Origin of the sequence: Arthrobacter sp. MP_M4 (genome assembly GCF_035984855.1) — a bacterium.
GTDB lineage: Bacteria > Actinomycetota > Actinomycetes > Actinomycetales > Micrococcaceae > Arthrobacter.
On record NZ_JAXCHX010000003.1, the window covers coordinates 111667 to 169337 of the forward strand.

The 57671-nt window shown below is 65.6% G+C and carries 49 protein-coding genes (2 of these 49 only partly in view); 14 read left to right on the top strand and 35 right to left on the bottom strand.

Annotated features, from left to right (window positions below; translation table 11 throughout):
- On the top strand, nt 1-1032 hold the 3' end of the coding sequence (locus tag RCH15_RS05115) for a heavy metal translocating P-type ATPase (protein WP_326958728.1). It extends 1389 nt beyond the left edge of the window; 1032 of the gene's 2421 nt are visible here — the last part of the coding sequence; its start codon lies off the left edge, out of view; its stop codon occupies nt 1030-1032.
- Between the two features lie 26 nt (nt 1033-1058).
- Here RCH15_RS05115 and RCH15_RS05120 read toward each other — a convergent pair whose 3' ends face one another.
- On the bottom strand, nt 1059-1331 hold the full coding sequence (locus RCH15_RS05120; RefSeq protein ID WP_326958730.1) for a DUF2277 domain-containing protein: 273 nt from the start codon (nt 1329-1331) through the stop codon (nt 1059-1061).
- Between the two features lie 84 nt (nt 1332-1415).
- Complete coding sequence (locus RCH15_RS05125) at nt 1416-2372, bottom strand: EamA family transporter (RefSeq protein ID WP_326958733.1); 957 nt, start codon at nt 2370-2372, stop codon at nt 1416-1418.
- A 175-nt stretch (nt 2373-2547) separates the two neighbouring features.
- Here RCH15_RS05125 and RCH15_RS05130 point away from each other — a divergent pair, with 175 nt between their 5' ends.
- Complete coding sequence (locus tag RCH15_RS05130) at nt 2548-3090, top strand: CGNR zinc finger domain-containing protein (RefSeq protein WP_326958734.1); 543 nt, start codon at nt 2548-2550, stop codon at nt 3088-3090.
- Nucleotides 3091-3209: 119 nt separating this feature from the next.
- Entirely contained in the window at nt 3210-3974 is a 765-nt protein-coding gene (locus tag RCH15_RS05135) for a hypothetical protein (RefSeq protein ID WP_326958736.1), read from the top strand.
- Between the two features lie 49 nt (nt 3975-4023).
- Here RCH15_RS05135 and RCH15_RS05140 read toward each other — a convergent pair whose 3' ends face one another.
- The 3 genes from RCH15_RS05140 to RCH15_RS05150 form a co-directional block, all read right to left on the bottom strand.
- Complete coding sequence (locus RCH15_RS05140; RefSeq protein ID WP_326958738.1) at nt 4024-4389, bottom strand: hypothetical protein; 366 nt, start codon at nt 4387-4389, stop codon at nt 4024-4026.
- A gap of 83 nt (nt 4390-4472) precedes the next feature.
- A complete protein-coding gene (locus RCH15_RS05145) occupies nt 4473-5066 on the bottom strand; it encodes a hypothetical protein (RefSeq protein WP_326958739.1) in 594 nt (197 codons plus the stop codon).
- Between the two features lie 80 nt (nt 5067-5146).
- Nucleotides 5147-6502 (bottom strand): MATE family efflux transporter, encoded by a 1356-nt coding sequence (locus RCH15_RS05150; RefSeq protein ID WP_326958741.1) that lies wholly within the window; start codon nt 6500-6502, stop codon nt 5147-5149.
- Nucleotides 6503-6652: 150 nt separating this feature from the next.
- On the opposite strand from RCH15_RS05150, the gene RCH15_RS05155 reads away from it, so the two are divergent.
- Complete coding sequence (locus RCH15_RS05155) at nt 6653-7627, top strand: acyl-CoA thioesterase (RefSeq protein ID WP_326958743.1); 975 nt, start codon at nt 6653-6655, stop codon at nt 7625-7627.
- Between the two features lie 3 nt (nt 7628-7630).
- Here the strand turns inward: RCH15_RS05155 and dnaB are convergent, their stop codons facing one another.
- Nucleotides 7631-9013, bottom strand: coding sequence for a replicative DNA helicase (gene dnaB, locus RCH15_RS05160; protein WP_326958745.1), 1383 nt, complete (start codon nt 9011-9013; stop codon nt 7631-7633).
- A 633-nt stretch (nt 9014-9646) separates the two neighbouring features.
- Here dnaB and RCH15_RS05165 point away from each other — a divergent pair.
- Both RCH15_RS05165 and RCH15_RS05170 read left to right on the top strand, forming a co-directional pair.
- Nucleotides 9647-9985 carry a hypothetical protein gene (locus RCH15_RS05165; RefSeq protein WP_326958747.1) on the top strand — a complete coding sequence of 113 codons (339 nt, stop codon included), beginning with the start codon at nt 9647-9649 and terminating at the stop codon, nt 9983-9985.
- A 133-nt stretch (nt 9986-10118) separates the two neighbouring features.
- On the top strand, nt 10119-10688 hold the full coding sequence (locus tag RCH15_RS05170) for a hypothetical protein (RefSeq protein WP_326958749.1): 570 nt from the start codon (nt 10119-10121) through the stop codon (nt 10686-10688).
- Between the two features lie 15 nt (nt 10689-10703).
- On the opposite strand, the gene RCH15_RS05175 is transcribed toward RCH15_RS05170, so the two are convergent.
- Both RCH15_RS05175 and RCH15_RS05180 read right to left on the bottom strand, forming a co-directional pair.
- On the bottom strand, nt 10704-11330 hold the full coding sequence (locus RCH15_RS05175) for an FMN reductase (RefSeq protein WP_326958751.1): 627 nt from the start codon (nt 11328-11330) through the stop codon (nt 10704-10706).
- 104 nt (nt 11331-11434) lie between these two features.
- Nucleotides 11435-12295, bottom strand: a complete 861-nt coding sequence (locus tag RCH15_RS05180) for a PhzF family phenazine biosynthesis protein (protein ID WP_326958753.1) — start codon at nt 12293-12295, stop codon at nt 11435-11437.
- A 65-nt stretch (nt 12296-12360) separates the two neighbouring features.
- Between RCH15_RS05180 and RCH15_RS05185 the strand changes: the two genes are divergently transcribed.
- Nucleotides 12361-12663 carry a DUF1801 domain-containing protein gene (locus RCH15_RS05185; protein WP_326958755.1) on the top strand — a complete coding sequence of 101 codons (303 nt, stop codon included), beginning with the start codon at nt 12361-12363 and terminating at the stop codon, nt 12661-12663.
- Nucleotides 12664-12819: 156 nt separating this feature from the next.
- Here the strand turns inward: RCH15_RS05185 and rplI are convergent, their stop codons facing one another.
- The 4 genes from rplI to rpsF all read right to left on the bottom strand — a co-directional run bounded on the left by rplI (nt 12820) and on the right by rpsF (nt 14612).
- Nucleotides 12820-13272, bottom strand: coding sequence for a 50S ribosomal protein L9 (gene rplI / locus RCH15_RS05190; protein ID WP_326958757.1), 453 nt, complete (start codon nt 13270-13272; stop codon nt 12820-12822).
- Nucleotides 13273-13289: 17 nt separating this feature from the next.
- The gene (rpsR, locus tag RCH15_RS05195; RefSeq protein ID WP_003800144.1) at nt 13290-13529 is read right to left on the bottom strand and encodes a 30S ribosomal protein S18; all 240 of its coding nucleotides are present in this window, start codon (nt 13527-13529) and stop codon (nt 13290-13292) included.
- 125 nt (nt 13530-13654) lie between these two features.
- Complete coding sequence (locus RCH15_RS05200; protein WP_326958759.1) at nt 13655-14251, bottom strand: single-stranded DNA-binding protein; 597 nt, start codon at nt 14249-14251, stop codon at nt 13655-13657.
- Between the two features lie 55 nt (nt 14252-14306).
- Nucleotides 14307-14612, bottom strand: coding sequence for a 30S ribosomal protein S6 (gene rpsF / locus RCH15_RS05205; protein ID WP_024366241.1), 306 nt, complete (start codon nt 14610-14612; stop codon nt 14307-14309).
- A gap of 240 nt (nt 14613-14852) precedes the next feature.
- On the opposite strand from rpsF, the gene RCH15_RS05210 reads away from it, so the two are divergent.
- On the top strand, nt 14853-15533 hold the full coding sequence (locus RCH15_RS05210) for a DUF1345 domain-containing protein (protein ID WP_326958761.1): 681 nt from the start codon (nt 14853-14855) through the stop codon (nt 15531-15533).
- A 31-nt stretch (nt 15534-15564) separates the two neighbouring features.
- Here the strand turns inward: RCH15_RS05210 and RCH15_RS05215 are convergent, their stop codons facing one another.
- From RCH15_RS05215 to RCH15_RS05260, 10 genes are all read right to left on the bottom strand, one after another.
- Entirely contained in the window at nt 15565-16875 is a 1311-nt protein-coding gene (locus RCH15_RS05215; protein ID WP_326958763.1) for a M18 family aminopeptidase, read from the bottom strand.
- A 194-nt stretch (nt 16876-17069) separates the two neighbouring features.
- Nucleotides 17070-18497: an amino acid permease gene (locus RCH15_RS05220; RefSeq protein ID WP_326958765.1), complete on the bottom strand. Its 1428-nt coding sequence runs from the start codon at nt 18495-18497 to the stop codon at nt 17070-17072.
- 291 nt (nt 18498-18788) lie between these two features.
- Nucleotides 18789-19520 (bottom strand): response regulator transcription factor, encoded by a 732-nt coding sequence (locus RCH15_RS05225; RefSeq protein ID WP_326958766.1) that lies wholly within the window; start codon nt 19518-19520, stop codon nt 18789-18791.
- The gene (locus tag RCH15_RS05230; protein ID WP_326958768.1) at nt 19517-20848 is read right to left on the bottom strand and encodes a sensor histidine kinase; all 1332 of its coding nucleotides are present in this window, start codon (nt 20846-20848) and stop codon (nt 19517-19519) included. The genes RCH15_RS05225 and RCH15_RS05230 overlap by 4 nt, the downstream gene beginning before the upstream one ends.
- Nucleotides 20849-20870: 22 nt before the next feature.
- Complete coding sequence (locus RCH15_RS05235; protein ID WP_326958770.1) at nt 20871-21761, bottom strand: ABC transporter permease; 891 nt, start codon at nt 21759-21761, stop codon at nt 20871-20873.
- A 3-nt stretch (nt 21762-21764) separates the two neighbouring features.
- Nucleotides 21765-22709, bottom strand: a complete 945-nt coding sequence (locus tag RCH15_RS05240; protein ID WP_326958771.1) for an ABC transporter ATP-binding protein — start codon at nt 22707-22709, stop codon at nt 21765-21767.
- 130 nt (nt 22710-22839) lie between these two features.
- Nucleotides 22840-24336 carry a bifunctional phosphatase PAP2/diacylglycerol kinase family protein gene (locus tag RCH15_RS05245; RefSeq protein ID WP_326958773.1) on the bottom strand — a complete coding sequence of 499 codons (1497 nt, stop codon included), beginning with the start codon at nt 24334-24336 and terminating at the stop codon, nt 22840-22842.
- Between the two features lie 28 nt (nt 24337-24364).
- Complete coding sequence (locus RCH15_RS05250) at nt 24365-25552, bottom strand: MFS transporter (RefSeq protein ID WP_326958775.1); 1188 nt, start codon at nt 25550-25552, stop codon at nt 24365-24367.
- Nucleotides 25553-25735: 183 nt separating this feature from the next.
- Nucleotides 25736-28561, bottom strand: coding sequence for an FAD-binding and (Fe-S)-binding domain-containing protein (locus RCH15_RS05255; RefSeq protein ID WP_326958777.1), 2826 nt, complete (start codon nt 28559-28561; stop codon nt 25736-25738).
- Nucleotides 28561-30297 (bottom strand): L-lactate permease, encoded by a 1737-nt coding sequence (locus RCH15_RS05260; RefSeq protein ID WP_326958779.1) that lies wholly within the window; start codon nt 30295-30297, stop codon nt 28561-28563. Before RCH15_RS05260 ends, RCH15_RS05255 begins: the two co-directional genes overlap by 1 nt.
- A gap of 144 nt (nt 30298-30441) precedes the next feature.
- On the opposite strand from RCH15_RS05260, the gene RCH15_RS05265 reads away from it, so the two are divergent.
- The gene (locus RCH15_RS05265; protein WP_326958781.1) at nt 30442-31134 is read left to right on the top strand and encodes a GntR family transcriptional regulator; all 693 of its coding nucleotides are present in this window, start codon (nt 30442-30444) and stop codon (nt 31132-31134) included.
- A 36-nt stretch (nt 31135-31170) separates the two neighbouring features.
- On the opposite strand, the gene RCH15_RS05270 is transcribed toward RCH15_RS05265, so the two are convergent.
- The 8 genes from RCH15_RS05270 to RCH15_RS05310 form a co-directional block, all read right to left on the bottom strand.
- A complete protein-coding gene (locus tag RCH15_RS05270) occupies nt 31171-32853 on the bottom strand; it encodes an ABC-F family ATP-binding cassette domain-containing protein (protein ID WP_326958783.1) in 1683 nt (560 codons plus the stop codon).
- Nucleotides 32854-32900: 47 nt separating this feature from the next.
- Complete coding sequence (locus RCH15_RS05275; RefSeq protein ID WP_326958784.1) at nt 32901-34895, bottom strand: penicillin-binding transpeptidase domain-containing protein; 1995 nt, start codon at nt 34893-34895, stop codon at nt 32901-32903.
- An 83-nt stretch (nt 34896-34978) separates the two neighbouring features.
- Nucleotides 34979-35635: a response regulator transcription factor gene (locus tag RCH15_RS05280; protein WP_326958785.1), complete on the bottom strand. Its 657-nt coding sequence runs from the start codon at nt 35633-35635 to the stop codon at nt 34979-34981.
- Nucleotides 35632-36963, bottom strand: a complete 1332-nt coding sequence (locus tag RCH15_RS05285) for a sensor histidine kinase (RefSeq protein WP_326958844.1) — start codon at nt 36961-36963, stop codon at nt 35632-35634. Before RCH15_RS05285 ends, RCH15_RS05280 begins: the two co-directional genes overlap by 4 nt.
- Before the next feature lie 663 nt (nt 36964-37626).
- A complete protein-coding gene (locus RCH15_RS05295) occupies nt 37627-39066 on the bottom strand; it encodes a phytoene desaturase family protein (RefSeq protein WP_326958787.1) in 1440 nt (479 codons plus the stop codon).
- Nucleotides 39059-40528: a glycosyltransferase family 87 protein gene (locus RCH15_RS05300; RefSeq protein ID WP_326958789.1), complete on the bottom strand. Its 1470-nt coding sequence runs from the start codon at nt 40526-40528 to the stop codon at nt 39059-39061. The genes RCH15_RS05295 and RCH15_RS05300 overlap by 8 nt, the downstream gene beginning before the upstream one ends.
- 958 nt (nt 40529-41486) lie before the next feature.
- Entirely contained in the window at nt 41487-42068 is a 582-nt protein-coding gene (locus tag RCH15_RS05305) for a histidine phosphatase family protein (protein WP_326958846.1), read from the bottom strand.
- 3 nt (nt 42069-42071) lie between these two features.
- Nucleotides 42072-43538 carry a CCA tRNA nucleotidyltransferase gene (locus RCH15_RS05310; RefSeq protein ID WP_326958791.1) on the bottom strand — a complete coding sequence of 489 codons (1467 nt, stop codon included), beginning with the start codon at nt 43536-43538 and terminating at the stop codon, nt 42072-42074.
- Between the two features lie 170 nt (nt 43539-43708).
- Here RCH15_RS05310 and RCH15_RS05315 point away from each other — a divergent pair, with 170 nt between their 5' ends.
- The 5 genes from RCH15_RS05315 to trxA all read left to right on the top strand — a co-directional run bounded on the left by RCH15_RS05315 (nt 43709) and on the right by trxA (nt 49564).
- Entirely contained in the window at nt 43709-44257 is a 549-nt protein-coding gene (locus RCH15_RS05315; protein ID WP_442784527.1) for an NUDIX hydrolase, read from the top strand.
- 69 nt (nt 44258-44326) lie between these two features.
- On the top strand, nt 44327-46312 hold the full coding sequence (gene murJ / locus RCH15_RS05320) for a murein biosynthesis integral membrane protein MurJ (RefSeq protein WP_409017221.1): 1986 nt from the start codon (nt 44327-44329) through the stop codon (nt 46310-46312).
- Nucleotides 46313-46484: 172 nt separating this feature from the next.
- The gene (locus RCH15_RS05325) at nt 46485-48053 is read left to right on the top strand and encodes an ABC transporter substrate-binding protein (RefSeq protein ID WP_326958796.1); all 1569 of its coding nucleotides are present in this window, start codon (nt 46485-46487) and stop codon (nt 48051-48053) included.
- Nucleotides 48054-48241: 188 nt separating this feature from the next.
- Nucleotides 48242-49198: a thioredoxin-disulfide reductase gene (gene trxB, locus RCH15_RS05330; protein ID WP_326958797.1), complete on the top strand. Its 957-nt coding sequence runs from the start codon at nt 48242-48244 to the stop codon at nt 49196-49198.
- Nucleotides 49199-49237: 39 nt separating this feature from the next.
- Nucleotides 49238-49564, top strand: coding sequence for a thioredoxin (gene trxA, locus RCH15_RS05335; protein WP_326958799.1), 327 nt, complete (start codon nt 49238-49240; stop codon nt 49562-49564).
- Between the two features lie 4307 nt (nt 49565-53871).
- On the opposite strand, the gene RCH15_RS05340 is transcribed toward trxA, so the two are convergent.
- The 5 genes from RCH15_RS05340 to yidC form a co-directional block, all read right to left on the bottom strand.
- Nucleotides 53872-55095: a ParB/RepB/Spo0J family partition protein gene (locus RCH15_RS05340; protein ID WP_326958801.1), complete on the bottom strand. Its 1224-nt coding sequence runs from the start codon at nt 55093-55095 to the stop codon at nt 53872-53874.
- Between the two features lie 68 nt (nt 55096-55163).
- A complete protein-coding gene (locus tag RCH15_RS05345) occupies nt 55164-56231 on the bottom strand; it encodes a ParA family protein (protein WP_326958803.1) in 1068 nt (355 codons plus the stop codon).
- Nucleotides 56232-56317: 86 nt separating this feature from the next.
- Nucleotides 56318-56968, bottom strand: a complete 651-nt coding sequence (gene rsmG / locus RCH15_RS05350) for a 16S rRNA (guanine(527)-N(7))-methyltransferase RsmG (RefSeq protein WP_326958805.1) — start codon at nt 56966-56968, stop codon at nt 56318-56320.
- Nucleotides 56969-56985: 17 nt separating this feature from the next.
- On the bottom strand, nt 56986-57606 hold the full coding sequence (locus tag RCH15_RS05355; RefSeq protein WP_326958807.1) for a Jag family protein: 621 nt from the start codon (nt 57604-57606) through the stop codon (nt 56986-56988).
- Nucleotides 57606-57671 carry the 3' portion of a membrane protein insertase YidC gene (gene yidC / locus RCH15_RS05360; protein ID WP_326958809.1) on the bottom strand. The gene runs 915 nt beyond the window's last position, so 66 of the gene's 981 nt are visible here — the last part of the coding sequence; its start codon lies beyond the right edge, outside the window; its stop codon occupies nt 57606-57608. The genes RCH15_RS05355 and yidC overlap by 1 nt, the downstream gene beginning before the upstream one ends.

Consider the following 57671-nt stretch of genomic DNA (forward strand, 5'->3'; position numbering starts at 1 on the left):
GGAACCGGCCGGGGAGCCCAGCTGGGGATCCTGATCAAAGGGCCGCAGGTTCTCGAGGACACCCGGACGGTTGACACCATTCTGCTGGACAAGACGGGGACGGTGACCACCGGTCACCTCGCTGTTGACGGCGCCGAGACATTCGGAGCCTTTACCCCGGCCGGGGTCATCCGCCTGGCGGGGGCAGTCGAGGCCGCATCAGAACATCCAATCGCCCGCGCCGTTGCAGCGGCCGCACTCCAGGCGGAGCGCCACGGCAGCGGAGCCCGCGCCCTCCCCGACGTTGCCGGCTTCCGATCCGCACCGGGCGGCGGGGTCCAGGGAACCGTGGAGGGCCAGGCCGTCACGGCCGGACGGACGGGCTGGCTGCAGGAGAACGGCATCCACCCCGCCGCCGCTCAACTGGCGGCGTTCGGTGCAGCAGAGATGTCGGGGGCCACCGCCATCTGGGTCGCCGTAGACGGTGAGCCGGCCGGATTCATCAGCCTCCGGGACACGCTGAAGCCTGGCTCCGCCGCTGCAATTCTGCGGCTCCGGGAACTGGGGCTCCGGCCGATTCTCCTCACCGGAGACAACGCGGCAGTCGCCGCGAAGGTGGCGGCCGACGTCGGCATCGCCGCCGAAGACGTCTTCGCCGGGGTACTGCCGGAAGGAAAAGTCGACGCGGTGCGGAAGCTGCAGGCCGGCGGCGCCACGGTGGCCATGGCCGGCGACGGCGTGAACGACGCCGCGGCACTGGCCCAGGCTGATCTCGGCATCGCCATGGGGTCCGGCACCGACGTCGCCATCGAGGCCGCGGACCTCACGGTGATGGGCAATGACTTGGGGCAGGTGGCCCTCGCCATCGAACTGTCCCGCCGGACCCTGGCGACGATCAAGACAAACCTTTTCTGGGCTTTCTTCTACAACGCCGTCGGGATCCCTGTGGCGGCGCTTGGCCTGCTCAACCCGATGATCGCCGGTGCCGCGATGGCAGCCAGCTCCGTGCTGGTCGTGGGGAATTCCCTGCGGCTCCGCAGCTTCGGCAGGTAACTGCCCGGCGGCCCGGCACCGCTTCTTCAGGCCGCGCCGAAGCGGAGGGCAGACCTCGCCTTCGCCTTTGTAGCCTCCTCCTCACGATCCTTGGCCGGAGCCTGGGTCACCAAGGAGTCAAGCAGGTGGTGGGTGGCGTGGGCGATCTCCTGGACTGCCCGGTTGAAAGCCGCTTCGTTGGCCTTGGAGGGCTTGGTGCTGCCACTGATCTTGCGCACGTACTGCAGCGCGGCGGCCTCGACCTCAGCAGAGGTGGCGTGGGGTTCGAAATTATGGAGGGTCCGGATGTTTCGGCACATACCTCCATGCTAAATGCCATTGCCGCCGGGATCGAGGGCACGGGAAACGGGGCCCAGCGAGATTCGTCCGGCCTTAACATTGCCTTAGGGAACTGGTTCCACGTCGTTTGCGTGGTCGAGTGCTGCGGCATCGGGGCCCACCGGGAATCTCCTGAGCTCATCCAGCCTGACCAGCACGACGCCGCCAACGATTAGCAGCCCGCCCATAAGCTGGATGGGGCCCGGCAGTTCGCCGAGCAGCAACCACGCCCAGATCACGGCGAACAGCACTTCGGTGAGCGAGACGAAGGACGCCACCTTGGAGCCGAGCGCCCGCGCAGCCACTATGCCCGAAACGTAGGCGAGCACGGTGGCCAGCACCACAAGTCCGCCCAGGGCCACCCACCAGGGCGTGACCCAAGGGCCGAGCCGGGTGTCTGCTGCGCTGAAGGTCATGGGCAGCAGGCCGGTCGCCGCAGCAAGCCACATGGTCACGGCCCCGACCAGAAGCCCGCCGGAGGCCAGGACGATCGGTGGCAGGGTGTCATTCTCTTTGGCCGTGATGAAGAAGTAGATTGCGAGGCACACCGCTGCCGCGATTCCCCAGAGGACACCAACGACGTCGACCTTGACCGCACCGGTGAGATCCAGCACCAGCACCAGTCCGCCCAAGGACAGCAGCGTCCCGGCGATGGTCAGTGGCCTCGGGCATCTCCGGCTGGCAGCCCAAAGCCACAACACGATGATGACGGGGGCGAGATACTCCAGCAACAGCGCGACCCCGACCGACAGCCGGGCCACCGCATTGAAGTAAAACAGCTGGCACGCAGCAACCCCGATAAGACCAAAGAGCAGCACCGTGAGCCAGTTGTCTTTCAGCTGGTGCCAGCGGCCACGAAGCGCCGGAACCGCGGGCACCGCCAGGATCACCGCGGCGCCGGTGAGACGTGCGGTAACGGCTGCCCCGGGGCTCCAGCCTGTCTCCAGCAGCGCCTTGGCAAAGGACCCGGAGAGGCCGAACACGGCGGAGGAGAACAAGGCAACGCCGAGGCCGGACGCCATGAACCCCGACGCCGCGCCGAACCTGCCTGCACCGGGCCTAGCAGATGCCGGCGGTCCGGATTGTATCTGTGCCGGTGCTTCGGCGGAGCGGCGTGCGGCAGACAAGACTGCCTCCTGTCAGGAGTAAAAGGGGTTATGCTCATGACAGTACGCGCTGCCCACGTAAGGAGTCAAGATGCTTTTTGCCCCTGACACGGAGGTGGCCCTGCGCTCGGTGGTTAACCTCATCAACTCCGCGGCCAACGGCGAGGAACACCTCAGCACCAGCCGCGACCTCGATCACTTCCTGGCGGCGGAGGGATTCACCGGGTCGCGGACCGGTGACGCGGACGAGCTGGCCAGCGTACACCGGCTCCGCGGGGAACTCGCCTCACTGTGGCTAGCTGACGAGTCTGCCGCCGTGGAGACCGTGAACGCCCTGCTGCGGACGGCGCGGGCACTCCCCCAACTCGTCAAGCACGATCAGTGGGACTGGCATCTGCACGCCACCTCCCCTGACGCGCCGCTGGCGGACCGGATGAGCACAGAGGCCGCGATGGCCCTGGTGGATGTCATCCGCAGCAAGGAGATGGACAGGATGCTGGTCTGCGCTGCCGAGGACTGCAACGCCGTGGTGCTGGACCTCAGCCGAAACCGCTCCAAGCGCTACTGCGATACCGGCAACTGCGCGAACCGTGCCCACGTCGCCGCGTACCGGGCCCGGAAGGCCGCGTCCTGACGGCGTAACAATGCCCGCGCCGGCGGCGGGATGAACAGCCACGCGAGGTTTAGCCATAGACTGGATTAATTCGCTTAGCCAGTAGGCCAGCGATAACCAATTGAGGGACACCACGACATATGGCACACCGCCCGCTTCAGAATATCCCGGCAACACTGGGGATCACCGGAATACTGGCCTTCGCACTGGCCGGCTGCGGCGTCGGTGCCCCGGCACCGGCGGCCAGCAGTTCGCCGGAAGGGTCCGCCCCAGCGGCCAGCAGTCCGCCGGCGGCGCCGGCCTCCGCTTCGAGCAGTGCCGGCGGTTCCACCCCCAGTGCGGCCGTATCCTCGGCACCCGCGGCAGGAACCGCCGGTCCGCTGACAGCACCGGGAACCAAGCTCAAGGCCGGTGAAACCGCGGTTACCCACAGCAACACGGGCAAGGACAAGACGGACCCCAAGTACGTGGAGGCGGTCTTCACCTCAACACTGACCGGCGTGGTGGCAGGAACCCCGGACGACTTCGCCAAGTTCAAGGACGCCGCGAAGTTCGCCGGGCAGACGCCGTACTTTGTCTCCGTCAGCCACCGCATGGATAGTCTGAGCAAGCCGTCGCTGGGCATCAGCGAACCCAAAGTGACGGCCCAACTCAAGGACGGGTCGGAGGCGCAGTCACTGATTGTCTTCGGCGCTTTCGACCAATGCGAGAGCACCCGCTTCGCCACGACGGGCAGCGGGGACGCGCTGGCTCTGGAAGTCGGCAGCACCATGGTGTCCTGCCAGGTGTTCCTGGCGCCGGCCGGCGACGAAGTCAAAACTGTGGAGTACACCGATTCCCGCTACATCTACGCCAACTACAGCGACAACCCCTACTTGAAAAATCCGGTTTCCTGGACCAAGTAGCTCCATCAGCCCGGGCAAACCGGGCGTCGTGGTGACGGCCTTCGCGAACTTAGCGGATGCCGTCACCCGGTGTATGGGGTCCGGCATCCGGTGCGCCGGTTTCAGGCCGGGTCTGCGCCGACTGACCGCCGTGACCGGCTTTCCGGGAACTGAGGTTCACGCCGGATCCTTTGCCCAGGTACTCCGCATTGGGTTTGTGGCCCATCGCCAGCATGGCGAGCACCACCAGGATGACGATGAACGCGATGCCGGCGGCGGTGAACGCCAAATCAAAACGGGGCATTTTCGCGCTGCCGCCGGAGGCAAAAATGAGGGTGGCTACAAAGGCCAGCACAGCCCAGAACGCAGAGAACATGAGCGGTCCCTTGACCGAGGTGCGCAGCTTGCGCGGTTCCCCGGATTTCTGCTGTGCCACGATGCTTCCTCCTGCAGCCGACGCCGCCAGGCGTGGCAGTTGTGATGCCGCAATCGTTCTACGCGAGGTAGAACCTGTCGCTACTAGTTTACGGCCTCCGCCGAATCAGCCCGCGCATCGTGCCGCAGGGTCAGTCCGGCAAGCACCCACAGCACACCGCTGATGATGGCTCCCCCACCGGCGACACCGAGGAGCGCGTGCGGCCCCAGGTCAATAAAGAACGGCAGCAACGCCGCCGTTCCGAGCCCGACGGCGCCGGAGGCGATCCAGTCACGCGCCAAAAGGGACCGCCCACGGCAGGTGAAGCCGAGGTACAGTTCCGCGGCCCCGGCCAGCCCCAGGCCCACCGCCGCGAGCACGCCGAAAGCCAGGTTGCCGGAGATGAAGGCCACCGCGACGCCGGTTCCGGTCAGCACCGCTCCGGCGGCTGAGAGCGCCTTGCCGGCCGCGGAGCCGGGCCGGAGACCGGATTTACCCACACTCCAGAGCAACACCACGCCTGTGGCCAGCAGGTAGAGTCCGCCTGTCCAGCCCATCTCCGACGAAGACGGCGCGGCCCAGAAGACGGTGACGGCCCCGAAGGCCAGGGCGAGAACGGCACGGACCAGCACCGGTTTCCAGAGGTCGGCCGCGGCGGGAAGGGCGGTGGCGGGCTGCGGGGCTGCGGGAGAAGTCACCCGTCCAGTTTAGTGCGGCGTCACACCCGCCGGCGCCGCGACCCGGCCGGCCCCCGCCGGACCGGACCGGCATTCCCGTCTCAGTGCGCTCCCAACACGATCCAGCGGTCGGTCCGCGCCCGGAGGCCCAGCGTCAGCCCCCGGGCCGCCATATAGCCAAGCGAGAACGCCGCCCACAGCCAGAGCAGTCCCGCGCCGCCGCCAACACCGGATTGCTGCACGGCCAGAAGCAGGGGCAGGTACACGGCGAGGTTCACCACGCCGGCAATCGCCAGGTACTTGGCGTCCCCCGCTCCGATAAGTACGCCATCGAGGACAAAGACGTAGCCGGCAACCGGCTGTCCGGCCGCGAGCACCCAGAGCGCCAGCGTGAGCGCAGCCCGGACCTCGCCGTCGGGCGTGAAGAGCAATCCCGTCCACGGAGCTGCGCCCGCCACAAGGATCCCTGTCAGCACCCCGAAGCCAAGGCCCCAGCGGACCATGGTGCCGGTGAGCTCACGCGCAGCCGCTGGACGGCCGGCGCCAAGTTCCTTGCCGATCAGCGCCTGCGCGGCAATCGCCAGGGCGTCCAGGGCGAACGCGAGGAGGGTGAAGACGGTCATTGCGAGCTGGTGGGCTGCCAGGTTGACCGGTCCCTGCGCCGTGGCCACCACGACGGTGGCGAGAATAGCGAGCCGCAGGCTGAGCGTACGCAGCATCAGCCAGGATCCCACGCTGGCCAGGGCGCGGATGCCACGCCAACTCGGTCGCAGTGACACGCCGTGGTTCCGGGCGTTCCGGCGGACCATCACCACGTACACCAGCGCCATGGCCCACTGCGCGGCGCTGGTGCCGATCGCGGAGCCGGCGACGGACAGGTGCAGCCCGTAAACCAGGAAGAAGTTCAGCACGATGTTCAGCGTAAAACCGGCGCCCGCAACCAACAGCGGGGTGCGGGTGTCCTGCAGGCCCCGCAGCACCCCGGTGCCGGCGAAGATCAGCAGCATCGCGACGAGTCCGGGCATTGACCAGCGCAGGTAGTCAACGGCGAACGTGCGGACCTCACCGCGGGCGCCCATCAAGCCCAGCAGCGGCTCGGCGGCCAAGGATCCGGCCGCTGCAAGAGCGACTCCCAGGAGCAGCGCCAACCACACGCCGTCCCGGCCGGCAGCAAGGGCCTTGGGGAGCTGCCCGTTGCCGACCGCCCGCGCGACGGCCGGAGTGGTGGAATAGGCAAGAAAGACCATGAGGCCCACCGCTGTGTGCAGCACCGCGGAGGCGAGCCCGACGCCGGCCAGCTGGGCGACTCCGAGGTGGCCCACTATGGCGGCGTCTGCGAGCAGAAACAGCGGTTCGGCTATCAGCGCACCGAAGGCCGGAACTGCGAGCCGCAGGATCTCCCGCCGGCGCTCCGGCGGGGAAGGCAGCGGTGTGGGGGTCGGGGTGGAGGCTGGCACGCAACCACCCTAGCGGCACCGGGTGCGCGGGTGCCTGCCCGCCGTCGTCCGCGGGCGGCGGCGGGAATCGACGCCCGGTGTGTGGCGGTCCAGACGGCGATTATGTCGGCGGCCGGCGGCGCTTCCGCGGCGCGTCAGTAAACTCTCCTCATGAGTGAGACTGCCGCCAATGCCGTGACCCTGCGCTTCCTCGCGGCGCCCACTGACGTCGGCCACAGCGGCTCGGTGGACGCCGGGACCGTGCTCGAATGGGTGGACAAGGCGGCGTACGCCGCCGCGGTCGGCTGGGCCAAGTCCTACTGTGTGACGGCGTATGTCGGCAACATCCACTTCACTGACCCGGTCAACAGCGGGGACATGGTGGAGGTCACGGCCACGATTGTCTACACGGGCCGGTCATCCATGCACATCCGCACCGTGGTGTCCTCAGGCGATCCCAGGGGCGGACCGGCCACGATGCGCAGCCAATGCCTGGTGATTTTCGTGGCCGTGGGCGGAGATGGCAAACCCGCCAGCGTCCCGCCGTTCAACCCGGCGACGCCGGATGAAGTTGAACAGCGCGACCACGCCCTGGCGCGGATCAAAGTCCGTGAGGACATCGTCCAGGCAATGGGCGGGCAGGAATACACTGACGCCGGAACTGCGGAGAAAGTCATCCTGCGTTTTATGGCGGCGCCTACGGACGTGAACTGGGGCGGCAAAGTACACGGTGGCATCGTCATGAAATGGATCGACGAGGCGGCCTTTGTCTGCGCGTCACGCTACTGCGGGATGGACACGGTGGCGGTCTTTTCCGGTGGCGTGCGGTTCTACCGTCCGCTGCTGATAGGCCATGTGGTGGAGGTGGAGGCCCGGTTGGTCTACACCGGAACGAAAGGCATGCACATCGCGGTCCATGTCCGTTCGGGCGATCCCAAGGGGCGGGTGCTGGAGCTCACCACGTACTGCCTGACCGTGATGGTGGCGCGTGACGAGCACGGCACGTCCGTGCCGGTCCCACAATGGGTGCCGGTGTCCGAGGAGGACAAGCGGTTGCACGCCCACGCCCTGGAACTGCTGGAAATCCGGGGCCGGGCACCCGGGAACCGGCTGCCCAACCACCTCCTCGGTGCTGGCGGCAGCTAGCCCCTAGAAACCGCCACCTCCGGCGTCGGCGGCCATGTTGGCGAACCGGGAGTAGTGGCCCTGGAAGGCAACCACAATGTCCTTGGTGGGACCGTTACGGTGCTTGGCGATGAGAATATCCGCTTCGCCGGCCCGGGGGGATTCCTTGTCGTAAACGTCTTCGCGGTGCAGCAGAATGACCATGTCGGCGTCCTGCTCAATGGAACCGGATTCACGCAGGTCCGACACCATCGGCCTCTTGTCCTGGCGCTGCTCGGAGCCACGGTTCAGCTGGGACAGGGCAATGACCGGAACCTGCAGTTCCTTGGCCAGCAGCTTCAGGGCACGGGAGAACTCAGAGACTTCCTGCTGGCGGGACTCCACTTTCTTGCCGGAGCTCATCAGCTGCAGGTAGTCGAGGATGACAAGTTTGAGATCGTGCTGCTGCTTCAACCGGCGGCATTTGGCCCGGATTTCCATCAGCGACATGTTGGGGCTGTCGTCGATGAACAGCGGGGCGTCGTTCATCCGGCCCATGGTCGTGGCGATCTTGGACCACTGCTCGTCCTTAATCGTTCCCTTGCGCAGGTCCTGCAGGCCGATCGTGGCCTCCGCGGACAGCAACCGCATGGCGATCTCGTTCCGGCCCATTTCCAAAGAAAACATCACCGTGGCCAAGTTGTTCTTGATGGCAGCGGAGCGGGCAAAGTCCAGCGCGAAGGTGGACTTGCCGACGGCGGGGCGGGCTGCGATGACAATCATCTGGCCTGGGTGCAGACCATGGGTGAGTTCGTCCAGTTCGTAGAAGCCGGTAGGCACACCGGTCATCCCCTCCTCGCGGTGCCCGGATGCTTCGATCTCGTCCACGGTGGATTCCATGACGTCCTTGAGGACCACGTAGTCCTCCGCGGTGCGGCGCTCCGCCACGGCGTAGATCTCGGCCTGGGCCTGGTTCACCAGGTCCTCGACCTCGCCGTCCTGGCCGTAACCGAGCTGGACGATCTTGGTTCCGGCATTGACAAGGCGGCGCAGGACCGCGCGTTCGCCCACAATCTCAGCGTAATAGCCGGCATTAGCGGCGGTAGGGACGGTCTGGATGAGTTCGTGCAGGTAGGCGGGACCGCCGATCCTGTTGATCTCACCCCGCTTGGTCAGTTCATCCGAGACCGTGACGGCGTCGGCGGGCTCGCCCCGGCCGTAAAGATCGATGATGGCTTCGTAGATGGTCTCGTGTGCCGGGCGGTAGAAGTCAACGCCCCGGAGAATTTCGACGACGTCGGCAATGGCGTCCTTCGACAGCATCATGCCGCCGAGGACGGACTGTTCGGCGGGAATGTCCTGCGGCGGCTTGCGGCTGCCTTCGGCTCCCCGCGTTCCCTCGATTGAGTCCAGATGCGTAACTGACAAAACTGCCGTCCTCCGTTGTGTGCCGCAGCGGATATCAGTTCGCCTGCGACGCGTATGCCTTGGTCCGTGCTGTGCCGGTGGCGTCGGCCCCGGCGGATTCCCGACGAGTTAAGTCCTATCAGCCGGCTGCGACACTTTGTCCGCCCCGGTGCTTCCGGCCCCCATTGCTGTCCGGTTTGCGGGCCAGGCTTGGCGGGCTGGGCCCGGGGGAGGTCGCACCGGGTTTCGGTATCCTCGGCTCGATCTCCAGCTACGTTATCCCCCGACCGGGCAGGCACCAACCCGAGCGCCGGTTGCCCCTGTGGATAAGCTGTGCACTACTGCCGTCTGCTTGTGCACAGCCTGTGGGAACACCTGTGGATAGAAAGTTTCTTGGACGCCCGGCAGCGTCCTGACCTGCGGAAACACCGGATCTGCCGTGTGGACACAAAAGAATTTCGGGCCGCCGTCGTCCACAGACCGCAGCCAGGGGCTGGGGATAGCGGCCGGCCCATGAGGCCATACCCGGGCCGGAATATGCGAATTTAGTGATGTTCCCCACGAATACTCCGACGGAAAGCCGCCCCCGCCGACCCACGCATGCCCGGTGCAGAATGTGCTGTGGATAACTGTGATCTGGCATATGCTCGTTCTATGGGCGATGTATTGCTGGTTATGCTGCCTGCCCTCATCCTGGCGGCAGTCCTCTGGGCGTTTGTTACGGCCCTGCGGCCGCGCGATTTCGGCGTGTCCGACGCCGAGCGCTACCAGCAGGAACTGGCGGTACGCTCACAGGCGCATTACGCTGCCCAGGTACAGGCCGCGACGGCTGCCCGGGCCCGGCTCGACGCCGTGACCCGGCCCAGCCAGAACGAACAGCAGCAATCACAGCAGGCCGACCACGCCCGCAACACGCTGCGGGCACAGACGGGATCCGCTCCGGCATTCGGGCAGCCCGGCTACCAGGGGCCGTCCTGCCCGGTGGCCACCTAAACCCCCAGTTTGCCCTGCAGTTGCAGTCATTGGCCCAGAACGGCAAGAAGACCGAAGCCGTCAAGCTGCTGCGGCAGGCAACCCATTCGGATCTCTCGACCGCCAAGAATTACGTAGATCGGCTGTAGTTTTCATGGAATCGCTGCTCATCCCCCTGCTAATTCTGGTGCTCGTCGGCGCCGGCGTTCTACTGGGCGCCCGCGCCCTTAACCGCAGCCGTCAATCCCGGCCGGAGGCGTCCCCGGCGCCCGTGCGCGACCCGATCGAGCTGGCACGTGCCTCGGCGGCCAAACTCGACCAGGAGCAGCACCGGCGCCTCTATGCGCTGATCGCCCAGGGGCAGGCAATGGGAGCCATCAAGCTCTACCTCGAAGCCACCGGTGACGGCCTGCGGGCCTCACGGGACGCCGTGGGCGCCCTCGCTGCCCATCCGCAGCCCTTCCGCCCGGAGGCGGCCGAACAGACTCCCAGCGAGGAGGACGACGACGCCCCCCAGCGGTTTGCCTACCGCTACCGGGCCATCGCCAGCAAAGGCGAGATCACCCGCGAGGTCAGCAGCAATATGCTCAACGACGAGATCTACGGGCGTATCCGTACCATGGCCCGGAGCGGCGACACGGAGGCAGCGGCGGAGGCGCTCACCCGCCACTCAGACATCTCCATCAAGCAGGCCCGGGAGTTCATCGCTCTCCTGGAGGACTGACCTCCGCCCTCCTGTTCAGTGCCGCCCGGAAATACCCGCGAGCAACTGCTCGAACGGCAAAGATTCGAGAGCGGCCTGCTTGGAATACGGTTGTGGGCCCTGCAGCAGGCCGGCGAACTCGCCGGCCGCCCGGTCGATCCGCGTGGAAAGCGGTGAGCCGGCGCCGTCGTTATGACCCCAGTCCTGCGGACCGGCAAAAACAGCCGTGCCGGCCGTCCGGGTACGAAGATAGGTGAACAGGGGCCGCATGGCGAAGTCGAGGACCATCTGATGCCGGTCAGTTCCGGCGGTGGCGCCAAGCAGCACGGCCTTGCCCTCAAGCGGGGAGGGGTCGAGGACGTCGATGAAAGACTTGAAGAGGCCGCTGTAGGAGGCGCTGAAGACCGGACTGACAGCGATGATGCCGTCTGAGGCCTCAACACCCGCGATGACGTCGGCAAGCGCCGGACCCGCGTAGCCAGTCACGAAATTATTGGCGATGTCTACGGCGATGTCCCGCAGTTCGACGACCGCGATATCGACGCCGTAACCTGCGGCGGCCAGCTGCCGCTGCGCGGAGGCTGCCAACTGGTCAGCCAGCAGGCGGCTGGACGACGGGACGCCCAGTCCGGCGGAGAGAACGGTGATGCGGCGCGATTCCACGGCAATGCTCCTCAGATAGTGTTTCCGGCTGCAAACCCAATACATGCATTTGCATCTACCTGTAGAAGCCACATCCTTTGTTTTTTATTCCTGCGCTTTGTCCCTCAAATCAGCACAAACCCCTCGATGCAGGTCACCGTGCTCCCTCCGACCCAGATGTCATCCGCCACGGCGTCGACGTGGATCCGGCCGGAGCGTCCCAGCACCGTCCCCTGCGCCGCACGGTAAGACTCCGGTGCCCGGCCGCTGCGGATCAGCCACTGGGCCGCACCGGCATTGAAGCTGCCGGTGACGGGGTCCTCGGCGGCGGCCTCGCCCGGAATGAACGTCCGCACCTCGAAATCCACCTCGGATCCGGCTGGATGGGGACCGATCAGGCCGACTTTAAGACCGGCCATGGCCGTGTAGTCGGGCCTGACGGCGAGCACCTGCTCTGCTGACTCAAGCAGCACACCAATCCAGTCGGGCCCGTTGACCAGCCAGGACGAGTCCAGCAGCGCTTCCCGGGGCACCCGCAGGCCTGCGGCGATCCGGTCAAGGTCCGGCCCGGCGACCGGACCCGTTCGCGTCAGCGGCGGCGCCGCGAACGCCAGCCGGCCGGCGTCGCGCTTCACCCGAACCAGTCCGGCGGCGCACTCCTGCACCACCGTGCCGTCCCCGCGGGGAGTCCCGCCGGCCTCAAGCCAGGCATGTGCGGAGCCGAGCGTCGGGTGACCGGCAAAGGGAAACTCCTCACTGCCCGTGAAGATCCGGACCCGGTAATCGGCACGGGGATCCGTAGGCGGCAGCAGAAAAGTGGTTTCGGAAAGATTGGTCCAGTTGGCGAACTGTTGCATCACCTCGGGAGAAAGGTCCGTGGCGTCGAGCACGACGGCGAGCGGGTTGCCCCGGTAGGGAAGGTCGGTGAAAACGTCCACCTGCGCGAAGGGGCGGAGGCGGGCAACTGGGGCAGGAGTTGGAGTCACTGCGGCAGATTACCACCGGCACCGGCCCGGCTGACAAGACCGCCACGGTCTGCCAGACTGCCCGCATGCCAGTGAACACGAGCCGGAACAAGACCGAAAACAAAACTACGGCAACAGGCGCGTCGGTCCAGGAGTTTCTCGCCGCCGTCGGCTTTTCGCCCCGGAAGGCCGGCCTGTCCCTCTACGGGCTGAGCTACGGGCCGCAAACGGCCGAGCTGCTGGCGCGGTTGGGAAAGCACAAGACCGGCGCCGGGTGCCTCCATGTCAACAAACTCGACGACGTCGACCAGACGGTGCTCACCGAACTGATTCGACACGGGTACCGGCACGCGACATCGATCCTGAACCACCCCCGGCCGGTGGACTAAGGCACCTCGGAGCCGGCTGCCGCCCGTCATGCCTGGCGCCACGAGCTCCAAGGGAGCCCCCGCGGGGGTAAAGCAGAAAGCCCCCGTCGCCGGTTCCCAGGAGGAATCCGGCGGCGGGGGCCTTCAGGCAGTTCAGGACTGCGGAGCCTGTGAGGGCTACTTGCCTGCGACTACGTCCAGGTCGATCACAGCGGCAACGTCGGCGTGCAGCCGGACGTTGGCCTGGTAGGAACCAACCGACTTAATGTGCGTCGGCAGTTCAACCTTGCGCTTGTCAATGCGGCCAAGGCCAGCGGCCTCGACAGCGTCGGCCACATCGCCCTGCTTGACGGTGCCGAACAGGCGTCCGGTCTCGCCAGCCTTGACGACGAGCTTGACCGGCTTGGCCGAGAGTGCAGCGGCCTGCTTCTGAGCGTCTTCCAGGGAAGCGTGCTCGCGGGCGGCGCGGGCAGTTTTGATGGACTCAACCTGCTTCTCGCCACCCTTGGACCAGGTCAGGGCGAAGTTGCGGGGCAGCAGGTAGTTACGTGCGTAACCGTCCTTGACCTCGACAACATCGCCCGCAGCACCGAGACCGGTTACTTCGTGGGTCAGAATGAGCTTTGCCATGTTAGTTAATCCCTTCCTTAGCCGCGGCCAGCGCCGGAGTAAGGCAGCAGAGCAACTTCGCGGGCGTTCTTGATTGCCTGGGCGATCTTGCGCTGTTCCTGCACCGTGACGCCGGTGACGCGACGGGCGCGGATCTTTCCGCGGTCGGAGATGAACTTGCGCAGCAATGCTACGTCCTTGTAGTCGATGACAGTGATGTCAGCGGCCTTCAAGGGGTTGGACTTTGGTTTGGGCTTACGGAGTTCAGCCTTAGCCATCGTGGAGCTCCTATTCGATGGAGCCCGTGGATATTGATCCACGGGATGGTGGTGATCCGACGCGGTTGGCGCCATTCTGCCTTGCGGCGTCCTGGCGGGTCGCGCGGTCGAACCTTAGATGTTGTTTAGAAGGGAGGTTCGGAATCAGGGCCGTTGCCCCAGCCGCCGCCTGCATTGCTGACCCCGGGCGTGGCCCAAGGGTCATCCTGCTGCTGCGCGGGCTGGTTGCCGCCCCAGGTTCCACCCGAGTTGCCGCCGCCCTGGTTTCCACCAGAGCCGCCACCGAAACCACTGCCGCCGCTGTTGCCGCCGCCGAAGCCACCCTGGGCGCCGTTGCCGGCACCCCCACCGCCGGAGCGCTGGGTACGGTTGACCTTGGCGTTGGCGTAGCGCAGGCTGGGGCCGATTTCATCGACCTCAAGCTCGATGACGGTGCGCTTCTCGCCTTCCTTGGTTTCGTAGGAACGGCTCTTCAGCCGGCCGGAAACAATCACGCGCATGCCCTTGGTCAGGGATTCGGCGACGTTTTCGGCGGCTTCGCGCCATACCGACGCGCGAAGGAACAGGGTTTCCCCGTCCTTCCACTCGTTGGACTGGCGGTCGAAGGTGCGGGGAGTAGACGCGATGGTGAAATTGGCTACAGCCGAACCTGACGGTGTGAACCTCAGTTCGGGGTCACTGGTGAGATTACCGATGACCGTAATAGTGGTTTCGCCTGCCATCTACTGCCTCCTTGTTCGTTCCTGCGGGGTGAAGAGTGAAAATCAGGAGCTGAGATTACTCAGCAACAACCTTCTGTACTTCGGGGCGGGTGATCTTGGTGCGCATGATGGTCTCATTGAGGCTCAACTGGCGATCAAGTTCCTTGGCGGTAGCCGGCTCAGCGGTGAAGTTCACCACGGCGTAGATACCCTCGGACTTCTTCTGGATTTCGTAAGCCAGGCGACGACGGCCCCAGATGTCAACCTTTTCGATGGTTCCACCATCGGTCGTGATGACGTTCAGGAACTTCTGAAGCGTTGGCTCAACGGTACGCTCTTCGACCTCGGGGTCGATGATTACCATCAATTCGTAAGGACGCATATGTGAACCCACCTCCTTTGGGCTAAGCGGTTACGGCATTTCCGTAACAGGAGGTTCATTTGCGGTGCCATGCGCCGGCCGCACCTCCAGGAACGGGGGCAGGACGCAGCACAGACTTCAACAGCTTAGTGCATCGGGACCCGTTTCAGCTATTCCATGCCCGTCCAGACTAGGCACGGCCAGCGGGGTTTAGAGGCCCGGCCGGCGGCCATGTGGACAACCCTGTGCCAGAATCGGGGAATGAACACCGGATCCCTTGTCCGCGGCGGCAACCGGCGGACCCGGCGCAGCCGGCTCCGCCTGGCTGCCATGCTTTTTGCCGGGCTGCTGGCGGCCGCCGCCACCGGCGCGACCGGCAACTGGGTGGAGGCTCCGGCGGTCGGCTGGGGCGCTGCCTCACTGACCTACGTGGTGTGGGTCTGGGTGGTGATCGGTCGTTTTAATCCCGCCGAAACCCGGTCACATGCCACCGCCGAGGATCCGTCCCGCAGGATCACCGACCTGCTGATCCTGGCGGCAAACGTCGCCAGCCTGGGCGCGGTGGCCGCCGTCGTGGTCGATTCCCATGCCGGCGGCGCCTCCCCGTTCGCGGGCGGGCTGCTGGCATTGGCGTCCGTGGCCCTGTCCTGGCTGCTGGTGCAGACACTGTTCACGCTCCGGTATGCGGCGCTGTACTACAACACGGGTGGGAAGGCCGGTTCTGCCGTGGGCGGCATCGACTTCAACCAGGAACGCCCCCCGCAGTACACCGACTTTGCCTACCTCGCGACGAGCCTCGGCATGACCTACCAGGTCTCCGACACGGCCCTGCAGAACCACGGCATCCGGGCTGAGGCGCTCAAGCACAGCCTGCTGTCCTACCTCTTTGGCACCGTCATCCTCGCCACGACGATCAGTCTCGTGATCAACCTGGCCTTCTGACCTGCAGAGCGGCCGTAGATCCGTCCCGCGGCTACGCCGCCGTGCGGAAGAACAACGCGGTCACCGTCGCGAGCCGGCGCGGGTCCTCGACCCCGCAGAGTTCCCGGGCCGAATGCATCGACAGGAGGGGCACACCGACGTCGACCGTCCGGATTCCGAGGCGGGTTGCGGTCAGCGGGCCGATCGTGGAGCCGCAGGGCATCACGTTGTTGGAGACGAACTCCTGGTAAGGAATGCCGGCGCCGGCGCACAGCCGCGCCCAGAGGGCCGCCCCCGTGGCGTCAGTGGCGTAGCGCTGGTTGGCGTTGATCTTCAGCAGCGGACCGCCGTTCAAGGCCGGCCGGTTAGCCGGGTCGTGCCGTTCGGGGTAGTTGGGATGGACGGCATGACCGGCGTCGGCGGAAACGCAGAACGACGCCGCGAAAGCCTGCCGCCGCTGGCTCGCCGTGGCGCCCAGGCCATCGGAAAGGCGCACCAGCACGTCTTCGAGGAGGGGACCGCTCGCGCCGGACCGGGAGGCGGAGCCGATCTCCTCATGGTCGAAGGCGGCCAGAACGGCGATCGGCGCCCCCGCGGGCAGCGGCGCGCCGGCGTGGTCTATCAGTGCGGTGAGCCCGGCATGGGTTGCCGACAGGTTGTCCAGCCGGCCGGAAGCGAAAAACTCACCGTTCGCACCGAAGACAGCGGGTGCCTGGGTGTCGGCGATGACGACGTCATAGCCGCCGATCTGGGCAGCGTCAACATCCGCGCCGGCCACCCGGGACGCCAGGAGGCCCAGCAGGTCGTTAGCGGCAGGGTCCCCCAGTCCATAGACCGGGTTCATATGCTGCTGCTTGTCCAGGGCCAGCCCCTCGTTCACGGCACGGTCCAGGTGGATGGCGAGCTGCGGGAACCGCAGCAGCGGCCCGGTGGCGGTGAGGTGCTCGGTGCCGTCCAACATCACCAGGCGTCCGGCGAGCTGCAGTTCCCGGTCCAGCCAGGAGTTCAGCAACGGTCCGCCGTAAATCTCGACGCCAGCCTGCAGCCAGCCGAATTTGCCGGTGGTGGGTCTGGGCTTGAGCTTGAACGACGGGGAGTCCGTGTGGGCTCCGAGGATGTTGAACCCGGTGGTGGGACCGGCCGTCTCCGGCGTGACCCAGGCGATGATTGCGCCGTCGCGGATGACATAAAATTTCCCGGCGCCGGCGGGCGGGTCCCAGTGCTGCAGCTCATCGAGGGCGGTGAATCCTGCGCTGTTGAGCCGGCGGGCGGCTTCCTGGACGGCGTGGAAGCTCGATGGTGACGCGGTGACGTACGCCCCGAGGTCCTGGATGTGGGCTGCGGCATTGGTCTGGAAAGGCATGGCTCCGAGTCTAGCGCCGAGCCCCGCCGTCGGTTGCCCTTCACGGGGAGACAAACAGGAACGGGCGGTGGGGGGGGGGGGGGGGGCCGCCCCCCCCCCCCCCCCCCCCCCCCCGGGGGGGGGGGGGGGGGGCCGCCCCCCCCCCCCCCCCCCCCCCCCGCCCGCAGGCCTATCGTCGTTCTGACGCGGTTAAGTCAGGACACCGGGCCGGCAGCCACGCCGGCATCAACGGTCTTGGTCCCGGAGGTTCCCGGCTCGCCCGCGGGGGACTTTCCGCCGTGCTTCCGGTAACGCCACACGCCCACCCCGACCACGACGGCGGCGAGGGCCAGCGAGAGCAGCAGTGATTCACGGGTGGTCTCCAGGATGACCATGCCGATCAGCAGGGCGACGATGCTGATGATGGCCACCCAGGTCAGGTAGGGGAAGAGCCACATTTTGAGCTGGAGGTCCTTGGCCGCGGCGCCCATCCGGCGCCGCAGGATCAGTTGCGAGCTTGCGATCACAAGCCAGACGAACAAGGCGATGGCTCCTGAGGTGTTGACCAGGAACAGGAAAACGGTGTCAGGGGCGATGTAGTTCAGTCCCACAGTGATGAAGCCGACCACGGTGGAGGCCAGGACGGCTGCGGCAGGGACGCCGCGCCTGGAAATCCGCATCCAGGCGCGTGGTGCGTCGCCACGGCGGGAGAGGGAGAACAGCATCCGGCTGGCGGTGTACAGGCCGGAGTTGAGGCAGGACAGCACCGAGGTCAGAACCACGATGTCCATGATGGTGCCGGCGCCGGGGATACCGAACAGCTCGATGACAGCAACGTACGGGCTCTTGGCGACGGAGGCTGAGTTCCAGGGCAGGAGGGTGACCACTACCGCGATGGAGCCGATGTAGAAAACGAGGATGCGCCAGACGGTGGATTTCACGGCCTTCTTGACGGCGTCGACCGGGTTTTCGGACTCGCCCGCGGCAATGGTGGCGATCTCAGCTCCGAAGAAGGAGAAGACAACCACCAGGATGCCGGCCAGCACGGCGCCCGGACCGTTCGGCATGAAGCCGCCGTTGTTCAGCAGGTTGCTGACGCCGGGGGCGGGAACGCCCGGGATCAGGCCCAGGATGGCGGCGACGCCGAAGAGCAGGAACAGCGATATGGCCGCGACCTTGATGGAGGCAAACCAGAACTCGAACTCGCCAAAGGATTTCACCGAGCCCAGGTTGGTGAGGGTCAGCAGCACCATCAGCAGCAGGGCCCAGACCCACTGGTCAATTCCCGGCACCCAGCGGTGCATGATCGCAGCACCGGCGGTGGCTTCGATGCCCAGGACAATGATCCAGAACCAGGCGTACAGCCAGCCGATGCTGAAGCCCGCCCAGCGGCCCAAGGCCTTATCCGCATAGGTCGAAAATGACCCGGTTTCCGGGTTGGCCGCCGCCATCTCGCCAAGCATCCGCATGACGAGGATGACAACAAGGCCGGCTGCCATGTAGGCGACCAGGATTCCCGGCCCGGCCTGCTGAATGGCCGCACCGGAGCCGACAAACAGGCCGGCACCGATCACCCCGGCAATGGCAATCATGGACAAGTGCCTGGGTTTCAGGGACTTGGAGAGTTGCTGGTCAGCCTGCATAAGGCGCCGTCCTTTTTGTAAATTGTGCGGGTCCGCAGGTGGATAGAAGAGATATGTGGGGCGGACCACATCGTCGTTTCACACTAAACCCGGTCCTGCGCGTCGCGTCCTGTGCAATCTCACATATTACGACGGCCAAGGCGGGGCACACTGCCAAGAAGAAGGCCCCTGAGGCAAGGAATGTTGCATCGCGGGCAATTTCGCAATGTGCCTGAAACCACTGTTTCAGGCAATTCCCGCGTGCAGACGCCCCGGGTCATTGAGGGATCGAGGGTTTGCTGCCCCTGCTGCTCAGTAGTCCGGGTTGCCTGGCACCACCAGGCCGGTCTCGTAGGCGTAGACCACTGCCTGGACCCGGTCACGCAGGTGAAGCTTGGTAAGGATCCGCCTTACATGTGTTTTGACGGTGGCCTCGGCGAGGAAGTACCGGTGCGCGATCTCGGCGTTGGAGAGCCCCTCCGCCATCGCTCCGAGCATCTCGGTTTCACGCGGGGTGAGGTCCTCCAGCAGCGGATCCCTGGCGGCCCGGACCCCGCCGGGGGCGGCCCTCCGGTCCGTCGCTGCTGCACCGGCCCGGACGTAGGCTTCGAGCAGACGGCGGGTGACGCGCGGAGCCACCACGGCGTCGCCGCTCGCCACGACCCGCACGGCATGGATCAGTTCGGCGGGGGCCACGTCTTTGAGCAGGAACGCTGAGGCGCCGGCCTGTAGCCCGGCGAACGCGTACTCGTCCAGGTCAAAGGTGGTGAGGATGATGATCTTCGTGTGGGCTGCTGCGGCGGTGATGGCCCGGGTGGCTTCGATTCCATTCAGTACCGGCATCCGCACATCCATCAGCACGACGTCGGGCCCCAGGGCGCGCACCTGGCGGATCGCATCGGCGCCGTCGGATGCCTCGCCCACAATGCTTAGATCGTCCTCGCCCTCCAGGATCAGGCGGAAGCCCATCCGCAGAAGTGGCTGGTCATCGACCAGCAGGACGCGGATCCGCCCGGATCCCTCCGTCGAATCATGGTGACTCATGTGCCCTGCTTTCCGTTGTCGCCGTTCCAGTGCAGCACGGCGTGCACGCGCCAGCCGTGATCGCCGCTCCGACCCGCCTCCACGGTGCCCGCGTAGATGCGCGCCCGCTCCAGCATGCCCGCAAGGCCTTGTCCGGCGCCCCCTGACCTGTCGGGGTCCCGGGCACCCTGCACGCTGATGGCGCCGGCGTCATCGACGGTTCCCTTGCCGTCATCGATGACCTCGATGGTGACCCTCGGACCGTTCCGGGCAATCACCACGTCCACGCGGCCCAGCGAACGGCCGTAGCGCAGCACGTTCGTCAGCGACTCCTGCACGATCCGGTAGACCGTCAACTGGAACGCGGCGTCGTCCGGCAGCGACGGGCCGGTGTGCCTGTAGTGCAGCGGAAGCCCCGCCATGCGGAAGCCCTGCAGCAGCTTGGCCAGGCTGTCCCCCGCCGCGAGCGGTTCGCGTGGAGCCTGCCCGGGGGTCACGTCTTCGCGCAAAACGCCCAGGACACGCCGCATGTCCGCCAGTGCGGTGCGGCCGGTGCGGGAAAGTTCCGCGAGTACCACGGCTGCCCTCGCCGGATCTTTTTGAACCACGACGGCGGCCCCATCCGACAGGCTGATCATGACTGTGAGCGAGTGTGCCACGACGTCGTGCATTTCCCGGGCAATGCGGTTGCGTTCCGTGACCGAGCCAAGCCGTGTGGCCCGGGCCGCCCAGGCGGCGACCTCGTGCTCGTGTTCTCGCCGCTGCCGGACTGAAACGCCGAGCCCGGTGGCAATGACGTTTGAGAGGGAGATGCTGATGCCGGCGGCGATGCTGCTGATCAGCTGGAAGTTCTCCGGCGTGTTCACCCCCATGTCCGGCAGCCTGCCGTCCAGCGGCCCAACGGCAAGCACCAGATACAGGCACACCAGCGGCGCAGTGGCGGCCGTCAGGCACACCAGCGCGGCCCTGCGGGTGCGGGCCGCGGCCACGGAGTACAGCGCAAACCACAGCCCGGCCGCAACGTTCGAACCCCACGGATGCAGCAGCGTCACCCCCAATTCGAGGACCGCCACGGCAGCCACCACTGCCACCGGGTGGCTTCGCCGCAGCGCCAGGGCGGCCGCAGCGGCGCCGAGGAGCACAGCGACGGGCCAGACGCCGTCGCGCACCGATTCCACGGCGGTGGGAATCACCAGCAGCAGATAGCAGGCCACAACGACGGCGTCCATGGCGCGTGGATGCTGGAACAGGTAACGCCGGATCCGGCCCCGGCGCCGGGCGGTGATCTCCGCAAAGGACGCGTCGGCCTGAGCGGTCGGCGCGTCCTTTGCGGGAACTGCATCCATCATGTTCTGAGCCTAGACGGTGGGCCTAGACGTCCCGCCGTTTCAGCAGCACGCCGGCCACAACTACCGGAATGACAACCCACGCGCCCAGCACCAGGGCCGCCTGCCAGGCTTCCAGAGTGTCCGGCATGTGCTGTACGGCTGTCATCGGTTCCACCGTATTGCCGGGCAGGTACTTGCGGGCCTCGACGAAAAAGTCGCCCGGGATCAGCTGGAAGGCAATGGGCGCCACGAAGAACAATCCGACCAGGCTCATGATGCCGCCGGCGGAGTTGCGGATCAGTGAGCCCAACGCCATGCCGATGGCTGCGACGGCCGCGACGTAGAGGCTGTTCACGAGCAGCAGTTTCATCGACTGGGAGCTGGCGAGATCCAGCTTGAGGTTGTAGTTCTCCAGAATGGGCAGTGACACGAGGCCGGCCAGGTACACGGACACTGCGGTGAGGACGAACGCCGTCACCATGACCACCAGCAGTTTCGCAGCATAGGCCGGGATCCGTTGGGGAACGGCAGCGAAGGTGGAGCGGGCCATGCCCGTGGTGAATTCGGAGCTCATCAGCAGCACTCCCAGCGAGCCCAGGATCAGTTGGGCGAAGGCGATGCCGGACGTGGGGACGCCGACAGCCAGGTCCGCGCCCTGGGCGGCGAAGGCGGCCGCCGCCTCGGGGTCGCTGGCCGCTGCCTCCGAAAACTGTCCGGTTCCCCAGGCGGAAAGGGCTCCGAAGCCGACGACCACCAAAACGGTGCTGCCAAGCAGGATCACGGTCGAAAGGAGGGTGCGGAACTTGATGAATTCGGAGTTCAGCACCCGGAGGAAACTGGGCCCGGGCCCGGTGCTGGTGGCGGACACTTTGCCGGCGGGGGCATCGGCCGTATGCGCGCCGCGGGGGGACGGTTCAAGGGTGGTTGAGCTCATGGCTTAGTTGCCTCCGGTCTGGACGGGGGCGGTGCCGCCCGTGGTGATCAGCGAGTGGTATTCGACCTCGTCCTTGGTCAGTTCCATGTAGGCCTCCTCCAGGCTGGCCTGCAGCGGGGTGAGTTCGTAGACCATGACGTGGTTCTCGAGGGCGGCCCGGGCGATCCCGCGCGGATCCAGGCCCGTGACCTCGAGCAATTCGTTCTCTTGCAGCTCCACGGACACCCCGTCGCCGGCGAGCAGGCGCATCAGCTGGTCCGGCGCGTCTGTGCGGACGCGCGTGCGGATCTGGCCCTTGCCGGTGATGATGTCCTGGATCGGCGCGTCCGCGATGATCCGGCCGCGGCCAATGACAATGAGATGGTCCGCCGTCACGGCCATTTCGCTCATCAGGTGGCTGGAGAGGAAGACGGTGCGCCCCTCGGAGGCCAGATATTTCACGAGGTTGCGGACCCAGACGACACCCTCGGGGTCCAGGCCGTTGACCGGCTCGTCCAGGATGACGGTCTGCGGATCGCCGAGCAGCGCGGCGGCGATCCCGAGCCGCTGCCCCATGCCGAGCGAGAAGCCGCCGACCTTCTTCTTGGCCACATCGGCCAGTCCCGTCATCTCGATGACGTCGTGGACACGCTTCTTGGGGATGCTGTGCGTGGCTGCCATGGCGCGGAGGTGGTTGTACGCGGAGCGGCTGGTGTGGACGGCTTGGGCGTCCAGCAGCGCGCCGACGTCCCGCAGCGGGGCGGCGTGCCGGGCAAAGGGGGCGCCGTTGACGGTGACGGTGCCCGACGTCGGCCGGTCCAGTCCCATGATCATGCGCATGGTGGTGGACTTGCCGGCTCCGTTCGGGCCCAGGAAGCCGGTGACCCGGCCGGCTTGGACAGTGAAGTTGACTCCGGCGACGGCGGTTTTATCGCCGTAAACCTTGGTCAGGCCTCGTGCTTCGATCATGGAAGCGTTCCTTTGGTAGCAGTGGGGTTCTTGTATCCACCACGCTACGGGGGCGCAGGGCCGAATTCGCCGGTCTCAGGGATGATTCAGGGGCGACTCAGGGTAGTCCGGGAGGATGACGGCTCGGGTCTCACACTGCGGGCGAGTAATACGTCAGGGCGCCCGGCAGCACCGAAAACTCGACGCTTCGTACTCCGGGCATGACTTCCCCGTCCACCGCCAGCACCATGGTGGTATCCCCGGGCTCCACCCGGATGGTGCTGGATTCGCTGAGATGGGTGATCCGCGACGTCGCGACCGTTCCGGTCAGCACCGACCACAGCAACCGGAGCCGGGCAAAGGATTCGTCCGCGGTGATCATGCGCAGGTCCAGGACGCCGTCGTCCAGCACCGGCCGGATAAGCGGGGCATGGTCGCGCGGGAAGTACCGCCCCCGGCCGACGTACAGGATCCAGAGCTTGTGCCGCACCCCGTCAACAATCAGCGTGGTGGGCCGCTCCGCGGCAAACGTCCGGAACATCGCAATCACCCCGGCCAGTGGTTTGCCCAGCGCCGGCTGGAGCATCTCGCGCCGGCGGACCAGGTTGGGGTACAGCCCGATGCTCGCCGTGTTGAGCATGGTCAGGCGCACAAGTTCGGGGCGGTCGGGGAGCCCGCGCTCCACCGCCACCGATCCCAGGTCAGCCCGTGCCGCCTCCCCGCCGGTAGCAGCCGCGACGGCCGCCGCCAGGGTGGGGGTCCCCGCGTCCCGGGCGAAGTGGTTCAGCGTCCCACCAGGGAGGACCAGGAGGGGCAGCGAATTCCCGACGGCGACAGCGGCCGCCGTTCCCACTGTCCCATCACCGCCCCAGACACCAAGGGCCGCGACCCCAGGCCGCAGCGCGACGCGGGCAATCTCGTCGATAAGGTCCTCATCCTGGGCGACCTCCCGAATATGCGCTTTAGGGAATATTTTTTGGAGGGCAGCTGCCGTCTCCTTCGAGTAGGAGCCGCCGAGCGTGTTGACCGCTATGCCCAGGCCTGCACCTTCCGGCAGTTCAGCGGCCTTCACGGCGGTCCGCCGTGTCGGCGGGAAGGGCGGCCGGACGGGCCACCAGCACCGCGTGATGAGGGCCGAGCCTGCGCCGATCGCCGATCCGAAGAACACGTCCGAGGGCCAGTGGGCACCGGTATGGACGCGGGAGTAGGCAACGCCTGCCGCCACCGGCGCAAGGGCCGCTCCGAGGGCGGGCCGGAGAAGGCCGACGCCGAGGGCAAACGCCACGGCCGAGGCCGAGTGGCCCGAGGGCATCGAGGAACTGGAGGGCTGCGGGTGGACAAACCGGTAGGACGGAAGGTGTTCCGGGAGCGGCCGTGTCCGCGGCAACAGGGTCTTGAAGACCAGGTTCGTGACCCCGGAGGCCACCGCCTGCGCCAACACCCCGTGCACAGCGGCACGCCGGGTACGTCCCGGGAAGAGGCCCATCACAGCGGCGAAACCGAACCAGAGCTTGCCCTGGTTGGCCGCGGCGGAGAGACGCCGGAAAAAGGTGTCATGGTCTCCGCCGGGGAGGCCGGACACGGCACGCACGATCTTCCGGTCGAATGCCCCAAGCCGTCCCCTGACTTTCCGCAGCAAGCTTCGCATCCGACCACCTTACTGCCGGAGCAGGGGCTTAGCCCGTGCGCAGGGGCCTCGCGGCGCCGGCGAGCAGGAGTGCACCGACGATGGGAAGCAAAATGGCCAGTAGGGCCAGCCGGATGCCCATCAGGTCCCCGAGGTAGCCGAGCAGCGGCGGGCCGGCCAGGAACGCGAGATACCCGATGGTGGAGACAACCGAGACCCGGGCGGCGGCGTGCCGGGGATCATCGGCAGCGGCGGACATCCCCATCGGGAACGCCAGGGCGGCCCCTGCCCCCCACAGCACCGCCCCGGCGGTAGCCAGCCAGAAGTCCCCGGCCAGGGCGAACAAGCCCAGGCCCGCGGCGGCGGCGGCCATGCTCGCCCGGAGCACGGGCACCCGGCCGTAGGCGTCGATGGCCCGGCCGCCGAAGAAGCGCACCGCGGTCATGGCCAGCACGAAGACGGCGAAGAGCAGCGCGCCGGTGGACTCGCTGGCGTCCAGGCCGTCCACGGCAGCTTTTGCGATCCAGTCGTTTCCCGCCCCTTCGGTGAGCGTCGCGCCCAGCACCACCACGCCGATCAGCAGCGTCCGTCCATCCCGCCAGGCCGACGCGGCAGTGGTTTTCCTGGTTTCGCCCGCCTCGGGACCGGGCTCCGGTAGGTGTGGCAGGAAGTAGCGCGGCGCAACCAGAGTCAGCGCTGCTACGACGACGGCGATGACCAGCAGGTGCGCGGGAAGCCCGACGCCCAGGCCCGCAAGGCCGGCGCCGATCAGGGCCCCCACAAAGGCGCCGCCGCTGAAGGCCGCGTGGAACTGCGGCATGATGGTGCGCCCAAGCTGGTGCTCGACGTCGGCGCCTTCGATGTTCTGGGATACGTCCCAGAGCCCGATGCCCATGCCAAAGAAGAACAAGGCGGCCGCAGTTCCCGGAACGGACCCGCCCAGCAGCGCCAATGCCACGCCAACACCGGCCAGGGCCACCAGAAGACCGGCGGCGCGTACAGCGTTGGCCGTGCCGATCCGGCCGACCACGCGGCCGGCCGTGGGCAGGGCAATCAGTGAACCTGCCGCCACGCACAGCAGCAGGGTGCCCATCTGTCCGGAGGAAATGCCCAGTATGTCGGTCACGGCCGGGATGCGGGCGGCCCAACTCGCGAACACGAGACCGTTGATGCCGAAAATGAGGAAGGTCGCGGCGGTCGCGGCCTTCAGTTGCGGACGGGTTGCCGTCTTCGTCATACGATCACTACTTCCACCGGGTGTTGGGTGAGCTGGTCAAGTTCTTCGGCACAGGGCTGCCCGCATCCAATGGTAAGTACACACAGCTCCATCCCGGCCCTCCCGCAGATCCGGCAACCAACCCTTCGCACCATTTGCGGGTGCGTCGGGGGAAAACGCGCACGACTTGAGGCAACGTTGTGATCAGCGCGTGAGTTCCTCCAGCACCTCAAGCACGTGGCGGTACTGGGCGCCTGTGGCGCGGGTCATGCCCAGTTCGCAGGTGCGGTTGCACGACACATGCGCGGCGGCGCCCAGGTCGGCGACCTCCGCTGCCTGCTTCGCGGTTGCCGAGGCGGTCAGTTCGGGGTGCAACATGCCCCGGTCGCCGGCGAATGCACAGCAGCCCCAGTTTTCCGGAATCTCCACTCGCTCGGCCACGGCACCGGCCACGGCACCGAGGGCGTCGTTGAGGCCCATCCGGGTGGAAGAGCAGGTGGGGTGGAGCGCCAGGGACTCCAGCTTTCGGTGGTCAGACAGCCGGGGCAGGATGTGTTCCGCGGCGAAGTCCACGGCGTCCACCATGCGCAGGGCACGCTGCCCGGCCGCGGGCAGCTCCGATTCCACGGCCTGGCGCAGGCCCTCAGTGCATGAAGAAGCATCACATACGATCGGCAACTCGCCATCCCGCGTTGCCTCCCGCAGGGCGGCCAGGGTTTTCTCCCGCATGGTTGTTTGGCCCGCGGCCATGCCCTTGGAGGACCAGGGCGTACCGCAGCACAGGCCGTCAATACCGGCCGGCACGAGGAGGGTGAGCCCGGCCCGGGCACAGAGCTGTTCGAAGCTGTACTGGACGCCGCGTTCCTCTGCGTTCGACTCTGCTCCTGCGGGGCCGAACATGGTGCCGACACACGCCGGGAAATAGACGGCATCGACGTCTCCTGCCGGTGCGGGACGCTTCCGGACGGAACCGCCGCCGGGCAGTTCGGCGGAATACAGCGGTACGGTATCCGCCCCCAGCACTGCCCGTGCTGCCTTGTTGGGCGGTGCGATGGCCGCGGCCGGGAGCTTATGGACCACCGTCAGCGCGAGGGACGCGCCACGGGTAACGCCTTCCCAGTGCCTGGCGGCGGCGTTCCAGGCGCCGTTGGCGAGCGGTCCGGCGTCGGCCGTCCGCAGGCTCTTGACGAGCGACCCGGTGTTGATGTCCACCGGGCAGGCGGTCTGGCACATGCCATCGACGGCGCAGGTGTCCACGGACTCGTACCCGTAGTCCTTCTCCAGCTCCTTCACCAGCGCTGTGTCTCCGGCCAGCCGGGCGGATTCGATGGCGCGCAGCGTGACGATGCGCTGCCGCGGAGTGAGGGTGATGTCCTTGCTCGGGCACACCGGCTCGCAGTAGCCGCAGGAGACGCAGCGGTCCACTTCCGCCGCGACGGGCGGGACCGTCTTAATGTGCCGCAGGTGAGCCAGCGGATCCTCGTCCATCAGTACGCCCGGGTTGAGCATCGCGGCGGGGTCGAAGAGCTGCTTGATGGTGCGCATGACGTCGTAGAGCTCATCGCCATATTGCCGTCGGACGTAGGGGGCCATGACGCGCCCGGTGCCGTGCTCTGCCTTCAGCGACCCGCCCTCAGCCAGGACCAGGTCCACCATGTCCTCGGTGAAGGCGCTGTAGCGGTCCAGTTCGGCCGTGGTGGCGAAGCCGTCGGTGAGCATGAAGTGGACGTTGCCGTCCTTGGCGTGGCCGAAGATCACGCTGTTGCTGTAGCTGTGCTTGTCGAAGAGCCGGATCAGCTCCCGGCAGGTGCGTCCCAGCACTGAAACCGGCACCACGATGTCTTCCAGCAGCGCAGTGGTGCCCCGGGGGCGCGCTCCGGCGACCGAGGCGTAAAGGCCCTTGCGCAGCTGCCACAGCTGGCCGCGTTCGCGTGAGTCGCCGGTGAACCGCGCCGGGGCGGACAGCCCGAGGCCAGGGAGGATGCCCTCGCCACGGTGCCGGAGTTCCGCCAGTTGGGCGGCGCTGCCGGCAGAGTACTCCACGAGCAGCGCGGCGTGGTCGGACACTGCCAGGTCCCGCACAACGGGAGGTGTGCCCTTGAGCACCTGGCCCACCTTGAGGGACAGCGCATCCATCAGCTCCACCGTGGCTGCGCCGGTCTCGACGAGTGCGGGCAGGGCTGAGTTCGCGGCCTCGAGATCCGGGAACACCAGCAGGGCCGCCGCGGCGTGCGGGAGCCGCGGGATGGTGCGGAACACCGCCTCCGCCACGAACCCGAGGGTGCCTTCGCTGCCGACGATCAGGTGGGCCATGATGTCCACCGGGCCCTGGAAGTCCAGCAGGGAGTTCAGCCCGTAACCCATGGTGTTCTTCATGGAGAACTGTTGCCGGATCCGGCGTACGGAGTCGGCGTTGTTCCGGACACGGTCCGCCAGCCGTGCCAGCCCCGCGTAGAGGTCCGGCTCGAGGGCCCGGAGTTTCCGGTCGGCGTCGGGCGCCCCGGTATCGATCACTGTGCCGGAGGACAGCACCACGGTCAGGGATTCCAGGGTGCGGTAGGTGTTGTCGACGGTGCCGCAGTTCATGCCGGAGGAGTTGTTGGCAACGACGCCGCCGATTGTGCACGCCGCCTCGCTGGCCGGATCGGGGCCGAATTTCCGGCCGTAGCGGGCAAGTCTGGCGTTGAGCGCCCGCACGGTGACGCCGGGCTGGACGCGCACCCGCGCGCCGCCGTCGAGCACGTCAATGTTCCGAAAGTTCCGGCGGACGTCCACCAGCACGCCGTCGGTGACGGCCTGTCCGCTGAGGCTTGTTCCGCCGGAGCGGAAGGTCAGCGGCACGCCCTGGGCGGCGCTGGCGCGCAGTAACCCGCCGACCTCGGCAGCGTTCCCGGCCGTGACCACCGCCTGCGGGATGAGCAGAAAGTGCGAGGCGTCATGGGCGTTGGCGTGCAGGTCGATCGCCCGGGTCTTCACCTGGGCAGGATCCTGCACTGCCAAGCGGAGCCCCGCCAGGTCCAGGGGCGCCATCAGGGGACCATCCAGCCGAGGACGGGGGTGGACTGCAGGAAGATCAGCACGGTGATGAGCGCCAGCAGGCCCAGGCTCCAGCCGATCAGTTTGCGGAACAGGGTCCCCTCGGCGCCGTCAAGGCCCACGGCCGCGGCGGCAACAGCCAGGTTCTGCAGTGACAGCATCTTGCCCATCACCCCGGCGGAGGAGTTGGAGGCTGCCATCAGCACCGGCGACAGGCCGGTCTGCGCCGCGGCAGTGGCCTGCAGCTGGCCGAAAAGGGAGTTGGAGGACGTGTCGGAGCCGGTGAGGGCAACGCCGATCCATCCGATCAGCGGGGAGAGGATGGCGAAGAAGCCGCCTGCGGAGGCAAGCGCGAAGCCCAGGCTGGTGGTCTGGCCGGACAGGTTCATTACGAAGGACAGGCCAAGGACGGCGGTGACGGTGACGATGGTCCAGCGCAGCTGGACAACGGTGTCCCGGTAGATCCGCAGGGCCTGTGAAGCCGAAATCTTGTAGATCGCCAGGGTGATCAACCCGGAAAACAGCAGCAGGGTGCCGGTCGCCTTGAGGTGGTCGAGCTTGAACTTGGTGGCGGCAACCGGCTTGCCGGACGAATCGGTGATGTCCAGACCGGGCCAGGCGAAGCTCACGCTGCCGACCTGTCCCAGCCAGTTCTTGACCACCGGAATCTGGGCCACCGAGAACACCGCGATGATGATCAGGTAGGGGGCGATTGCCATCCAGATCTGCCGGGGTTCCGGCCGGGAATTATCGGTCGGTACCGTGGTGCCTGCCGCGGGAGCTGCCAACGAATGACGGGCGGCGGTCCCGGCGACGGCGGATCCGCCGCTACGGGGGGCGCTGCCGGCCATCAGGGCGACGGCGGCGGCCGCGGCGTCCTCAGCGCCTTCAACGGCGCCTTCCATTCCGATGATTTCCTTCGGCTGCCAGTACTTGAGCATCAGCAATACGGCGGCCACTGTCACGACGGCGGCGACGACGTCGGTCAGTTCCACGGCGAAGAAGTTGGACGTCACAAACTGGGCCACGCCGAAGGTGGCGCCGGCCACGAGGGCCACGGGCCAGGTCTGCCTCAGGCCACGGCGGCCGTCGACGATGAAGACCAGCAGCAGCGGAACGATCAACGCGATGAACGGCGTCTGGCGGCCGGCCATCGAGGACAGGTCATGCAGCGGCAGGCCCGTGACGCCGTTCAGGGCGATGATGGGCGCCGCCATGGCGCCGAAGGCTACGGGCGCGGTGTTGGCCAGCAGCGAGACCACGGCGGATTTCAGCGGTTTCATGCCCGCAGCCATCAGCATGGCCGCAGAGATGGCCACCGGTGCGCCGAATCCTGCCAGGGATTCCAGCAGGGCACCGAAGCAGAAGGCAATGAGGATGGACAGGATTCTCAGGTCATTCGAAATGGAGCGGATGGTCCGTCCCAGCACTTCGAACCAGGGGGTGGCCACGGTAAGCCGGTAGATCCACAGCGCGTTGACCAGGATCCACAGAATGGGGAACAGGCCGTAGAAGATCCCGGCTGCGGTGGCGCTCAGGGCCTGGTTCACCGGCATCTGCCATCCCACGACGGCCAGCACCAGGGAGAGCGCCAGGCTGGCCAGCGCGGCCTTGGGGGCTTTGACCTTGAAAACGCCCAGCAGGACGAAGAGCAGAAGCAGAGGAAGCGCCGCGCAGAGCGCTGAAATCACAAGGGACCCGGCGATGGGGTCGAGGATCTGCTGAAACATGAGTCTCCAGATTGTGTTAGGCGTCACAACACCGTGGCGCCCTCCGATTGTCTTACAAGTACACATGGACGTCAAGAGCTGCTTGTTCTCTTGTCTGGCAGGATTGGGAGTACTTCAAGAAACTCTTGACGGGAAGGAGCCCCGGTGGCCGGGCGAATTACGGCAGTCTCGATCGTGGATGCGGTGGCCTCGGACCTGCGGAGCCGGATCTTTTCCGGGGAGCTGGGGTCTGGGAACGCCCTGACGGAGTCGGAGGTCGCTTCTTCCTATGACGTCGCCAGGCCGACCGCGAAAGCTTCGATCGAGAAGCTGGTTGCCGAGGGTCTGTTGGACCGGGGCACCCACAAAACCGCCCGGGTGGTCGAGCTCGGCCCCGACTCCGTACGGGACATTTATCTCGCCCGCGCCTATCTGGAAAGCGAAGTGCTCCGCCGCCTCGCACGCACGGGGGACGTGCCGGCAGCGGCGGTGCAAGCCAACCGTGACATCGCGGCCGTGCAGACCGGCGCTCCGCTCGACGTCGTCGAACCGGACATGCGGTTCCACACCAGCCTGATCGACGCCGTCGGCAATGAACGCATCAGCCGGATGTACCGCTCGCTGGTGGGAGAGGTGCGGTTGTGCATGGTCCGGGTCCAGTCCCTGCATCTGCTGGACACCGCTTTGATCCAGGCAGAACACCAGAGAATCCTCGAGCTCATTGAGTCAGGCGAGGGCGATGCCGCCGCCGTGCTGCTCGACGAGCACCTGGGACGCGCCCGGGAACGGCTGGTCGCGGCCATGGGTGGAACCCCCGGACCGGAGGCCGAACAAAGCTCCGGACTGCTGCCGCAGTAACCCCACCAGCAGCCAGCTGTTCCGCTAGCTGTACGGCTAGCGGGCGCGTTCGACCCGCTTCTCGTCCCAGACCGGCTCGGCCGATTCGTAGACCTTCCCGTCGGAGCCAAAGACCAGGAAGCGGTCGAAGGTCCGGGCGAACCAGCGGTCGTGCGTCACGGCCAAAACCGTGCCCTCAAAGTGGTCGATGGCCCGTTCCAGCGCCTCGGCCGAGTGCAGGTCCAGGTTGTCGGTGGGTTCGTCGAGCAGCAGCAGGGTGGCGCCGGAGAGTTGCAGGAGCAGGATCTGGAACCGGGCCTGCTGCCCGCCGGACAGGGATTCGTACTTTTGCTCCGACTGCGGGGCCAGACCGTATCCGTCGAGCGCGCCGGCGGCGGCCTCGCGCCCCATGCCCGAGCGGTGTTCGTCGCCGCGGTGCAGGATTTCCAGCAGGGTCTTGCCCAGGAGGTCGGGCCTGACATGGGTCTGGGCGAAGAAACCGGGCCGGATCCGGGCGCCGAGCTTTACCGTGCCCTCGTGCGGGACCTCGGCAATGTCCACTTCGGACACCGGCAGGTGCTCCCGCTCGGGATCGGTGCCGCCGGTGGCCAGCAGGCGCAGGAAGTGGCTCTTCCCGGAACCGTTGGAGCCCAGGACCCCCACCCGGTCGCCGAACCAGACCTCGGTGGAGAAAGGCTTCATCAGGCCCGTGAGTTCCAGCTTCTCCGCCACGATGGCACGCTTGGCGGTCCGGCCGCCCTTGAGCCGCATTTGCACGTTCTGCTCGATCGGCAGGGCCTCGGGCGGACCGGCTTCGAGGAACTTCGCCAGCCGGGTCTGGGCGGCGTGGTACCGGTTGGCCATGTCGGAGCGGAACGCGGCTTTGTTCTTGTACATGTTGACGAGTTCCTTGAGCTTGATGTGCTCCTCGTCCCAGCGTTTCCGAAGCTCCTCGAAGCGGGCGTTCCGGTCGGCCCGGGCATCCACGTAGGATCCGAAACCGCCGCCGTGGATCCAGGCCCCGGCACCGTTGATGCCCGGCTCCAGGGTCACGATGCGGCCCGCGGCGTTGTTCAGCAGTTCCCGGTCGTGGCTGATGAAGAACACCGTCTTCTTCGACTCGTTCAGCTTCGCCTCCAGCCAGCGCTTGCCGGGAACGTCGAGGTAGTTGTCCGGTTCGTCGAGGAGCAGCAGCTCGTCGGGGCCGGCGAAGAGCGCCTCAAGCACCAGCCGCTTCTGCTCACCGCCGGAAAGGGTCGACGCCGGCCGGTGCTGTGCCCGGTCAAAGGGCAGGCCGAGGGCGGCCATGCAGACTTCGTCCCAGACCGTCTCGACGTCGTAGCCCCCGGCGTCCCCCCAGTCAACGATCGCCTGCGCATACGTCATCTGGGCGGGCTCGTCATCGTGCTCCATCATCGCCAGTTCCGCGTCGTCCACGGCGCGGGCGGCGGCCGCGAGGGCGGGGGGCGCGGCCGAGACGAGGAGGTCGCGGACGGTGGAGTCGTCCCGGACCTGACCGACGAACTGCCGCATGATGCCCATATTCCCGGAACGCCCAATGACGCCTTCGTCGGCGATGAGATCGCCGGAGATAATCCGGAACAACGTAGTCTTGCCGGTTCCGTTGGGACCAATCAGCGCCGTCTTGGTGCCGTCCGGAACCTTGAAGGTCACGCCGTTGAGCAGTTGGGTGCCGTCGGAGAGGAAGTAATCGATGTTGGAAACGTCAATATGAGCCACGGTTCCATCCTCCCATGGCCGTCCCCGCGGCCCCGATCCGCCGGCGTTCAGCCCGCGGCGGTGAGGAATTCCTTCAGCAACGGGCCAGAAACGGTGGCACCGAGGCCGCCTTCTTCGACGAAGACGGCAACGGCGAGGTCGCCGTGAACGGCTACGATCCAGGCGTGGGTCTTGGGCGGGTTCTCGTCACCGAACTCCGCGGTTCCGGTCTTCGCCCCCACCGGCGCTCCGGGAACGGCGGCCAGGAAGCCGGCGTGCCCGGAGGTGACTACTGCACGCATCATGTCCGCCAGGGCGGTGGCTTCCGCCGCCGTCACCGGCGTGCCGGATGCCTTGGCCGGAGCGGGAGCTGACGAAGTTGGTGCCGCAGCGGACGGCGTTGATTTAGCAGCTGCTGACGCGGTGGCCCCCGCGGCTCCGGCTGCCACGCCGGGATTCACCACAAGCTGCGCTGCGACGGGGGCGCCCTTGGCGACCGAGCCTGCCATGATGGCGGCAGTGAGGGGGGACATCAGCACCTTGCCCTGGCCGATCATTGAGGCGGCGTGTTCGGTACCGGAGGCGTCGCCCGGAACCGAGCCCAGAAACGCCGAAGCGCCCAGCGACGGGGCATCCACTGCCACGCCGAGCGACGTGGCAGCGGACTCGAGCTGGGCCTGGGTGACCGCGTCGCGGGCGTTGATGAACGCGGTGTTGCAGGAGTGTGCGAAGGCATCACGCAACGTCACGGATCCCAGGGAGGAGGCCGGATAACCTTCTGCGTTTTTAAAAGTGCGGCCATCGACGGAAAGTGTCGCCGGGCACTCCACCAGGGAATCCGGAGTCATGCCGTTGCGGATCATGGCCAGTGAATCCACGATCTTGAAGATGGAACCGGGGGCGTACTGGCCCAGCAGGGCAGTGTCGTAGCCGTTGCTGCCCGGCCCGGAGGCGGCGGCGAGGACGGCGCCGCTGGAGGGCCGGAGCGCCACGATGGCCGACGCCGGGCCCACCTTGCCCAGCACGTCCTCGGCCAACTGCTGCAGTTTCGGGTCGAGGGTGGTTTTCAACGGGGTCCCGGGTACCATCGGCGCCTGGAACAGGACCCGGCGACCGCCGTCGGCCAGGCCCTGCCGCTGCTCAACGGTCAGGCCGGTCATTTGGGCAAAGATCTGGGTGCCGTCGCTGCCGCGAAGCTGCGCGTCGTACTGCTGCTGCAGTCCGCCGGTGCCTGTGATGTCCCCTGCCGTGAGCTCCCCGCCGGATTGCTCAATCTGTTCGGCATTCGCCTCGGCCGCGGTGCCCAGCAGGGCCCGGGCAAAGCCGCGGCTGGGGGCGAGGGGCTGGGAGTCTGCGATGGCGCGGGCCCCCCGGATCGCAGCGATCTGATCCTCCGTGATGGTCCGGCCGTCCTCGCGCAGGGTGATGGCTGGGACGAAGGCCTCGGGGCCGGCCGCTTGGACCTGCTGGACGTAGGCCGCGGGGTCCACGCCCACCAGCTGTGCGAGTTCGGTGGCAGACGGGGCAGGATCGGCGGCGGCCAGCAGAGGTTTGTCGATGCCGACGTTCACGACCGACCGGTAGGTGACCAGCTTGGTGTCCCCTGCGCCCAGGATGTCGGCCCGCTGCGGGGTGTCGGTCGCTGTGCCGAGGACTTCCCCTTCAGCCAGGTCCGGCACCAGAAGCTGCGGGCTCCAAACAGTGACCCACTTGTCCCCGGATTTCTTCAGCTGGGCGGACGTGGTGTACTTCCACTCCCCTGAACCGATCTTCCAGACGTAGTTCAACGGGACCGTGGCGGTGTCCTTGTCGAGCGTCAGCTCACCGCTGTCCACGGCGGGCTTGACCGGGTTCAGTGCTTTGAACACTTCCTTGAGCTGACCGTCCGCCGCCGTGGACTCTTTGCCCTCGAACGGCACAGCCCCGACGTCGAGAGCCGCAACGGCGGAAGCAAGCTGCTTTGCCGCGTCCTGCGCGCCGGCGCGGCCGTCGGAGCAGCCCACCAACGAGCCGCCAAGAATGAGCCCAACCAGGGCCAGTGAAAGTTTTGATGAGTTCCCCATCGCGCCATTATGCCCTGAACGCCGGACAATTTCCTTGTCACATGGTCCCGCCGGCGGGCTGAGCGCAGCACCGGCGGGCGGACTCAGAAGCGCCGGATGATCCTGCGCTGGGATGCCACGGCGATCGCCGCGGTACGGTTGTCCACCCCGAGCTTGCCGTAAATGTGCACCAGGTGAGTTTTGACCGTTGCCTCGGAAATGAACAGCTGTTTGGCGATGGCCCGGTTGCCCAGCCCGGTCGCCAGGAGTTCCAGTAATTGGATTTCCCGGGCGGACAGGACCGGTTCAGGATTCCTGATCCGGCCCATCAGCCGGGCGGCGACTTCGGGGGCCAGCGCGGTCTGGCCCGCCGCGGCGGAGAGCACAGCCTGGCGGATCTGCTCCGGCGGGGCGTCCTTGAGCATGTAGCCGCTTGCGCCAGCCTCCACTGCGGCGAGGATGTCCGCGTCCGAGTCGTAGGTGGTGAGGATGAGCACGGGCGGGGACGGCCGGCCTGCGAGTCCGGCTTTGATCCTGCCGGTCGCCGTGACGCCGTCCATACCGGCGCCCATCTGGAGGTCCATGAGGACGACGTCGACCGTCTCGCCGAGGGTTTGGAGCCGCGACAGCTCTGCCAGCGCTGCTCCGCCGTCGGCCGCCTCGGCCACCACGGCAATGCCCTCGAAATCGCCCAGCATGGCGCGTAGCCCGGCCCGGACCACCGGATGGTCATCGACTAACAGCACGTGGATAGCGTTCATGACTCTTTCCGCACCGCAGCGTCGCCGAGCGGGAGGCGGATAGCCACTACGGTTCCTTCACCGGGTGTGGATTCAATATCCAGCCGGCCGGCAAGTACCGCCACCCGTTCCCGGAGCGACGTCAGCCCGTAACCCGAGCCATCAGCGCGGCTGGAGACCGCCGCGACGGCAACGGGATCAAACCCTTCCCCGTCGTCGTAGATATCCATCGCTACCTCGCTGCCCAGATACGACAGGGTGACGACGGCGGTGCGCGCTTGGGCGTGTACCCACACGTTCGCGAGGCTTGCCTGCGCGGCCCGGAGCAGGGTGGTGCGGTACTGGTTCGGCAGCTCCACGGGGGCTCCTTCGAGGTCGAAGCGGCAGCGCAACCGGGCCCCGCGGGCGGTCGCCTCGGTTTCCGTTTTTTCGCACAGCCGGCGCAGGCTTCCCACCAGGGGGTCCTCCGTCGGGTCCTCCGTCGGGTCCTCCGTCGGGTTCTCCGCCGGGTCCCCGGCCGGGCCACTCGCCAGGGAGGGTGGCTGCAGGCCGCGGACAAAGTTGCGAGCCTCCGCCAGGTTTGCCGAAGCGGTCTCTTGCACCGTCCGGAGCCGCTGCCGGGCCAGGGCGGTGTCCCCGTCGTCGAGTGATTTTTCCGCCGAACGGCCCATCAGCACGATGCTGGAGAACCCCTGGGCCAGCGTGTCGTGGATTTCGCGGGCCAGCCGGGTCCGCTCGGCCAGGGTCCCGGCTTCATGCTGGCTGCGGGCAAGTTCGGCCCGGGTGCGGCGCAGTTCCTCAGCGGCGAGCCGCTGGTTCTCGGCCTCCAGGTAGAGCGCCCGGTAGGCCAGGCCGGTGACCACCGCAAAGGCCGCCCCGAATGCCGGTCCCAGCACCATCGGTAGTTGCAGGGCACTCCCGTCCTGGCCGGCGTTGTGAAACCACGAGGCCGCCACCACCAGCACGGTGCTGAGCGCGATCGCCGGCAGGGCCAGGCGCAGATCCAACACATGCAGCTGCAGGAAGAACAGCGGAAAGGCCAGCCACACGAAGTCGGCGCTGGCCCAGATCAGCAGCAGCCAGAGGAGGCAGACCACTCCCAGCCACAGGCCCGAATACGGTCGAGGATCGAACCGGGACGGATCGGTGGCGTGGTGTTTCTCCAGGACCGTGCCCAGAAGGTAGACGGCAGCAAGCACCACGGCGGTGCCCAGGGCGAGCCAGCCCGTGCCCGGAAGACCCGCGCCCAGCAGCCGCACGCAGCCGACGACCAGCAGAATAGCGAAACCGCTGTGCAGACACCCCCGCAGAACGCGCAGAATCACGTCCGCGTTACTCCCACCCGCCATCGGCGCGCCGGCCGGTGGGCCGTCTGCGTTCCCAATCATGGTTTCAGCGTAGCCCGCAACGGTCCGTTTCCCGCCGGCGAGCCCTGCCCTCACGCCACGATCAACCTTTTGTATGATCCGCAGTTCAACCTTTCCGGCGTCCAGCCCAACCGTGCGGGCGATGTCCGCCCGGCCCCGCCGCCCGAGGCTTGTAACAACAAGACGCCCCCCACGTAAAGGACCCCTGAGTATCCCGCTATCCGCGATCTTCGCTTCGCGAAAGGCCGTTTCCTGCTCATGGGCGGCGTCGTCGCGCTCATCACCGTGCTGCTCGTCTTGTTGTCCGGGCTCACCGCCGGCCTCGGCAACCAGCCCGCATCAGCCAGAGCCGCCTCCAGGCGGTCGGCACCGCCGGCACGCCTACCGGCACGGCCAGCGCGGTCGTCTTCGGAACCGGGGGTAAGCGCCCCTGGCGCGGGCATCGTCGTCCCTGGGACTGGCGGGCGCCACGGCGGCAACCCGCCGCATTACCCGGGTGGACCCGCTGCTGGCCCTTGGTGGCAACTGACCCGCCGCCAAGATCCCCAAATATTCTTTGAAAGACATATACAGCGAGTTGCGCTCTCAGTCTCCTCAACGTCACCGCGGCCGGCCGAAGCCATACCCGTTTGAGTGCTGAGGGTCCTAGAGTCCCAGGCGGGGGACGGCCAAGCCGAATATGTCTCTTAGGGCATATTTAGCGGCGTGATATCCCGGCATCCCCGTCACCCCGGGGCCTGGAGGAGTTGAGGAGGAACACAGGTACACACCAGGCAAGGGCGTGCGCCAGGGAACGGGACCAAACACGGGCCGCTGAAGAAGGCCGCGCAGGTCCATCAGGCCGGCACTGAAGTCCCCACCGACATAGTTCTCGTTGTACAGGCTGAGACCAGCCGCCGTCGTGACGTGGTGGCCGATGATGAGGTCACGGAACCCGGGAGCGAACCGCTCCAGTTGGGCTATGACGGCCTCGGCCATGTCCACGGTGGAACCTGCCGGGACATGGCAGTAACTCCACAGGATGTGCCGCCCCGCAGGCGCCCGCCCGGCGTCGAAAGGCGACGGCTGGGAGACCAGGACGTACGGGCGGGCCGGATGCCGGCCGGCGGCGACGTGGTTCTCCGCCTCCGCCATTTCCGCGCGGGTTCCGCCCACGTGGATGGTGCCGGCGTCGGCCAGCCCCGGCGCTGCCCAAGGGACCGGTCCGGAGAGGATGAAGTCAACCTTGCAGGCCCCGTCGCCGAACCGGAACGATTCGAGGGCGCGGCTGTACCGCTCCGGAAGTTTGCCGCCTGCCAGCCGCAGGAGTCCCGGCGGCGCCACATCGAGCAACGTGGCCTGCACCGGAGGCAGCTCCGCCAGGGACCCGATCCGTGCGCCGGTCTCCACCGCTCCGCCGTGCGCCTCGATGTCGGCGATCATCGCCGCGGCAATTGCTGCGGAGCCGCCGATCGGGACGGGCCAGCCGACTGTATGGGCCAGCGTGCCGAGCATAAGTCCGGCTCCGGCGGCCGCCAATGCTGGCAGCCGGGACACAGCATGCGCAGCGACACCGGTCAGCAGCGCCGGCGCGAGGTCTTCGCGGAACCTTGCACCCCAGAGCGGTGAACCCTGCTCCAGGACGCGGGCGCCGAAGAGAGCGGCCGCCAGCGGGTCCCGCGGAACGCGCAGGAGCTGGTTCAGTGTCAGGTCTGTTATGCCGTCCGCGTGCTGGACAAGCGGGGCCATGAGCTGCCGGAACGCCGTCCCGTCGCGTCCCAGACCCGCGGCTGTTTGCTCCAGTGAGCGGTAGGCCAGGGCGGCCCGTCCGCCGTCGAGCGGCGTGCCGTAGGAGACCTCGGGAACCTCGAGCCGGATCCGCCGGGACAGCTCGAAGCCCCGGAAGAACGGTGAGGCCAAGGCCATTGGGTGCACCGCCGAGCAGACGTCATGAAAGTGCCCGGGTTCAATGAGCTCCGTTGTGCGCAACCCGCCGCCCGGCGATGGCGCGGCCTCGTAAACGTGCACTTTGAGTCCGGCACGGGCCAGTGTCACGGCGGCAGCGAGTCCATTCGGTCCTGATCCGACGACGGCGACATCAGGCATTCGCGGCCGCCTTACGCCAGGGCAGCACGGATGCGGAGGGACGGAGCAGGTCCACCCGCAACCGGTCCTGAACACCCTCAAACGGCCCGCCCTGCGGATCGTCCATCCCGGACCGGCGGACTACGTCGTAACGGGGGTCCCAGAGGTCCCATGCGACCCGGGTCATCAAGTAGCCGATGGCGATCATGTGGAAGACCACGGCGAGTACGTAATAGGGCATATCTATATTGTGCTGTGACACCCCGCCGCTCGTCACCTGGCCCAGATACAGCCACACTGCCACCCAGTGCAGACCCTCGAAGGTTTGCCAGATCAGGAAGTCACGCCAGCGCGGCCTGGCGAGGGCAAGCAGCGGGATGAGCCAGATGACGAATTGGGGAGAGTAGACCTTGTTGGTCAGGATGAACGCGGCCACGATCAAAAAAACCAGCTGCGCCAGCCGGGGCCGCCGCGGTGCCGTCAGGGCCAGAACCCCGATCAGCACGCAGGCCAGCACAAACAGGTTCAGGGCCAGAGTGTTGACCGCCGCCGCTTCGAGGGGGAGCCAGCCCAGCCGTCCGGCGACGAGGTTGTAGGCAAACCACGGCGAGCTGTAGCCGGCGGGCCGGTCCTCCGTGAACTGGTAGAAATACCGCCAGCCCGCAGGGTTGGCGAGGGCGACAGGGACGTTGACCGCCAGCCAGGCGACGGCCGCGGCGCCGGCGGTGATCAGAAGGGCACGGATCCGGCCGGTCCGCAGGGCCAGGAGCAAGATGGCGCCAAGGATGAGTACGGGGTAAAGCTTGGTTGCGGTGCCGAGTCCAATGAACACCCCTGCCAGGACGAGCTTATTGCGCGAGAAGCAGTACATGCCCAGGGCCAGCAGTCCCACAGCCCACATGTCCCAGTTGATGGTCCCGGCCAGGATCATCCCGGGGGCCACCGCCACCATGGCAGCGTCCCAGGCCCGACGCCGGGCCATCCGTGCCGTGGCGAGCACCGTAATGATCCAGACGGCAGCGATCAGGGCGGCGTTCAGGTCAAAGTAGGCCAGGATCCGGCCGGCCGAGACGTCCCCTCCGGGGACCAACAGGGCCGTGGCGCCGGCGATAAACCCCATGAGGACGGGGTATTCGAACGACGCTCCCGGCGTGATGAAAGGGAAGGCGCCCGCCCCGAGCCCGCGGTTCTTGAACAGCTCCGGAAAATCCGAATAGCAGGTGGCATAGAACTGCCCCGGGGTTTCCCAGCCGTTGACCCGGCAGTAGGACTTGAAGGCAATGCCAATCGCGGCTGCCATGACGGTCATCAGGATCAGGACGCGTTCCACGGTGAAAAATCCGGGGGAGACCACGCCGGGGGCTGAGCGGCGGCCCATGGGTCCCCCGACCAGTTCCGCGAAGTTCCTCAGCAGGGGATCGCTGCGGCTCGGGATGACCAGCCGGACACGTGTGCGGTGGTCCGGCGGCTTTGTCTCCTGCATGTCCCCGAGCTTACCGGGGCAACGCCGGCTTGCCGCGCTGCCCCGGCGCGGGCGGCACCAGGGGCGGCGGACCGGCGATAACGGGTGGGCTGCCCACGCGTCGCCGCGCGGGCAGCCCGGGTTCCGTTTTCAATGTCAGTCATCAGTGCTCCCTCGATGGCTGAATATGCCTCAACGGATAAGGCCGTTGCGGTGCATGAGAAGAAAGGCGTCCTCACGCCTCTGATCGAGGAGTTGCCCGTTGAACCGCGGGGGGCGGCGGGCGGGGGGCCTCAGGCGCCGCAGGACTCTCCGGAGTTGCCGCTTCATGGTCGTCACCTCCCCCCGGCAGCTCGGGATGCGTGGCTGGGTGGTGGTCCTGGCAATAGTCACGTCGGACCCTTCTCTCCTGCCGCCGTAAAATGGCGGCGTAATTGGGCATAACAATTAAGGCCTTGGTAAATCGGGGTAAAGGGGCCAACAAAGGCACGGCAATTGTCGGCCGAAATTAATGAGTTTCGCGGAAGCGAAAGAATGGCTCTAGGACGCAGGAGACAGCATCCCAACAAGAAGCTGGGTTCCGAACTTCGGGGATGCTGCGCAGCCGCATGGCTCCACCTGGCAGGTGGGTCACGTCACTGCTGAGACAGTCAGCGGCGATGGAGCGCTAATTCGGGCTTAGACCCTCATCGCGGAAGCCAGGCCGGAAGCTGGAGGTCAGGAGACAGCCTGGCAGGCGTGAGGGCGCGGTTCAGCGTCAGAGGCCGGGGTGGCGGTGACGGAATGCATCCGTCCGCTAGTCAAAGTAATCATTTCTCCCAACCTCCTTTTCTGGTATTCCGTGGCTCCGGTTGAAGAACCGGGCGGCGGCCGCCTTGACCCCGGCAGGTGCCGTGGGGTCATAAATAAAAATACACCATGAATGCAGCGGTTGACCACCGAATTCATAAACTTTTCTGAAGTTTTTTCTAAACCCTATTTATAGTCCCCACCGGACCACTGCCGGCGTCTTCTTATCCCAGCCGAGCGTGCAGACTTTTGCCGTTCCCAGGACGAAGTGCCGCCCTTCGTGCGGATCCAGCCCCAGCCACCGCGCGGTCAGGATCCGGGAGAAGTGCCCATGGGCCACAACCAGGACGTTGTCCAGGCCGGATTCCATTACCCGGGCCACAATTTTGTCCGCGCGCGCGGCGACGTCGTCGAGGGCTTCGCCGTTCGGAACCCCGTGCGTCCAGACCAGGTACTCCGGGTTGTCCTTGCGGATAAGGTCCGAACTGATGCCCTCATAGTCGCCATAGTCCCATTCGACGGCGAGCGGCTCCAGCTCGGCGTCGGGAAAGCCAGCCAGCTCCGCGGTCCGGCGTGCCCGCCGCAGAGGGGACGTCAGGACCAGGTCAAAGTCGACGGCATCGAGCACCTTGCGGGCCTCCACGGACTGCTGTTCGCCCTCGACCGTGAGCGGGAGGTCGGTGAGCCCGGTGTATTGGCCGCTCTTGGACCACTCGGTCTCGCCGTGCCGGAGAATCCACAGCTGCGGGCGGGGGCTGTTAATAGATTCGATCACTTAGGACTCCTCAGTTGTAAATGCGGAGGCGGACTCAGGCTGGGCCGCCCACCATTCCTGCAGTTTGGCCTCGGCCACGGCCGGATCCAACGGGCCGTGTTCCATCCGTTCTTCCAGCAGGAATTTGTAGGCACGCCCTACGACGGGGCCGGGCCTGAGTCCCAACATTTCCATGATCCGGCCGCCGTCCAGGTCCGGCCGGACGGCTTCGAGGGACTCCTGCTCGCGCAGGGCAGCAATCCTCGCCTCAAGGTCGTCATAAGCAAAGGCGAGCCGCTCAGCCTTGCGCTGGTTGCGGGTGGTCACATCCGAACGGGTCAACCGGTGCAGGCGCTCCAGGAGCGGACCGGCGTCGGTGACGTAACGGCGGACGGCGGAATCACTCCAGCCAGCGTCGCCATAGCCGTAGAAACGCATGTGCAGCTCCACCAGTTTGGCAACAGCCTTCGTGGTGTCATTGTCGAACCGCAGCGCCTTCATTCGTTTTGCTGTCAGTTTTGACCCGACCATGTCGTGATGCCGGAAGCTCACCGCCCCGCCCGGTTCGAAGCGGCGCGTGGCCGGCTTCCCGACGTCGTGCATCAACGCCGCAAACCGCAACACGAAGTCTGGAGCGGGTACAGCACCGTCGCCAGCCGTTTCGAGAGCGGCCGCCTGCTCCAGGACCTGGAGTGAGTGCTGGTAGACGTCCTTGTGCCGGTGGTGTTCGTCGGACTCAAGGCGCAGGGCGGAGACCTCCGGCAGCACCAAATCAGCCAGTCCCGTTTCCACCAGCAGATCCACCCCTGCCCGGGGGTGGGCCGCGCAGATGAGTTTCACGAGCTCCTCGCGAACGCGTTCGGCGGAGATCATGGTGATCCTTTCCGCCATCCTGGACATTGCGGCACGCACATCCTCGTGCACCGTGATCCCCAGCTGCGCGGCGAAGCGCGCCGCGCGCATCATGCGCAACGGATCGTCGGAGAAGGAGGACTCGGGTGCTCCCGGGGTGGCCAGGATCAACCCATGAAGGTCCCGGACCCCGCCGAACGGATCCACAAGCTCCAGTGCCGGCAAGCGCAACGCCATGGCGTTGATGGTGAAGTCACGGCGCAGCAGGTCATCCGTCAGCGATTTCCCGAACGCGACGACGGGTTTGCGGGAGTCGTGATCGTATGCCTCGGCGCGGTAGGTGGTGATTTCGATCTGAAAGCCGGCCTTGCGCATTCCGATGGTGCCGAAGGCACGCCCGATCTCCCAGAAGTTATCAGCCCACTTTTTGATCAGGGCCACTGTCTGGTCCGGGGTAGCGTCGGTGGTGAAGTCCAGGTCAGGGGAGATCCGGCCCAGGAAGAGATCGCGGACGGGTCCGCCCACCAGGGACAGCTCGTGGCCTGCATCCACGAACCGCTGCCCCAGCTCGAGGACCACCGGGTCTACCTGGAAGTCAACAGTGTGCGGGTCAGTCTGGTGATGTGCGTGCGCCATAGTTTCTTAAGCTTGTCAGAAATCCCGGCCAGCACCACACCGAACCCTCCTGAAGTCCGGCCGCTGGCGTCGAAGATGTGGCTGGCACGGACGATCCACTTTCCCGGCCGTCCACTTTCCTGTCATGTTTAGGTCATCAAGTGCGGACAAGAGTCGTTAGAGTGGACTTCATGGCCCATCCCGTACCGAGCGCTCCTGGCAGGAGGACAAACGCACCGTTGCCTTCGGCAATCGGTGCCAATGTCGCGCCGGTGCAGCACTCCGGGCAGGCCTCCCTTCCCACTGTGGAGGAAATCTCTGCCGGCGGCGTCGTCGTGGATACTTCCGACGCCGAACTCCGCGTGGCGATCATTGCCCGCCTGAACCGCGGCGGGCGGCTGGAATGGTGCCTGCCGAAAGGTCATCCGGAAGGCAAGGAAAGCAACGAGGAAGCCGCCGTCCGTGAAATCGCGGAGGAAACCGGCATCGAGGGCAAGATCCTCGCGCCGCTGGGCAGCATTGACTACTGGTTCACGGTCAGCGGGCACCGCGTCCACAAAACCGTCCATCACTATCTCTTGCAGGCCACCGGCGGGGAGCTGACCATCGAGAATGATCCGGACAAGGAAGCCGTCGACGTCGCCTGGGTTCCCATCCACGAACTGGCACGGAAGTTGTCCTTCCCGAACGAGCGCCGCATTGCCGACCTCGCCAAGGAAGTACTTCCGGAGCACCGCTAGGGCCACGCGGGCCTGCGAGCAGGACGCGGATAGCACCTTTTGCCCTGCCCGGGTGAGACGATGAAGACAATGTCATCCGCCAAACCCACCCCCGCGCCCCCCGGTCCTGCCGATTCCAAAGCCGTCCAATCCGGAGAAGTCCGTTCCAGTGCCATCATGGCTGCAGGAACGCTGGTTTCGCGTTTCCTGGGATTCGCCAAGACCTGGATGCTGGCGGCCGCCCTGGGCCTGGGCTCCACCGTCAACGACACCTTCATCAACGCGAACAACCTGCCGAACCTGATTTTCCTGCTGGTCGCCGGCGGGGTGTTCAACGCTGTCCTGGTGCCGCAGATCATCAAGGCAAGCAAGGCCCCGGACAGGGGAGCGGACTACATCAGCCGGCTGCTGACTCTGGCAGTCCTGGTCCTCTTGACGCTCACGCTGCTGGTCACTCTGCTGGCACCGTGGGTTATCCAACTGACCACCCAGGGCTACTCGCCGCAACAGAAGGCCCTCGCGGTAACGTTCGCGTTCTGGTGCCTGCCGCAGATTTTCTTCTACGGCCTCTACGCCCTGCTGACCCAGGTTCTTAACGCCCATGGCGCCTTCGGGCCCGCGATGTGGGCGCCCATCCTCAACAACATTGTCGCTATTGCCGGATTAGGCATGTTCATCGGCATTATGGGAACCAACGCGGTCAATCCCCACACTCTTGACACGTGGAACTCCACCCAGACCCTCCTCGTGGCCGGGTTCTCCACCATCGGCGTAGTGGCCCAGACCGCCATCTTGCTGGTCCCCGTCTTCCGCCTCAGGCTCGGTCTCCGGCCTCGATTCGGCTGGCGGGGCGTGGGTCTGGGTCAGGCCGCCAAGCTCAGTGTCTGGACTTTGGCAACGGCCGCCGTCGGGCAGCTGGCATTCCTGTATGTCATGCGCATCGCCACGATCCCGGGAGCGGAACGGCTCCGGCTGGAACAGGCCGGCGATCCGGCGGCGAACTCTTTGCCGGGGAACGCTGTGCTCGAAGTGGCGAGCCAGCTCTACCTGCTCCCGCACTCCATCATCGCCCTGTCCCTGGCCACGGTGCTGTTCAACCGGATGACCCGTGCCTCACAGGACGGCGACCAGGCGGCGCTGCGCGACGCGCTCTCCCACGGGCTGCGCACCATGGCCGTGGCGACGGTGTTCGGGGCACTGGCCCTCTTCGCCCTTGCGGGACCGCTGGGGATGTTCTTCTCCGGCAATGTGCCCCAGGACGGCGTCATGCTGGCGCAAACCCTGACCATTTTGGCTCTCAGCACCCCGTTCATGAGCGCCAACTTCATGATGTCCCGGGTGTTTTATGCCAACGAGGATGCCCGGACGCCGTTCTTCATTCAACTGGTGCTGGCCCTCGTCAACGTTGTTGCCGCCTTCTCCATCCAATTTCTCCCGTTCGACCAGATCATTTTCGCCATCGCCACGCTCTATACCGGCGGCAATATCCTCTCCGTGATCGTCAGTGCGATCTTCTTGCGGCGGCTTCTCGGGCATCTCGACGGTCCACGGATCGCCAACGCCTATATCCGGATGGGCTATGCCGCGTTGGGTTCCGCCCTCACCGGAGCCGCCGCTTTGTGGCTGCTGGGAAGCTACAACAGGGAGGGCTTTGCCTGGAGCTCACCCATCGCCGCTCTGGTGACGATCGCCGTCGTCGGTCCCGTCATGCTGGCGGCCTACCTGCTCCTGCTGAAGCTATTCCGGGTAACTGAGCTCAGCGACCTGCTGCAGCCGCTGCTGACCCGGCTGCGCCGCCAGCCGGCCGGAGAGGCCGGGTCCGCAGATCTTTCCAACCTCCCAACTGCGGCGCGGCCCCGGCCGGAAAGAGCAACCGTATCCGTGGATACGGGCCTTATCCCGAGAATCTCGGGGGAATTCGACGCCGCGTCCTTCCGCGCCGGTCCCGACCTGGACGAACGCGATGAACGGCGCGGACGCGCTGGACCGGACGGCGGGTACCTGCCTGCCGAGGAGCAGCCGGGCCCCGCAGGCCACAACCCGGATTTCCCTTCCGGCAGCGAGAAGAAAAAATAGTAACCGGTGAGGTACGCGGGGCCGTGCTTCCGTGGCCGGGACAGCTCATCGGCTAGGATCGAAGACTAATAAGGGGAGTTGCAGACCACGGGTTCTACCGGCTTGCCGGGCGGCGTGCGGTCACTGCTGAAGCGATTAGTCCAGCAGCTCCCGGACTGTCTAGGAGGAACCCGTGTCCCACCCGATCGATGTCGGATCAGTACTAGGTGGCCGCTACAAGGTCACTGCCACCGTACTGACCTCGCATGACCAGGATCTGGTGCTGGACGGAGTGGACCAGGTGCTCAACCGTTCCGTGAGCATCCTGGTTGCCGGGCCCGGCAACGCGGATCAAGTCGCACAAAGTGCCCGGGAAGTTGCCACCGGCGAACGGCCCGGCAGCGTGCAGATCCTCGACCTCGGGGTCAGTGACGCCACCACTTACCTCATCACGAACCACACGTCGGCCGCTGACCTGCTGGACCTCGTGGTGTCCTCCAACCCGCCGTACGTCGAACCTTTCTTTACCGACACGCTGGGCAGTGAAATCTTTGGACAGCCTCGCTCCCACGAGCCCGAAACTTACGACGGGCTCTACGACGAGGAGGAAGCAGACACCGGGTACATCGACTACGGGCAGAACGAACGTCCCGCTGTTCAAGCACCGGGCGCGGGACAGGCTGCTTCTCCTGCATCCACTGACCGTCCGGCGGCGCCGCCGGCCGCCGGGGCAGCAGGGCTTGCCGCCGCGGCAGGAGCCGGCGCCGCGGTCTCGTCCAAGGGCAGATCGCCCCAGACCAAACCCCGGGACGCAACACCCCAACCCACGGCCCCCCAGCCGGTGCAGGATGGGGTACCGGTCTCCTCCGGCTCCCAGGCTTCCGCAGCCGAGGCGCCCGCAGCGGCCCCCAAAGTCTCGCTGTGGTCTGACAACGACTACGATCAACCCACTCCCGGGAACCGGGTGACCTCCAACGACGACCACGCCGCGGCCCCTGCCACGGCCGGCCGCGCCTCTGCCGACCGCGCCCCCGGGTATTTTCCGGGTTCGGCCCGGGACACCGGCTCGTCAGCCGACGACGAGCAATACAGCAAGGACCAGGAACCCCAGCGTGAGCCCCGGTCCATGCGCTGGTTGGTGGGGGGCCTTCTGGCCGCTGTCCTCGTGGTCGGGCTGGTGCTCGCCGTGACCAACCTCGGGAGCTTGTTCAAGACGACGCCGCAGCCCGCCGCGAGCGGCCCAGCGTCCACCAGCGCCCCCGACGCTGCCGCCTCGGCTGAGCCGTCGGGCACCGCCAGTCCTGCACCGGCCGCCGGTCCGCCCGCCGTCGAAAGCGTCACACGGCTCGGCAACTTCGATTTCGCTGGAACTTACGACGGCGACCTCGTCAAAACCTTTGACCGCAACGCCGCCAGCTACTGGTCGGAGATGGAATTCGCCACCGACAACTGGGGCGGCCTTGCGACCGAGGTTCCACTCGTCGTCAAGCTCGAGGGCCCTTCCCGGGTCTCCTCGGTGACGTTGAGCCAGCTGGGTGCCTCCGGCGGAAGCATCAGCGTTTACACCAACGACCGCCCATCCCTTGAGGGTGCCAGGCAGGTAGGCAGCAACAGCTTCACCTCACCGGACCTGACCATGCCGCTGCCGGAACCAACGACGGCGGAATACGTCATAGTTTCCATCAAAACCCTGCCCAAGCTCGCGGCCCCGAAAACGCGCTACGGATACGGACTGCGCCTGGCCGAGATCAAGGTTCAGTAGGCTCCTGCCGCCCTGCAGCGGCGCCGGAACTCCCGGGACGCAACCATGCACCCGTCGGGGGGTGGAGGCATGAGGTGTCTCTCCCGGGTGGCCGGCACCGCCGGAATATTCAGTACCCAGTAGTAGTTGTGCCATGTGGTCGGCCCATCCAGGCCGGCGCATCAACAAAGGAAGAGGTTCACCGTTTAGTGAGCACCGTAGAAAACACCGCGTCCGACGTACGTGATGTCATCATCGTCGGCTCCGGCCCCGCTGGCTACACCGCCGCGGTGTACACGGCGCGCGCCAACCTTAAGCCGCTGCTGCTGGCCGGGTCCGTGACGGCTGGCGGCGAGCTGATGAACACTACCGATGTTGAAAACTACCCCGGCTTTCCGGACGGCATCATGGGCCCGGACCTGATGGAGAACTTCGAAAAGCAGGCCGCCCGCTTTGGCACCGAAATCCAGTTCGAGGATGTTACCGACCTTGATCTGGACGGCGACATCAAGACCGTCACCACCGGCTCCGGGGAAACCTTCTGGGCGCGCTCCGTCATTCTCTCCACCGGTTCGGCCTACCGCGAGCTTGGCCTGCCCAACGAGAAACGTCTCTCCGGCCATGGTGTCAGTTGGTGCGCAACCTGCGATGGTTTCTTTTTCAAGGATCAGGACATCGCCGTCGTTGGCGGCGGCGACTCCGCCATGGAGGAGGCGCTGTTCCTCACCAAGTTCGCGAGGACGGTCACGGTGGTACACCGCCGCGACACACTCCGGGCCTCCAAAATCATGGCCGACCGCGCTCTTGCCCACGAGAAGATCAGCTTCATCTGGAACAGTGGCGTCGAGGACGTCCTGGGCGATAACAAAGTAACCGGCCTTCGACTGAAAAACCTCCTCGACGGTACCGAGAGCCAGCTTGCCGTTACCGGCGTTTTCGTGGCAATCGGCAACGATCCCCGCACCGATCTCGTGAAGGGGAAGCTTGACCTGACTGCCGAGGGGACCATCGCGGTCGCGGGCCGCAGTTCAAAGACCAGCCTCAAGGGTGTCTTCGCAGCCGGTGACGTCATCGACCCGACTTACCGCCAGGCGATCACGGCCTCAGGGTCCGGCTGCGTCGCAGCAGTCGACGTCGAGCACTACCTCGCCGATCTTGACGCCTAAAACCCGCACCAAGCCATCAACCGAGAGAAAGACAGGACTATGAGCAACGCCAAAGAAGTAACAGACGCTAGCTTCAGCACCGACGTGCTGGCATCGGACAAGCCGGTCATTGTGGACTTCTGGGCCGAGTGGTGCGGCCCGTGCCGCAAACTCGGACCGATTCTCGATGAAATCTCCGTGGAATACAGTGAGAAAGTCAACGTCGTCAAGGTAAACGTTGATGACAATCCCGCTATCGCCGCCCAGTATGGAATCACGTCGATTCCCGCGGTATACCTGTTTCAGGGCGGAGAGGTGAAGGGCACTGTCATCGGCGCCCGACCCAAGCAGTACTTCGAAAAAGAGTTCGCCGACGTCTTGTCCTGAATTTTGTCCGCCGGCTCCCGGCGCCGGTTATGACCGGATGGCTCCGCTTCGAAAGAGGCGGGGCCATCCGTTTTAGAGAAAATGCTGCAATCCTACAAGCCGACCCCACACGTCGGATTACCCCCTAGACGGCCAATCGCCTGGGTCATCGTCCAAATCAGGTTGGTTTAACGGTGCACATGCAGGACGCCCGCTTACAGGCGGTGCATGTGCCCGAAACCGCGAAAGCCTGAGGAGTCCACTGGTCCGGGACGACAATCCTGGGTGGTTCGACGTTCGGTGAGTGGTGTGAACGTTTCACGTAAAACGGGATCCAAACAATTCGTCGAACAAGCGGACGGGTCCGCTGACTCCGGTCCCGGTGGGACGACATGAACGCTTCACGTGAAACAGCCCGGGTATCCGCTGTCGCCGTCGGTAGGAAACCCGCCAGCCGAATATCCCTAGGCAACACCCCGCCGACGTGGTGTGGGGCCCGGGGGACTCCGGACCTACGGCGAATGCAACACAAGGGATCCAGTGAGCTGATCTCCGCCCGGGCGTCCATGGCAAATATCGGATGTACCCCGCGAAGCCTGGTCACCAAAAGCGCCTCCTGAGGTGCCATCACCGTGCGCGGAATTGCTGTCCGCCTGCTTTCGGCCGGCTCATACAAGCGTGAAGTTCTCGCTGCAATCGCATCCACGACCTTTTCCGGCGTAAAGCTTCCCCACAGCCCCGGCACCTTGTCACCCGGATACTGGGGAAAATCTTGATCGGCTGTCAATTTAAGTATCTCGATGGCTTACCACCGCGGTACTCAAGACGCCCACCCGCGGATCGTACTGCCGGCGCGCGGTCACCTCCGAGGTGCCAACATTAGCCACCGGCACTTTCAGGGAGTGCCTTTCACCAGGGAAGTTTTGCTGAAATCTTTGCAATTTTCGCGAAAGTGCTATGTTGCAGTGTCTTCGTTCAACCGACACTTCCGTTGGACATCTCGGCCTTTGGTTGCCAAAACGCCTTGTCTGCCGAAAAAGGACCATGTCCCGAGCCCCACAACTGTGTGCAGTTCCAGGCTACAGCGGAGACATTGCAGCGTAGACACCTGCCCCTTCGGGGCTGAGTGTCGTTATGTTTCACGTGAAACGCGGTGGCCAACAGGCGTACATTCCGTCGGCGCCGGGGCCCAGCCGAAGAATCCAAGGGGTCAGAAGTGCCCGCCTTACGCAGAACCGACATCCGCCATGAGCGTGTTTCACGTGAAACACCGGGTCGCCATCACAAACGTAGATCCAAATCGGCATCCGTCCCGACCCCGCCGATACCGGCTCCATGCGAGGCCGTGCCCAGACCTGGACATGAGCTTTACGTGCGCCGATCAGACCGCCCTGTTCTCCACTCTGACGGGAAAGGCTGCCCTACCAAATGTATGCTTTCAGCCAAGACCGCGCCCCAAAGGACACACCCGCGGATACCACAGGTTGACCGAGGGCGCGTCCATCTCCTATCAGTACGCATTCCTAATCCATTGTCGCTGCCAGAGCGCGGAACAATCCCGAGACTCCTGCACCAGAGATGCCCCCTGGAATGGGGTTCACTTCGTGGACGCAAGCCTCCATACGCCAGCCTCCGGCTGCCACTGCAGCCCCACTGAGCGCTCGGGCGGCAACGTATGGACCGCAAGGGTCCCGAAACTCCACTCGCGTCAGACGTCGGCTCCTGAGGACATCCGGTCACCCTCCCGCCGTGGCTTGGCTGCTAAGTCAACGCGACGGCATCAGTTCTGGCATTCCCTGGCAGATACGGCGCTCACGGGTCCTGGCGTCGCCAGCTATCGGCTTCTTAAGCCGCCACTTGCGGGCAGGGCGGATCCAGCACATATCCTGGGCACACCGGGCGGATCGGTGATGACCTCTGGCGTCGCACAAGACCATGCGTGTCTACAGCAATATAGGCCCGGGAACGGTATGAGGCAGGCCGGGCGGCGCACAGGCATCATGTGACCACCGACTTTCCGTTCGGTACCGGACACTGGCCGGGCTTCACTCATGGCCAGCGAGGCTCAACGTAACACTGTCAGCAAGGTTCAAGCAGGTCACCTAACGCGAGTCGACCGCTTCGCAGCCCTACAGCATAAGGTCATCCTTTCCGGCTCCACCGGGGCGCCGCCCATGGCATTACAGGTGACACTGTGTCCTCGTTGTACACAAGGTTTTCCACAGGCAACAGCCGAGGGCGCTGATGCCGCTTTCGAGTCTTTTCCCGATCTCAATAGGCCCGCAGGTATGCTCGGCGGACACCAGATGGCGCGCGACCGTTATCGCAACTCACAAGCGTTCGAGCTGATATCGGTCGACACCGCCGCACTGTTGTGAGGCCAAAACCTCGCTTCCTTACCGATAATTAACCGCGATCGATGGTGGTTCCGGCTCCTAACCAGCCACGAATCCATCGGACCTGTGAATCCAGCTATGTTTCACGTGAAACATATCTGCCGACCCGCCGCGATCAAAATGATGCACGAGCGTGCGTCGACCCCGCATCTGCATGCTCAGCGGTCGGGGCCAGTCATATCACAGCGCTCCTTGAGTCGAAGTTATCCACAACGATATCCACCGGCTTACATCCGCCCTAGATACGAACCGCTGGCCCTTGAAACTGCCCGGGGACGGTGCCCTCAGACGATGCACCTTCCTTGCTCGAAACTTCTTTCGACAAGCCTCCTTTCCAAACCGAGCACACCGACCCGATACGGATGCAGTCGGGACATGGCCGGCGCTGTTTCCGCGTCCCGCATATGGGGGGACAGGCTGGAGCGCAGCAGAGCCGTCCGCTGCCACGGTACAGCCGAAGCGTTGCTACGGCCCTTTGGTAAGGAATGTCCGCAAATTCAAAATTGCGGCGGCTAACTATCCGATTGCCCGTAAAAACCCTGCAGGGACAACGCAGCGCGGTGACCAGTGGAAAGTAGCCAGCAAGCCTGTGATGTGCCGCTGGATTTGCGGACCGGTACTGCCATACAGCTCCCCGCCTTAGGCGAAGAAGGAGACCGGGAGATGGTTCCCGACCACGAGCGATTCGCACCCGCTGGCAGGGTCAGGATATCTTCAGACCATCGCCGGACAGTGCCCGTTAACAGCAACTGAGGAAGCCCCATGCTTCGTAGACCTCCGCAGCCGAGCGTAACCGCTGCCGCGCTTCTCCAGATACCGGCCTTTGGGGGAACCCGCACCCACAGCCCGCTAATCCTGGGCCTGTAGCAGTTGGTCGCAGCCCGGACCTTTCAAAATATTCCGAAGGAGGAGTCCATAGAGCGAAGAGAACCGAACAGTGCCTCCATGATCTCAATCGACCACCACGAGCCCTCAGGGGCGCCTTCAGGGACCTGGCCCGCCGCCAATGGCGTTGGCCTACACAATGCCCCTCTACAGGGTCGCTGAGCCCCTCGGAGGGCCACCAGCGCTCAAGGTGCTTCGCCTTCGCCAAGATCCATGGCCCTCACGACACATCGGAAATGACCTGCTAGGAAATCAGCAAAGTTGCCGTTCCACGTGAACAGGGCGCCTCTCTATCCGTCACCTCCGCAACCCCATGTAAGACTGTCTCCCGACAAGCGATTGAGCTCTTGGAACTGGCGGGGTGCCCTGCCCTCTCGCGGTCCAGTACCGAGGTTCACGTGAAACAGCTATGAATCCAGGTCCCGGTTGTCGTCGCCCACCCAGGCCTCCTAAGCTCTCATGCCGGAAGCTCGGTAACTCTCGGGGCCGCGGGCACGGCTTGGAGCTTCCCGGGGCTCAACGATGTTTCACGTGAAACGTTGGTGTTCACCGCGGAGCAAGGGCCACCCCGGACCGTGGTCCGCCTGGACTTCCACGAGCAGGAGAAGGCGCTCATTTGCGTTGGGAACCGAGCCGCTCTTAGGAACTCATCATGCCGATCCTCCGGTTGCTCCCCATACCAAAGCCCATCAACCACGCCTTGGCTCGAAGGGAACAGGACTTCGGCCAGGAGGCAATGACTCAAGGCCGGGACAGCAACAAACCAGACGAAGGGCCTCCGGGGCGCTCACCCTCGGTTGTCGGCACAATTCGGCTGTCGACGTCGTGGATTAAGCCGCCCCAAAGTCACGGCCGACGGTCCTGAACTTCCGGAAGAACATTTCAGTGGGCGTCGCCGCAACCCTGGCGTACCAGGAGCCAAAGAGGCCGCCAAAGGGCGCCCCGAGGGTCAACAGGAACGTTGAGTGGCATAACGCGCATGAACGTATTGCCGATCTCAGCAAAGGGATCGGTTCCACGTGAAACGTCCTTGGAAGCCGCTGATTCTTAGCTGGTGGGTCCGGAAGTGAGTACATCCATGATGCGGTTGAGATCTTCTACGCTGGCGAACTCTATGCTGACTCGCCCCTTGCGTGCACCAAGTGAGATCTTGACGTTGGTATCGAGTCGGTCGGACAGCGATGAAGCCAGATAATCCAGGCGTTCATGCCGCGCTCCGGGCCGCGGAATGTTGTTCTTCGGGGTTCCAGAAGGGTTCTGGTAAAGGGTCACTGCTTCTTCCGTCGCGCGGACCGACATGCCCTCAGCAACAATTTTCTGGGCCAGCCGTTCCATGGCCGCAGCATCCGGTAGCGCCAACAGAGCCCGGGCGTGGCCGGCTGAGATGACGCTGGCTGCAACTCGACGCTGTACGAGCGGTGGAAGCTTAAGAAGTCGGAGGGTGTTAGACACCTGGGGGCGCGATCGCCCAATGCGGTCGGCCAACTGTTCATGGGTAGTTCCGAAGTCCTCAAGCAGCTGCTGGTACGCCGCAGCTTCTTCCAGCGGGTTCAGTTGGCTCCGGTGGAGGTTTTCCAGCAACGCATCGCGAAGGAGATCATCGTCTGTGGTATCACGGACTATCGCGGGAATGGTTTCGAGCCCGGCAGCCTGGACTGCACGCCACCGGCGTTCGCCCATTACGAGCTCGTAGGGTTCTCCACCTTCTTCGGTTGATGTGCGAACCACAATTGGCTGGAGTACGCCGATTTCACGAACCGAATGCACCAGCTCAGCCATGTCGTCCTCGTCGAAGACGGAACGGGGCTGCTTCCGGTTGGGATGGATGTCAGTGACAGGGATTTCCGCGAATCGGACTCCCGGAACCTCTACGAGTTCCACTCCACGGTCAACAGGTGGCAGGGGATCTGCTGGTCTGTCAGCGCCGGCCCCGGCCCGGGAAGGAGTAGCGGGGGATTCACTCTTGGCCATCTCAGTTCCGCGCCCGGTCGACTTCTTGGCCGATTCACGGGTCGCGGCGTCCGTTGGGACGGAAGGGCTTCGGTCGGCCTGCGCCTCCGACGGAACCTGGACCACTTGCACCGTGTCGGCGGGGGATGCTTCGACGGTCTCTTCCGCGGCAGCGGCTTCGACACCCGGTGTTCGTTTCCGACCTTCAGGAAAGAAGAGATCCACGGGGCGGGACGGCGCTGTACCGCTGGCGGATGCCGCAGCAGAACTTGGAATGAGTGCCCCAAGTCCACGGCCAAGGCCGCGTCGCTTGTCGCTCATGGATAGATCCCTCCATTGGAAGAGCCGGGCGTGACCGGGCTCTAGCTAGTGCAATTTCGAAAAAACTTCTAACGTTCCGCGATTTCGGCTGCGGCTTCAAGGTACGAGAGCGCACCGCTGGATGAGGGGTCGTAGGTCATCACGGTCTGCTGGTAGCTGGGAGCCTCAGAAATACGGACAGACCGCGGCACCACGGCACCCAGGACCTGTCTGGGAAAGTGTTCACGAACTTCGGCTGCCACCTGGGCTGCAAGGTTGGTGCGGCCGTCATACATGGTCAAGAGAATTGTCGACACTTCCAGATCGGCATTGAGGTGCTTCTGGATCATTTCGATGTTCTTCAATAACTGGCTCAGACCCTCCAATGCGTAGTACTCGCACTGAATCGGAATGAGCACCTCACTGGCGGCACAGAACGCATTAACTGTTAGTAGGCCGAGACTCGGGGGGCAGTCAATGAAGATGTAATCCAGCCGTTCCTCACCGTTTTTCGACCGCTCTTTGGCGTAAACATCGATGGCACGGCGAAGGCGCTGCTCGCGGGCAACCAGGCTAACTAACTCAATCTCCGCACCTGCAAGGTGAATGGTAGCGGGTGCACAGATCAAGTTGGCAATATCGGGACAGGGCGCCACCACGTCCTGCAATGGCACGTCGTTGATGAGAACGTCGTAGATGCTGTCAACGTCGGCATGGTGTTCAATTCCAAGTGCCGTCGATGCGTTCCCCTGAGGATCGATATCAATGACCAACACGTTCAAGCCCGCGGCAGCCAGGGCCGCGGCGATATTTACGGTGGTGGTTGTCTTACCAACGCCACCCTTTTGGTTCGAGACCGTGAACGTGCGGGTCTTCTCGGGCTTCGGCAACTCGCGACCCAGGAGACGCTCCCGCCGTTTGGTTTCCCGGGCAAGTTCGCGGGCAATGGGGCTGGCGTCGTCCAGGGAGTCCAGCACGTTCGCGCCGGTTGCCCCTGGTGTTTCACGTGAAACACCAGCCTTTCCAGCGGATCTAGCAACCGATCCCGTACGATTCTTGGCGTTCATCGGAGTGGCGGCAGGCGCAACAACGGCCCGTGCGGACCCCAGGGACACAAACGGAGGAATCCGCTGCGTGGAGGCTTCGCTACTGGTCACTGGAACACTCTCACTCTCATTCGGCGTTTGATGCCGGTTACTAGCCTAACCTCTTACCCAGGAAGTCCTTGGGCAACGGGCAGATGCTAGGTTTTCTTTTGAGGCTTATTGACAACGATCCGGACAACCGTTGTGGGTTCTTCGAGGAGGTCTTCACCCACCAGCACCACGGAGGTCTGGACGCCGCCAAGCTTACGGATGGCCTTGGCGGCCTTCTCGATTTCCTCCCCGGCGCTGCGTCCCTTAATAGCCACGACTTCGCCCTTGCCGGCAAGCAGCGGGATGGTCAGCCCGGCCAGGTTTGAGAGCGCCGAGACTGCTCGGGCGGTCACCACATCGGCGTTCACCATCCCCACCGCGAGTTCCGCGCGGGTTCGCATGACCGTAACGTTGTCCAGGCCGAGATCGTCCACCACCTCCTGGAGCCAGATCACACGGCGTTCAAGCGGCTCAATCAGGGTCAATTCCAGATCGGGACGGGCTATCGCCAAACAGAGCCCCGGCAGGCCGGCGCCACTGCCGACGTCTGCAACGTGGCTCCCCTCAGCAATCTGGTTCTCAATAACGGCGCAATTGAGCACGTGCCGGCTCCAAAGCCGGGGGACCTCACGCGGACCTATGAGTCCACGTTCCGTCCCGGATGTGGCCAAGTGTTCAACGTACCGTTCTGCGAGGTGCAGGCGGTCGCCGAAGATCTTTTGTGCTGCCCGTAGTTCGGTCTCGGAAATGTCAACCATGGAGCTTCCCAGCACGTTCAGTTCGCTGAGACGACGATGTGGCGATCCGCGCCTTCGCCTTCAGACTCGCTGATCAGGCCCAGGTCGGCGACGGCGTCATGCACAATCTTCCGCTCGTAAGCACTCATCGGGGCAAGGGCCACAGTCTCGCCGGATGACTTCACGGATGTCACAGCGTCTTCTGCAATCTGCTGCAGCTCGCCGGCGCGCTCGGACCGGTAGCCGTTGATGTCCAGGACCAGGCGCGAGCGGTTCTCCGTGGCGGACAGTACAGCGAGGCGGGTCAACTCCTGCAGGGCCTCCAGAACCTCACCGTCCCTACCAACCAGGCTCTCCAGACCGGCCGATTCATCCTCGGCGACTATTGAGATATACGTGCGGCCACTGCGTACTTCGATGTCAATGTCGCCGTCAATGTCGGCGATGTCCAGCAGTTCCTCGAGGTAATCAGCGGCGACGTCGCCCTCTTCCTCCAGACGGCTGGCGGACTCACCCTTGTCCCCGGCAGCTTCAGTGTCCCCGGCACCCTCGGAGCGGCCGGTGGGATCCTGATCGGTGTCCTGAACAGCGCTCAGAGCGTCACCCTGACCTTCAACGGCTTCAGCGGAAATAGCGTGGTCGGTGCTCTCGGCAGACATTACTTCCTCTTTCTGTTCTTACGTTGTGGCTGGACACGCTGGCTCCTGGCAGCCACGGCCGCTGC

Coding starts and splice junctions, on each gene's coding strand:
- RCH15_RS05300 (WP_326958789.1), bottom strand. CDS start 40,528: ATGCAGGAGACAAAGCCGCCGGACCACCGCACACGTGTCCGGCTGGTC.
- RCH15_RS05185 (WP_326958755.1), top strand. CDS start 12,361: ATGCCAGTGAACACGAGCCGGAACAAGACCGAAAACAAAACTACGGCA.
- RCH15_RS05120 (WP_326958730.1), bottom strand. CDS start 1,331: ATGTGCCGAAACATCCGGACCCTCCATAATTTCGAACCCCACGCCACC.
- RCH15_RS05200 (WP_326958759.1), bottom strand. CDS start 14,251: ATGGCAGGCGAAACCACTATTACGGTCATCGGTAATCTCACCAGTGAC.
- rpsR (WP_003800144.1), bottom strand. CDS start 13,529: ATGGCTAAGGCTGAACTCCGTAAGCCCAAACCAAAGTCCAACCCCTTG.
- RCH15_RS05355 (WP_326958807.1), bottom strand. CDS start 57,606: ATGTCTGCCGAGAGCACCGACCACGCTATTTCCGCTGAAGCCGTTGAA.
- RCH15_RS05225 (WP_326958766.1), bottom strand. CDS start 19,520: ATGAGTCACCATGATTCGACGGAGGGATCCGGGCGGATCCGCGTCCTG.
- trxA (WP_326958799.1), top strand. CDS start 49,238: ATGAGCAACGCCAAAGAAGTAACAGACGCTAGCTTCAGCACCGACGTG.
- RCH15_RS05210 (WP_326958761.1), top strand. CDS start 14,853: ATGAACACCGGATCCCTTGTCCGCGGCGGCAACCGGCGGACCCGGCGC.
- RCH15_RS05240 (WP_326958771.1), bottom strand. CDS start 22,709: ATGATCGAAGCACGAGGCCTGACCAAGGTTTACGGCGATAAAACCGCC.
- RCH15_RS05155 (WP_326958743.1), top strand. CDS start 6,653: ATGAGTGAGACTGCCGCCAATGCCGTGACCCTGCGCTTCCTCGCGGCG.
- RCH15_RS05220 (WP_326958765.1), bottom strand. CDS start 18,497: ATGCAGGCTGACCAGCAACTCTCCAAGTCCCTGAAACCCAGGCACTTG.
- rpsF (WP_024366241.1), bottom strand. CDS start 14,612: ATGCGTCCTTACGAATTGATGGTAATCATCGACCCCGAGGTCGAAGAG.
- RCH15_RS05255 (WP_326958777.1), bottom strand. CDS start 28,561: ATGGCGCCCCTGGACCTGGCGGGGCTCCGCTTGGCAGTGCAGGATCCT.
- RCH15_RS05170 (WP_326958749.1), top strand. CDS start 10,119: ATGGAATCGCTGCTCATCCCCCTGCTAATTCTGGTGCTCGTCGGCGCC.
- rsmG (WP_326958805.1), bottom strand. CDS start 56,968: ATGGTTGACATTTCCGAGACCGAACTACGGGCAGCACAAAAGATCTTC.
- RCH15_RS05245 (WP_326958773.1), bottom strand. CDS start 24,336: ATGCGAAGCTTGCTGCGGAAAGTCAGGGGACGGCTTGGGGCATTCGAC.
- RCH15_RS05260 (WP_326958779.1), bottom strand. CDS start 30,297: ATGTTTCAGCAGATCCTCGACCCCATCGCCGGGTCCCTTGTGATTTCA.
- RCH15_RS05235 (WP_326958770.1), bottom strand. CDS start 21,761: ATGAGCTCAACCACCCTTGAACCGTCCCCCCGCGGCGCGCATACGGCC.
- RCH15_RS05135 (WP_326958736.1), top strand. CDS start 3,210: ATGGCACACCGCCCGCTTCAGAATATCCCGGCAACACTGGGGATCACC.
- RCH15_RS05215 (WP_326958763.1), bottom strand. CDS start 16,875: ATGCCTTTCCAGACCAATGCCGCAGCCCACATCCAGGACCTCGGGGCG.
- RCH15_RS05315 (WP_442784527.1), top strand. CDS start 43,709: ATGGCCCATCCCGTACCGAGCGCTCCTGGCAGGAGGACAAACGCACCG.
- RCH15_RS05165 (WP_326958747.1), top strand. CDS start 9,647: ATGGGCGATGTATTGCTGGTTATGCTGCCTGCCCTCATCCTGGCGGCA.
- RCH15_RS05310 (WP_326958791.1), bottom strand. CDS start 43,538: ATGGCGCACGCACATCACCAGACTGACCCGCACACTGTTGACTTCCAG.
- RCH15_RS05125 (WP_326958733.1), bottom strand. CDS start 2,372: ATGGCGTCCGGCCTCGGCGTTGCCTTGTTCTCCTCCGCCGTGTTCGGC.
- rplI (WP_326958757.1), bottom strand. CDS start 13,272: ATGGCAAAGCTCATTCTGACCCACGAAGTAACCGGTCTCGGTGCTGCG.
- RCH15_RS05295 (WP_326958787.1), bottom strand. CDS start 39,066: ATGCCTGATGTCGCCGTCGTCGGATCAGGACCGAATGGACTCGCTGCC.
- RCH15_RS05250 (WP_326958775.1), bottom strand. CDS start 25,552: ATGACGAAGACGGCAACCCGTCCGCAACTGAAGGCCGCGACCGCCGCG.
- RCH15_RS05130 (WP_326958734.1), top strand. CDS start 2,548: ATGCTTTTTGCCCCTGACACGGAGGTGGCCCTGCGCTCGGTGGTTAAC.
- RCH15_RS05275 (WP_326958784.1), bottom strand. CDS start 34,895: ATGGGGAACTCATCAAAACTTTCACTGGCCCTGGTTGGGCTCATTCTT.
- murJ (WP_409017221.1), top strand. CDS start 44,327: ATGTCATCCGCCAAACCCACCCCCGCGCCCCCCGGTCCTGCCGATTCC.
- RCH15_RS05340 (WP_326958801.1), bottom strand. CDS start 55,095: ATGAGCGACAAGCGACGCGGCCTTGGCCGTGGACTTGGGGCACTCATT.
- RCH15_RS05230 (WP_326958768.1), bottom strand. CDS start 20,848: ATGATGGATGCAGTTCCCGCAAAGGACGCGCCGACCGCTCAGGCCGAC.
- RCH15_RS05280 (WP_326958785.1), bottom strand. CDS start 35,635: ATGAACGCTATCCACGTGCTGTTAGTCGATGACCATCCGGTGGTCCGG.
- RCH15_RS05285 (WP_326958844.1), bottom strand. CDS start 36,963: ATGGCGGGTGGGAGTAACGCGGACGTGATTCTGCGCGTTCTGCGGGGG.